The sequence below is a fragment of the Terrabacter sp. MAHUQ-38 genome, from assembly GCF_014518425.1.
In the GTDB taxonomy this organism is placed as follows: Bacteria; Actinomycetota; Actinomycetes; order Actinomycetales; family Dermatophilaceae; genus Terrabacter.
In genome coordinates, this window is sequence record NZ_JACVCU010000003.1 from 517898 (window position 1) to 572884 (window position 54987).

Below are 54987 nucleotides of genomic sequence, written 5' to 3' on the forward strand. Positions count from 1 at the left end.
CCCACCTCCCTCGATCGAGGCGGCACCCCGGCGGCGCCGCCGTCACCGACCAGCGTCCTACTGGTCGGCCCTGGCCACAATGCCCTGGCGTATGCCGGGTGGCGCCGTCCGCGCCCGCCCTCCGGTCAGTCGGGGGTGGCGGCGGCGCGGGCAGCAGCCGGCAGCGCGCCCATGACGTGGTTGACCGCCTCGTCGTCGTGCGCGGCCGAGACGAACCATGACTCGAACGCGCTCGGCGGCAGGTGCACACCCTGGCTCAGCATCGAGTGGAAGAACCTGCGGAAGGCGGCGGTGTCCTGGTCCTTGGCGTCGTCGTAGTTCGCGACCGCACCGTCACGGAAGAAGACGGAGAACATCGAGCCGGCCCACTGGATCGTGTGCGGCACGGACGCGGCCGCGAGCTCGGCGGAGGCGGCATCGGCGATGGCGCGCGAGACCGTGTCGAGCCGCTCGTAGACGGCGGGCGTGCACCCCTCGAGCGTCGCGAGACCCGCGGCAGAGGCGACGGGGTTCCCGGAGAGCGTGCCGGCCTGGTAGACCGGGCCCTGAGGCGCGAGCAGGGCCATGACGTCGGCTCGGCCACCGAAGGCCGCGGCGGGGAAGCCGCCGCCCATGACCTTGCCGAAGGTGAAGAGGTCGGGCGCGCCCGCCGCATACGGCCCCTCGAGCCCGTAGAAGCCGGAGGCGCTGCAGCGGAAGCCCGTCATGACCTCGTCGGACACGAGCAGGGCGCCGTGCTCCTTCGTCAGTCGCAGCAGCCCCTCCGTGAAGCCGGGCGCGGGCGGGACGACGCCCATGTTGCCGGCGGCCGCCTCGGTGATGACGGCGGCGATCTCGTGCCCGCGCTCGGCGAAGGCGGCCTCGAGGGCCGGAAGGTCGTTGTAGGGAAGGACGATCGTCTCGCCGGCGCTCGAGCGCGGCACGCCCGCCGAGTCGGGCAGCGCGAAGGTTGCGACGCCGGAGCCGGCCGAGGCGAGGAGCGCGTCGACGTGACCGTGGTAGCACCCGGCGAACTTCACGACGACATCACGGCCCGTGAAGCCGCGCGCCAGGCGGATCGCCGACATCGTGGCCTCGGTGCCCGAGCTGACGAGGCGCACCTGCTCGACGGGCTCGACGCGGGCGACGATCGCCTCGGCGAGGAGCACCTCGTTCTCCGAGGGTGTGCCGAAGGAGAAACCTTGTGCCGCAGCGTTGTTCACGGCCGCAAGGACGTCGGGGTGGGCGTGCCCGAGGATCATCGGGCCCCACGAGCAGATGAGGTCGACGTAGCGCTTGCCGTCAGCGTCGGTGAGCCACGCGCCGCTGCCGCTTGCCATGAACCGGGGCGTGCCACCCACCGCCCGGAAGGCACGGACCGGCGAGTTGACGCCACCAGGGATGACCGCTCCCGCCCGTGCGAGGAGCGCGGCGGACGCCGGGGCGTCGGTGGTGGTCTGGACGGTGACGGGCTGCGAGCTCATGGGCCCCATTCTCGCAACCCGGCCCCGGTGTCCGGGCAGGGGTGCGGCAATACCGCACGGGTGCGCGGCCGTCAGTGGCCGCTGACCCCGTTGGGGTCGAGGTGGTCGCGCACGATCGCCATGGCGTCGCCGATGGCGGTGAACTGCCCGGGCGTCATGATGTCGACGAGGTTGTCGCGGACGCTCTGAACGTGGATCCTCGAGATGTCGCGGACGGCGGTCAGGCCTCCCGTCGTGAGGACGAGCTCGACGCCGCGCTTGTCATCGGAGCACTGCTCGCGGGCCACCCAGCCGCGGTCCTCGAGGCGCTTCGCGGTGTGGGTGAGCCGGCTGCGGGACTGGACGACCATGGCGGCGAGCTCGGACATGCGCAACCGGTGGTTCGGGCTCTCGGAGAGCATCGAGATGATCTCGTACTCGCTCAGCTGCAGACCGGCGTCGCCGAGCGCGTCGTCGAGGGCCTGCTCGAGCAGACGGGTCCCACGCAGGATGGCGCGCCACGACGCCTGCTCCGAGTCACTCAGCCAGCGCACGCCGTCATCCCCTGTACCTGCCATGTCAACCTCCTGTGACCTTCACAGATGGTAGTGGTGTCAGGCGGTCCATTCGGTCACGTCGAGCGCGAAGTACGTCAGCACCACCTGGGCGCCGGCCCGGCGGATCGAGGTCAGGGACTCGAGCGCCGCGGCGCGCAGGTCGATCCAGCCGTTCGAGGCGGCCGCGTGGATCATGGAGTACTCGCCCGAGACCTGGTACGCCGCGACGGGCACCGACGAGCGCTCGGCGGCGGCCGCGACGACATCGAGGTACGACATCGCGGGCTTGACCATGACGAGGTCGGCACCCTCCGCGATGTCGAGGTCGACCTCGCGGAGCGACTCGACGACATTGGCGGGGTCCTGCTGGTAGGTGCGGCGGTCGCCCTGCAGGCTCGACTGCACGGCCTCGCGGAACGGGCCGAAGAACGCCGACGCATACTTGACGGCATACGCCAGGATGAGCGTGTCGGTGAGCCCCTCCGCGTCGAGTGCCTCACGGATGACGGCGACCTGGCCGTCCATCATCCCGGAGGGTGCGACGACGTGGGCTCCGGCGCGGGCCTGGGCGACGGCCATCTCGGCATAGATCGCGTTGGTCGCGTCGTTGTCGACTCGACCGCGGTCGTCGAGGACGCCGCAGTGCCCGTGGTCGGTGAACTCGTCGAGGCAGGTGTCGGCCATGACGACGAGGTCGTCGCCGACGGCCTCGCGCACCGCCCGGAGGGCGACGTTGAGGATGCCGTCGGGATCGACCGCGCCCGAGCCGGTCGCGTCCTTCTCCAGCGGGACGCCGAACAGCATGATCCCGCCGAGTCCTGCCGCGACGCAGCGGCGAGCGACGTCGACGACGCTCTCGAGCGTGTGGTGCTGGACGCCGGGCATGCTCGCGATCGGACGCGGCTCGGTGAGTCCCTCGGCGACGAAGACCGGCAGCACGAGGTCACGCGGGTGCAGCCGGGTCTCGGCGACGAGCGACCGGACGACCGGGTTCTGCCGCAGGCGGCGGGGACGCTCGATCATCGGTGGCCCCGGCTCAGCGGGCGCGGCGGCGCGAGGCCGGGCGCTTGTCGCTGGGTCGCTGGACCGGCTGGCCCGCCTCGGCTGCGGCGACCGCGAGGCCGACACCGTGGCCGGCCAGCGCGTCGACGAGGCTGAGGGCCGAAGCCTCCGGGGCGAGGACGTCCACGCGCAGCCCGTGCTCCTGCGCCGTCTTGGCCGTTGCCGGACCGATGCACGCGACGACCGTCGCGGCGTGCGGCTTCCCGGCGATGCCGACGAGGTTGCGCACCGTCGAGCTCGACGTGAAGAGGACGGCGTCGTAGTCGCCCCCCTTGATCGCGTCGCGGATCGATGCGGCCGGCGGGGCCGCGCGCACCGTGCGGTACGCCGTGACGTCGTCGACCTCCCACCCCATGTCGCGCAGACCGGCGACAAGCGTCTCGGTGGCGATGTCGGCGCGGGGCAGCAGGATCCGGTTGATCGGGTCGAGCACCTCGTCGAACTCGGGCCAGGCCTCGAGCAGACCGGCCGCCGACTGCTCGCCCGTCGGCACGAGGTCGGGGTTGATGCCCCACTCGCGCAGGGCCTCGGCCGTCACGCCACCGACGGCGGCGACCTTGAGGCCCGCGAAGGCACGGGCGTCGAGACCGAACTGCTCGAACCGCTCGCGTACGGCGCGGACGGCGTTGACCGAGGTGAAGCCGATCCACTCGTAGCGACCCGTGACGAGGCCCTTGACGGCCTTCTCCATCTGCTGCGGCGTGCGCGGCGGCTCCACGGAGATCGTCGGGACGACGTCGGCGGTGGCGCCGTAGCCGGCGAGCCGGTCGACCATCGAGCCGGCCTGCGCCTGCGTGCGCGGCACGAGGACCTTCCAGCCGAAGAGCGGCTTGTTCTCGAACCACGAGAACTCTTCGCGCAGAGCGACATTCGGCGACACGACCGCGAGCGACACCTCGAGGGCACCCTTGCCTGCGAAGACGGCGTCCGCCGCGCCGAGGCTCGTCGTCACGGACGACTGGTGCACCGTCGTGCCGTGCGCCGTGAGCACCACGAGCGACTCGGCCGGCCGGCCCGCGCCGAGCAGGGCGCCGAGGGCGGCGCGGATGGAGTGACTGTTCCCGAGCAGGACGAGCGTGTCGTCGTCGGCGCGGTACGCGGAGTAGTCGACGCCCGAGCGGTCGACGCCGACGACGTGGACGACGCCCGTGGACTTCGAGGTGAGCGGCACCCCGGCATACGTGGGGCCGGCGGTCAGCGCGGAGACCCCCGGAACGATGTCGAAGGTGATCCCGGCCTTGCGGCAGGCGCGCACCTCCTCGACGAGACCGTTGAAGGTCGCCGGGTCGCCGTCCATGAGGCGCACGACGAGGCCTCCGGGGGCGACCGACTTCGCGGCCTTGACGACGAGCTTGGCACGTCCGGCGTGGGTCAGCTCCTGGCCCTGCTCGCCGTGGCCGGCGTCGACGATCTCGACGTCGGGGCGCGCGTGCTGGAGCACGACGTCGTCGCGGGCGATCCGGTCGATCACCACGACGTCGGCGGCTGCGAGCAGGTCGCGTCCGCGGAGCGTCATGAGGCCGGGGTCACCGGGACCGGATCCGACGAAGGCGACACGCGCGGGAGTCGTCGGGTGCGTGGGAGGCGAGACCGTCTGCTCCGACGGCTGGCGGGAAGGAGTCACGAAACTTGCTCCGGTTGGTGTGAGGCGGGGTCTGGTGCGGGGTGCGCGGCATCGGCGGCCGGGGTCGGCGCGGCGTCCACGGGTGCGTCAGTGGTCTGGAGGTCGGCGGCGCCATCCTCCAGCAGGATCCGGGCCAGGCGCGCGCCGAGCGACTGCGGTTCGGAGTACGGGCCGACGAGCGAGCGGCGCAGCTCGACGGAGCCGTCCTCGGTGCCGGCGAAGGCGCGAAGGGACAGCTCGAGGCCGTCGTCTCCCTCGACGACCTCGGCAAGCGCGCCGACGGGCGCCGTGCAGCCGGCCTCGAGCGTCGCGAGCAGGGAGCGTTCGGCGGTGACGCAGGCCCGGGTGTCGGGGTCGTCGAGGACCGACACCGCGGCCACGACGTCAGCCCGGTCGGAGCGGCACTCGACGGCAAGGGCTCCCTGCCCCGGCGCGGGCAGCACCTGGATGGGGTCGATGACCTCGGTGGCCTCGTCGAGCCGGCCGAGCCGCGCGAGCCCGGCACGGGCGAGGACGACGCCGTCGAGCTTGCCGGACGTGACGAATGCGATTCTGGTGTCGACGTTTCCGCGGATCGGGCGGACGTCGAGGCCGAGCCCGAGAGCGGCCAGCTGCGCCGTGCGACGCGGCGAACCGGTGCCGACGACCGCGCCCGCGGGCAGCTCGCCGAGGGTCAGGCCGTCGCGGGCGACGAGCACGTCGCGGCTGTCCTCGCGGACCGGCACCGCGGCGACGACGAGGCCGGGCTCGGGGGTGGTCGGGAGGTCCTTGAGGGAGTGGACGGCGACGTCGATGCGGCCCTCGAGCAGCGCGTGGCGGATCGCCGCAGCGAAGACGCCGGTGCCGCCGATCGCCGTCAGCAGCTCACCCGACACGTCGCCCTCGGTCGTGATCTCGACGAGCTCGACCTCGTGCCCCGCCGCGCGCAGGCGGTCCGCCACCCAGCTGGACTGCGTGGTCGCGAGGGCGGATCGGCGCGTGCCGAGGCGCAGGGTGGTCATGACTGGACCCGCTTCGGCGGCGCGGAGACGTTGGCGACGTCCTTGGGCTCGAGGTCGAAGAGCTCGCGCAGGGCCGCGGCGTAGCCGTCGCCGCTGCCCTCCATCGCGAACTCCTTGACCCGCATGGTCGGCGTGTGGAGCAGCTTCTCCACGATGCGGTGGACCGCGAGGCCCACCTCGGCGCGGGTGGCCTCGTCGAGACCGGGCAGCCGCTGGTCGAGACGGTCCATCTCGGACGCGACGAGCTCGGCGGCCCGGGCTCGCAGCGCGGCGACGGTCGGCGCGACGGACTTCTCCATGCGCCGGGTGAGGTGGTCGGCCACCTCACCGGTGATGAGCTCGCGCACTCGCGCGACCTGCGTCGTGTCGGCCCGGCCCTCGAGGAGCAGGCCCAGAGCCTGGAGGTCGACGAGCGCCACGCTCGGCAGGGGCTCGGGCCAGGACCCGAGCGGCTCGACGTCGCGGGGCAGGCCGAGGTCGACGACGACCTGGGGCCGCCCACCACGGCGGGCGGCGCTCTCGGCGAGCATCGGCGCAGTGATGACGTGACCCACCGCGCCCGTGCACGTGACGACGAGGTCGCTCCCGGCGAGCACGTCGGCGAGGTCGTCCCACGGCCGCGCCGTGCCCGACGTCGCTGCGGCCAGCCGCTCGGCGCGCTCGGCGGTGCGGTTGACGACGGTGAGCGACTCGACGCCCGCGCGGGCCATGGTCGCGGCCGCGAGGCCGCTCATGCCGCCCGCACCGACGACGGCGGCCGAGGCGCCCTCGAGCGGCCCGAGGACGGTCTCGGCCTCCTCGAGCGCCATCTGGACGAGGGAGACGCTGTGCTGGTCGATGTCGGTCTCGGTGTGCGCCCGCTTGCCGACCCGCAGCGCGGCCTGGAAGAGCGCGTTGAGCGACTCGGCGACCTGGCCGCGTCGCTGGGCGCCGGTGAGGGCGTCGCGCATCTGCCCGAGGATCTGCGACTCGCCGACGGCCATCGAGTCGAGACCGCAGGCGACCGTGAACGCGTGCGCGACCGCGGCGTCGTCGTAGCGGACGTAGAGGTGTTCCGCGAGCGCCTCGGCACGCGACGCGAGGGCGTCGGCAGGGTCGGTCGGGGGCACGTCGGCGGCGGGCCGGGCGTCGGCCGGAGGCTCGATGCCCGCGGCGAGCGCGAGCGCCTCACCGATGGCGGCCACGGCGGGGTGGAAGGCGGGGACGGCGGCATACACCTCGAGGCGGTTGCACGTGGAGAGCACGACGGCCTCGGTCGCGGTCGCGGACCGCAGGACGGAGCCGGCGATGGCCTCGGCGCGGTCGGGGCTCTCGGAGAGGGCCTCGAGCACCGACAGCGGCGCGGTGTGGTGGGACAGTCCGATGACGAGCAGGCTCATGGGGCGACCACCGCCGAACGGAGCTCGCCGGCGGCGAGGGACTTGCGCTGGGCGTGGAAGGCGAGGATCTGCAGCTCCGTGGAGAGGTCGACGCGGCGCACGTCCACGCCGCTGGGCACGGCGAGGACCGCGGGGGCGAAGTTGAGGATCGAGCTGATCCCGGCGGCGACGAGGGCATCGCACACGGCCTGTGCCGCGGGGGCGGGCGTCGCGATGACCCCGATGGCGATCGGGTCGAGCTGGTGGTGGTCGGCGAGCTCGGACAGCGGCCGGATCGGCACCCCGACGATGCGCTCGTCGGCCAGGGCCGGGTCGTCGTCGTAGAGCCCGACGATGCGGAACCCCTTCGTGACGAAACCGGAGTAGGAGGCGAGAGCGTGCCCCAGGTTGCCCATCCCGACGATGGCGACCGGCCAGTCCTCGGTGAGCCCGAGCGCCCGCGAGATCTCGAGCGCGAGCGTCTCCACCTCGTAGCCGACCCCGCGGACCCCGTAGGAGCCGAGGTGGCTCAGGTCCTTGCGCAGCTGCGCGGAGCGCACGCCGACCTCGGCCGCGAGCTCTTCGGACGAGACCGACACGACGCCGTCCTCAGCGAGACGCGACAGCGTCCGAAGGTACTCGGGAAGCCGCGCGACGGTCGCGTCGGGGATCTCTCGACGCAGTACAGGGTCGGCGGACACGCTTGCTCACCGGCTCCTCTCAACGAGGCGTTCTCCCGAACGCGGAGCACGTGGGGACCAGATCAGGCTAGACGTTTGTGAACCCATGCACAAAGTTGACTTCGGCGGCCTATCACGGCATGGGACGGCCCGGTGAGGCAGGTCACCCCCTCGGCGACCCGGCGGCCGGCGCACGGACCCTGGAGAGGTCAGCGGAGGGCGGCGCGCAGGCGGGCCTCGTCGACCCTCCAGAAGTCGTGGCGACGGCCGTCGACGAAGGTCACCGGGATCTGCTCGGCGTAGCGACGCAGCAGGTCGGGGTCGTCGTCGACCGATTCCTCGCGCCACGTCACGCCGAGCTCGGCGGCGACGCGTTCGACCACGGCCCGTGCCTCGTCGCAGAGGTGGCACCCGGGACGGCCGAGCAGCACGACGCGGGGCTGGTCGGCCCCCGGAGTCCGATCTGTCGTCACCGGCCCACTCTATGCCGGCCTGCGCCAACGTCGGCTGCGCCACAAAAGCCCAACGAGGCCCCAACCGCCTGCCGATTCGGTCAGACTGTCCACAATGCGCGCTAACAGGACGCCGGCACGCCGGCTCGGCCCTGTCCCCGCGCCGGGAAGGGTCCCGGCGCTGGTGTCGATGACGCCTGTCCCCGCGACCTCCACACCCGCCGGTTACCCGGCGGGTAGTCGGCTCACCACCACCCTCCCGACGTGGCGCAGCGCCCTCGACCTGCTCTGGGCCGCCCTCGCCGGCGAGGGCACCGAGGGCGTCGAGCTGACCCGTGGCGGAGCAGGTCACCCCGGCCCCGGACGCGCGCACCCCGTGCGCGACGTCGAGCAGCAGGCCCGCATCGCCGCCCTCGTCGAGCTCGCCCAGCGCGGCGACAAGGAGGCCTTCGCCCAGCTCTACGACGTCTACGTCGACACGGTCTTCCGCTACGTCCTCGTGCGGGTGGCCAACCGCGCGCTCGCCGAGGACCTCACGTCCGAGACGTTCCTGCGCGCCATGCGCCGCATCGACTCCTTCACGTGGCAGGGCAAGGACATCGCCGCGTGGTTCGTCACCATCGCCCGCAACCTCATCGCCGACCACGTCAAGTCGGCGAAGTTCCGTTTCGAGGTCGCGACGGCCGACATGCGCGATGCCGACGAGCGCGTCGACGCCCCCGAGGCCGAGGTGCTGAACCGGCTGCGCGACGAACGGCTCGTCTCGGCGATCCGCGAGCTCGGCCCCGACCAGGCCGAGTGCATCACCCTGCGGTTCCTCCAGGGCCTGTCGCTCGCTGACACGGCGAAGGTGCTCGGCAAGTCCGAGGGCGCCGTCAAGCAGCTCCAGCTGCGCGCCACCAGGGCACTGCGCAAGTCGCTCGACGGAGTCGAGCTGTGACGGGCGTAACCCCACCGGCACCCTCGTCGTTCTCACGCCGGAGGGACGGTGCGTGTGGGCCCGGACCGCCGCTCGGCGCGCCGACCGGCGCGACCGTGGATCGCGTGAACGCAGGCGGCTCGATGGCAGTGACGACAGTGCTCGAGCCACTGACGAGTGACCTGCACGACCCACCCCTCGCCGTATGCCGTGTCGCGGCGCGCCCGCCCGGGCCGCCGGGGTCGGTCCCGGGAGGCCGTACGCCCTGACGGGCTCCCGGGACCGCGTGACCCAGCGAGCTCGACCAGCCCGACCAGAACGACCAGACCGACCACCGCACCCGACCGACCGAAGGAGGGGACATGGACCTCGGCGCCAACGCCGACGGCGAGCTGCTGCAGCGCGCCCTCGACGGCGAACGCGTGACCGAGCCCGGAATCCTCGAGCTCGTCGCCGTGCTCCACGCCGTGCAGGCCGTCGACCAGGCCGGGCTCGCTCCCCGCGCCGAGTTCGTCTCCGACCTGCGCGCCCGCCTGCTCGCCGATGGCGGCACCGCCGTGCTCCCGGTCACGCCGGTCCCACCGCCGGCCGGCACCGATGGTGCCCAGGCCTCCCCCGGCACCGAACCAACGTCGACATCGACTGGCCCGTCCACGGGCCTGTCGACTGGCCCGTCGACGCCCGACGAGCGCCGGCTCGAGGACGGGAAGGACGGCGAGGGTGGCACGGGCGGCACCGTGTCGGTGCTGCGCGTCGCGGCCCGGCCCCTGAGGTTCCTCGCCGCCGCGGCCGCCGGCATCCTCGTCGTCGGCGGGTCTCTCGGTGCGGCGTCGCGCACGGCGCTGCCCGGCGACGCCCTCTACGGCGTCAAGCAGCTTCTCGACCGGGCTGCCGTGCAGCTCGCGGGCTCGCGCCTCGACGAGGGGCTCACCTATCTCGCGCAGGCGCAGGAGCACATCGAGGACGCCCGCGACCTGCTCGACCGGGGCGACCCGTCGACACACGACCTCGACACGGCATACGACGCGGCCAGCGACGCGACCCGGCGGGCCCAGACGATCCTCCTGGACGTCTACACGAACGAGAAGCGCACCGAGGCCCTGACCGAGCTCGCCGACTTCTACACGCGGGCCATCCCGCAGGTCGAGGCCATGCGGCCGCGCGTGCCCGCCGAGTCCCTGCCGGCCTGGCAGCGCCTGAGGGACCTCCTCGGCGCCGGCCAGCTGGCGACGCTGCGCGTTCTTGCGACCTGCACCGGCTGCGGTGACCGCGCCCTGCAGGCCCGGCAGGTGCTCAGCACCGTGACCGGGGCAGCGCGGCCCACGACGCCCGGAGGCAGCAGCCCCGCCCCGGGCACCCGGTCCCCGACGGGTACGCCGACGCCCTCGGGGTCGGTGCCGGGGCTCCCGCTGCCCTCGGCCACCGTCCCCCACGCCCAGCTGCCGGGCGTCACGGTCCCGGGTGTCACGGTCCCGGGTGTCACCGCGACCGGTGGTGTGACGCTGCCCGGCGGCACCGTCAACCTGCCGAGCGTCGGCATCACGTCCTCCTCCGTCGGTGGCGGCGGTGGAGGCGTGACGCTGCCCGGCGCGACGGTGAACCTGCCGAGCGTCGGCATCACCTCCTCGACGATCGGTGCGGGCGGTGGCGGCGTGACTCTGCCCGGGGTGACCGTGACCGTTCCGACCATCAAGCTCGGCGCCCCGACCGTGCCGTCCGCCTCGCTCCCGGCGCCGACGAAGCTGCTCCCCTGACACCAGTCCGACCGCGACCGGCACCGGGGAAAGCTCAGAGGAAGACGGACTTGCGCTGCATGAGCAGGCTGTACAGCGTCTGCTGGATCGTCTCGCGCACCTGGTCGGTGAGGTCGAAGACGAGCATGGGGTCATCAGCCGCGTCGGGTCCGAAGCTCGTCGTCTGGATGGGCGGCCCGAACTCGATGAGCCACTTGCTCGGCAGCGGCACCATGCCGAGCGGCCCGAGCAGCGGGAACGTGGGGGTGATCGGCGCGTACGGCAGACCGAGCAGTCGCGCGACGGCCGGCATGTTGCCGATGATCGGGTAGATCTCCTCCGCGCCGACGATCGACACCGGCACGATCGGGACACCGGCCCGCAGCGCCGCCGACACGAAACCACCCCGGCCGAAACGCTGGAGCTTGTAGCGCTCGCTGAACGGCTTGCCGACGCCCTTGAAGCCCTCGGGCCAGACGCCGACGAGCGAGCCGGTGCGAAGCAGCCGCTCGGCGTCGGTGTTGGCCGCAAGGGTGGTGCCGGACCGGCGAGCCATGGTGCCGATGAACGGCATCTGGAAGACGAGGTCGGCACCGAGCATGCGCAGGTGGCGGTTCCTCGGGTGCTCGTCGTAGACGGCCACCTGGGTCATGAGGGAGTCCATGGCGACGGTGCCGGAGTGGTTGCCCACGACGAGGGCGCCGCCCTCGTCGGGGATGTTCTCGATGCCGCGCACCTCGACCCGGAACCACTTCTTGTAGAGGGGCCGCAGCAGGGGCAGGTGCACGTTGATCGTGTAGTCCTCGTCGAAGCCGAACTCGTCGACGACGTAGTCGCCGGTGAGCCGGCGGCGCAGGTAGGCGAGGGTCTCGGCCACCTGGCGCTCGACGTCCTCGGCGGGCACACCGGCGGACGTCGCCGCAGCGCGCAGGACGTTGACGGCGAGCTCGACGAGCTCGGCCGGCCCGGGTCGCGACTCGGACGAGAACTCGGCTCCCTCGAGCACGCTGCCGATGAGCTTCTCCGCGCGTGACTGCAGGCCCGTGGTCAACGCTCGCTCCCAGCCCTCGCCCTCGCCCGGGGCCGTATGCCGGGTGGTCGGCTTCGCGCTGGCGCTCTCGTCTCGCGGGGCGACGTCCTCGACGGGCGGCACGGCGCGCAGCCGCTTCGGCTCGCCGGTGCCAGGGCGCCGGGTCGACCGCATCGAGGCGCGGCTCGGCCGGGTGCGAGCCGCCGACGGCCGCTCGGGCGCCTCTGATCCCTTGGGTCGCTCGGGTCCCTCGGGTTCGCCGGTCGCCGTTGTGTCCTCGACGGCGACGGGCTCGTCGGCCGGCTGAGGGGTCACGGCCTGGTCGGCCGTTGCCTCCGGTGCCTCGGAGTCACGCGATGCGTCGAGCTCGCCGTCGCCGGTGGGCAGCGTCATCGGGGACTCAGTCATGGGCCCCTCGGTCACCGTGGCGGCCTCGTCGGCCGGCGACGAGGTCGTCGACGTCCCGGCGGCGAGCCGGCGGGCGGTGCTCACCTCGACCGGCTGGGTCGGGATCAGCGGAGTGCCTGCGCGCCGGCGGCGTTCGCCCGAGGCCCGCGCGGCGCCCGCAGCGAACGCGCCTCGGACGGGACGTGCCGCGGACGTCGGGACGACTGCCGCTGCCGCTGCTGCCGGCGTGGTCGTCGCGGTCGTCCTCTTCGCGGCCTTCTTCGCGGCGGGCTTCTTCGTGGCCCTCTTGGCAGGCTTCTGGGCAGGCCTCTCGGCGGGCTGCGTCGTGGCCTGCTTCGAGGCCTTCGTCGTGGTCTTCTTCGTGGCCTTCTTCGTGGCCTTCTTGGCGGGCCGCTCCGCAGCTTTCTTCGCGGACGTCTTTGCGGACCTCTTGGCGGTGGGCGCCGGCGCACGGGTGCCGGCCCTCTTCGCAGCAGCCTGCTCCGGCGGCGCGGACTCGGCGCCGTCCCTGCCCTGAGCCGGCGCGGACTGGTTCGGGTCGACGGTCACGGCTGGATCCTGTCGAAGACGCGGGCGAGGGCTGCGGCCGTGCCGCCGGCGGCGTCGCTGACGACGTCACCGACTCCGTCGACGCCGGGGACGGCCGGGCGCAGATGGCTCGCATAGTCCTCGAACGCCGCCCGCGTCGTGAAACGCGGCTCGAACTCGAGCACGGTGCGCATCCGGGTCGTGTCGAGGCCGCGGCCGAACGCGAGGAAGGTCAGCTGGTCCGAGGAGAAGTCGGCCAGACCGCTGCGCTTGACGACGCTGCCGATGACACCGGCCGCTCCGAGCGGCACGGGCAGCACCGGTCGACGGGCGATCGCGGTGCACTGGGTGACCGTGAGGAAGCCGTCGCCCGCGACGTTGACGATGCCGGCCGCAGGGCCGGTGGTCGCGAGGATCATCGCCGCTGTCGCGTCGTCCTCGTGGATGAACTGGAACCGCGCGTCGTAGCCGAGCGGGATCGGCACGACCGGCAGCGAGAAGTAGTCGGTGATCGCGGTGTGGATGCTCGGGCCGACGACGTTGGCCAGGCGCAGCATCGTGATCTCGACGTCGGGGCGGCGGCGCGAGAAGCCCCGGACGTAGCCCTCGACCTCGACCGAGTCCTTGCCGAAGCCGGCACGCGGCAGGGTCTTGGGGTTCATGTCCTCGCTGAACATCGCGGGGTCGCGCGGCGAGGAGCCGTAGACCGCGGCGGACGACTTCACGACGAGGCGCTTGACCGACTCGGACTTCTGGCACGCGGCGAGCAGCTGCATCGTGCCGATGACGTTGATCTCCTTCTGCGTCACCCGCCCGCCGGTGTCCTTGGGGGTCGCGATGACGTTCATGTGCACGACCGTGTCGACGTCGGCCTGCGCCATGATCCGCCCGATCATCGGGTTGCGGATGTCGGCGCGGACGAACTCGGCCCGGCCGATCGAGTGCTTGGGCGGCACGACGTCGACGCCGAGGATCCGCTCGACGGACGGATCGGTCGAGAGCCTGCGGGCGTAGAGACCACCGAGGTAGCGGGACACCCCCGTGACCAGGACGACCTTGGCCATCGGCTCCTCCTGTGCTCGCTTGTCGTCGGTCGCTCGGGCGCGCGTCGCGCCCGGGCCCTGCACGTGCGACGGAGGAGGCTCGCTCCCCCGCACGTGAAGCCTACCGAGGCCCCACGGCATACGCTCCGGCGCACCGCTGCCGATGTGGCGAGCCTCTCTCCGAGGAGGCCTCGACGAGGGGACCTGCCCTCAAACGCGAACGACCCTCACGGTTGCGTGAGGGTCGAGAGCGAGCGGGGCGATGCCGCCGGTTCCTGAGCTGGTCAGGTCACTTCTTGTTGCGACGCTGGTGACGCGTCTTGCGCAGCAGCTTGCGGTGCTTCTTCTTCGCCATCCGCTTGCGACGCTTCTTGATGACAGAACCCATAGTTGTCCTTGCCGTGCGACTGATCCTTGACTGAGCTGATGCCGACCTGCGTCGACACGCCGCATACAAGGGCAGGTCGAAGTACGAGCCGAACAGGCTCCACAGCGTAGCGCGTGCGAGGCCTGAGCCCAAAAGCCCTCGTCGTGACCCGTCTGCCCACCTGCACGGATGCCGAGGGGGCGGCCGGACCTCGTGGTCCTGGCCGCCCCCTCGGTGTGCGTGGAAACGCTGTGTTCACGCGGTGTCGATGTAGGACGTCTGGAGGTACTTGTGCACCGCGTCCTCCGGAACCCGGAAGGAGCGGCCGACGCGTACGGCCGGAAGATCTCCGCCGTGGACGAGCCGGTAGACGGTCATCTTCGACACGCGCATGATCGAGGCGACCTCGGCGACGGTCAGGAACCGCACCTCGGCGAGCTGGCGCTCATTCGACATGTGAAACCCCGATCTTCAGTGGTTGCACCCGCGTGTCGACGGCTTCCCCTCCGGCGAAAGAGCACGCAGGTGCAAGAAGCAACACTAGGGGCAGATGTGACTGGAGGGGAAGTGAAGTGCCAAAACTCGCCTCGGGCGCAAGTCGACACGCCGGTGGGGCCCCTGTGGATCTCCCGGCTCGTCACGGCTCCAGACGGTGCAGGTCGCGAGGGAAGAGGGTCACCTCTCGAATGTTCTCTGCTCCCGTCAGGCGCCCCACCCACCTTTCCAGACCGATCGCGAATCCGCCATGCGGAGGCATGCCGTGGGCGAACGCGTCGAGGTAGCCGGCGATGAGCGACGGGTCGGTTCCCGTGCGCGCCATGGCCGCCACGTAGTCCGACGGTCGGTGCAGCCGCTGCCCACCGGTCGTCAGCTCCAGCCCCCGGAACAGCAGGTCGAAGCTGTTGCTCCACCTCTCGTCCCCCCGCTGGGGATGCGTGTAGAAGGGGCGCTTCCTCATCGGGTAGCCCTCAACCGCAAGGAAGTCCGAGCCGTATGCCGTCCGCGCCCACTCGCTGAGCGCGCGCTCGTGTGCGGGGCTGAGGTCCGGCTCGTCCGGGTCGGCGCCGACCTTCGCGAGGGCGTCGCTGAAGTGGATGACGGGGAACTCCTCGGGCACCCGCGGCAGCTCGACGCCGAGGAGCGAAGCGGCGTCACCGGCATACGTGCCGATGGCGTCGACCATGCCGGCGATGGCGGCGCGCAGCACGGCGAGGACGTCGCGATGGTCGCGGATGAAGCCGAGCTCGGCGTCGAGCGAGGTGTACTGCGCGAGGTGGCGCACGGTGTCGTGCGGCTCGGCGCGGAACACCGGGCCCACCTCGAAGACCCGCTCGAACACCCCCACGAGCATCTGCTTGTAGAGCTGCGGGCTCTGTGCGAGGTAGGCGGTGCGGCCGAAGTAGTCGACCGTGAAGACGTTGGCGCCGGACTCGGTGGCCGTGCCCACGAGCTTCGGGGTCGCGATCTCGGTGAACTCGAGCGCCGCCAGCGCTTCGCGGAAGCCGCGCATCGACGCGCTCGCCAGCTGCCATGCGGCACGGTGCCGCGGGTGTCGGAGCGTCACCGCGGCGTGGTCGAGATGCGTGGGCAGGCCCGCACCGAACCTCGGCCGCCAGAGCTCGGCGGGTGGCGCGACCGCGGGCTCGGTCAGCGCTGTGACGGTCGGCTCGACGAGCTCGGAGCCGCCCGGGGCCGACGCGTTGGCGGACACCGTGCCGGTCACCTCGACCACGGTCTCCTCGGGCAGCCCGGCGAGCTGCTCGAGCGTCCCGGGCTCCTTGACGACGACCTGGGCCAGCCCGGTCCGGTCGCGCAGGACGAGGAACGTGACGCTCGCAAGGACGCGGCGCCGGTGGATCCAGCCCGCGAGCGTGGCGCGCTCGCCGGGCGGCGTGGTCACGAGGTCGCGCGCGAGGATGCGGGTCGGGCTGCTCGAACCGGTCGTGCTGGTCGTCGCAGCGGTCACATGGGTGGGTTGCATTTCGTTCACCTCCAGAGGGTTGCTGCCCCGGAGGTGCGGGCGATGGGGAATGTCGCTGTGCCACCACACCTTCGCCATCGCGGAAGTGCGATGGCCTCTTGCCGTGCTCGGCTCAGGATCGTCAGGCCCGTCGTCGCCGTGCGGCCAAGGCTAGGCGCTCAGCCCACCCCCGACCAACTGGGTATCGCCGCGCCACCAGGGCGCCGCGGCACGCACCGCAGCGAAGCGAGGCGCCAACCAGCTCAGTCGAAGTGGACGTCGAGGCCGTGGAGGGGGAAGACGGCCGAGCGGGTCGCCATGATCGCGCGGTCGACCTCGCTTGCGGGGTCGTAGCCCATGTCCCACGAACGCCACCAGAGCGGGCCGTCCTCCGCGGTCAGGTCGCCCATCCGGCGTGGGCCGGGTCGGCCGAAGACCTGCTCGACATGGGCACGCCACCCCTCGGGGACCTCGGTGGAGGTCTTGATCGGGGTGTGAGCGGCGATGGCGGTCAGGTGGGTCCACGTGCGCGGGACGACACCGATGACCTCGTAGCCACCACCGCCGAGGGCGATCCACCGCCCGTCACACACCTCGTGGGCGAGGCGGTGGAGCGCGTCGGCGGCGGCGCGCTGGGCGTCGACCGTCACGGCGAAGTGCGCGAGCGGGTCCTCGGTGTGGGTGTCGCAGCCGTGCTGGGTCACGAGCACGTCGGGACCGAAGCTGCGGATCAGCGGGTCGGCGACGGCGTGCAGGGTCCGCAACCAACCGGCGTCGTTGAGTCCCGGTGGCAGCGCGACGTTGACGGCGGTGCCCTCTGCATCGGGGCCGCCGATGTCGCCCGGCCAGCCGGTGCCCGGGAAGAGCGCCCGCCCCGTCTCGTGCAAGGAGATCGTGAGCACGCGCGGGTCGTCCCAGAAGATCTGCTCGACGCCGTCGCCGTGGTGGACGTCGACGTCGACGTACGCGACGCGCTCGGCGCCGTGGTCGAGCAACCACTGGATGCCGACGGCGATGTCGTTGTAGACGCAGAAGCCGCTGGCCGCCCCGCGCATCGCGTGGTGCAGGCCGCCCGTGAAGTTGACCGCGTGGGCAGCCGAGCCCTCCCAGACGGCGCGACAGCTGTCGACGGTGCCGGCGACGACCCGCGAGCTCGCCTCGTGCATGCCGGGGAAGGCGGGGTCGTCGTCGGTGCCGAGGCCGTACGCGGGATCAGCGGCGCCGGGGTCAACGGAGGCGGCCTTGACCGCTGCGACGTAGTCGTCGTCGTGGATCGTCGCGAGCACCTCGTCGGACGCGACCTCCGCACCGACCACCTCGACCCCCTCGGCTGCGAAGACCCCGAGCGCGTCGCACAGGCGCGCCGTCAGGTCCAGGCGCACCGGCGCCATCGGGTGCGTGGGACCGAAGTTGTACCTCGTGAAGGAGGTGTCCCAGACGACCCGGGCCTGAGTTGGCATGATTGAGACGCTATCGCGGAAACGCGCCATGAACGACGGAGGTACAACCCATGGGCCGCAACCGTCTCTTCGACGACGACGTGATCGTCATCGGGCTGGGACGCTTCGGCTCGGCCGTCGCGCTCGAGCTGACCAAGCTCGGACACCGCGTGATCGCGGTCGAGCGCGACAACGCCATCGCGGAGAGCTACGTGAACAAGGTGGCCAAGGTCGTGCACGCCGACATGGCGCAGGCCACCGCCATCGACATGATCCGCGACGCCCAGCCGAAGATCGCCATCGTCGGCATCGGCTCGTCCGTCGAGTCGTCGGTCCTCGCGGCCGCGAACCTCGTCGACGCCGAAGTGCCGTCGATCTGGGCGAAGGCCCTGACTCCCGAGCACAAGCGGATCCTCGTCCGCATCGGGGTGCACCACGTCATCTCGCCCGAGGCCGACTCGGGCCGCCGCGTCGCCCACCTCGTCAACGGCAAGCTGCTCGACTACATCGAGTTCGACGACGGCTTCGCCATCGTGAAGATCAAGCCGCCGAGCGAGGCCATCGGTTTCACCTTGGAGCAGAGCCAGATCCGCCGCAAGTACGGCGTGACCGTCGTCGGCGTGAAGGCGCCCGGCGAGGACTTCACGTATGCCGTGCCGCAGACGAAGATCTCGGCGCACCACCAGCTCATCGTCAGTGGGCCCACCGAGCTGCTCGAGCGTTTCGCCGCACGCCCCTAGCCGGCGCCGCGGCTCAGGGCGTCAGGGGTGGGGTCGAGGCTCCGGGGTCGGCACCGAGCGGGAGCACCATGGCGATCTCCTCCTCGCCGTCCTCCTCGCTGACGACCCCCATCGGACGGCGGTAGTCCGTCGGCCGGAAGCCGATACCGCTCGCGAAGGCGACGGCGCGACCGTTCTCGGTCCCGACCCAGTAGACGAGGTGCGTCTGGCCGCGCTCGGTGGCAATGGTCGCGCTGTCGTTGACGAGGCGGGTCGCCACTCCGGAGCCGCGCGCCTCGGGGCGCACCCACAGGCCGAACAGCTCGGCGGCCGTGCCCTCGCTCGCCTTCGCCGTGCCGACGCTGACGACACCGACGGCCTCGCCGGCCCGCTCGGCGACGAGCCGCGCGGAGCGCCTCATCCGCTCGCGCCACAAGGCCTCGTCGTAGGCCTCCTCCTCGTCGACCGTGGCCGCGAACGCCTCGGGCGACTCACGCAGTGCGGCGAGCCGGACGGAACGGTAGTCCTCCCAGTCGTCCTCGCCGAGGGAACGCACGCTGATGTCGGTCATGGGGTCCACCTTCGCACGAGAGGCTGTCGAACCGACACCCGAGGCCGGGTGAACGTTCGGGGGGTGCACCCCTGGCCGGGCGCCGGCGGGGCTGGGCGACGTCAGAGCCGGTGGACCATCTCGATCTCGTAGAGGTCGGGTCGGCGGGGGTGCTCGTGGACGGCACCGGTGCGCTCGAAGCCACAGCGCGCGTACAACTGCTCGGCGGCCGGGTTCGAGCTCGTCACCTCGAGGACGACCTGGGACTTGCCCATGCGCCTCGCCTCGTCGAGGACCGCCCGGACGAGAGCCTCTCCCACCCCGCGGCCGCGGGCCCGGGGTGCGACGTACATGCCGAACAACGTTGCGGTTGTGGCTCTTTCGGGCTCCCAGTGCGAGCCGAGGCCCGCCGTGCCCAGAATGCCCTCGTCGTCGCGGGCCTGCACCAGCCAGGCGCCCTCGATGCGCTCACGCCAGTCGGCCTCGTCGTAGACGGCTTCGTCGGCGTAGGTGAACCAGAAGGCGTCGGGCGCGTCCCGGAGCATCTCGAGGCGTACGTCCCGGTGCGACTGCCACTCGTCGGGCCGGACGGTGTGCAGGTGCATCGCGGGGTGTGGTTCTCCCATCACCCCACAGTGCCCTCAGACCTGCCCGGACGCCAGCTGTTTCGACCGTGCCGCGGCGGCCTCGATGGCGGTGACGAAGGCCGCGCGGACCTTGTGGTCGTCGAGCTGGCGCAGCGCGGCGACGGTCGTGCCGCCCGGGGAGCTGACCTGCTCGCGCAGGACGGTCGGGTGCTCGCGGGTCTCCTTGAGCATGGTGGCCGCCCCGTAGAGCGTCTGGACGACGAGCTCCGTCGCGATGGCGCGCGGCAGGCCGAGCACGACGCCCGCCTCGATCATCGCCTCGACGACGTAGAAGATGTACGCGGGCCCGCTGCCGGAGATCGCGGTGACGGCGTCGAGGTGCTTCTCGGGGAGCCGCACGACCTCGCCGCACGAGCTGAGCAGCGCCTCCGCCTCCTCGAGGTGGTCGTCGGTGCAGTGGCTGCCGGGCGCGATCCCGGCCATCCCCTGGTCGACGAGGGCCGGCGTGTTCGGCATGACGCGGATGACCGACGTGCCCTCGGGAAGCCGCGACTCCAGGTACTCGGTCGTGATGCCCGCCGCCAGCGAGATGACGGTGTTGCCCGGCGCGACGTGGTCGTGGATCTCGTCGAGCAGGGACGCCATGTCCTGCGGCTTGACGCACAGCACGAGCGTGTCGGCGGCGTCGGCCGCCTCGGGGTTCGGCAGCACGCGTACGCCATGGCGCGCGGCGAGCGCGTTGACCTTGTCCGGTGTGCGCCCGGTGACGATGAGGTCGTCGGGCGTGCGGCCCGAGCGGATGAGGCCGGACACGAGCGTCTCGCCCATGACCCCCGCACCGAAGATCGCCGTTGTCGTCATCTCCGCCTCTCAGCCCTTGGTCGCGACGCCGCGCAGGAAGAACATGACGTTGGCGGGCTTCTCCGCCATACGTCGCATGAGGTAGCCGTACCACTCCTCGCCGTACGGGATGTAGACCCGCATCTGGTCCCCGCGATCGGCGATCCGCTTCTGCTCCTCGGGCCGGATGCCGTAGAGCATCTGGTACTCGAACGACTTCGGGTCTCGCCCCGCCTGGCCGCCGAGCGCCCCGGCGATCTCGATGAGGCGCGGGTCGTGGGACGCCACCATCGGGTAGCCCTCGCCCTGCATGAGGATCTTGAGGCAGCGCACGTAGGACTTGTCGACCTCGGCGCCGGCCTGGAAGGCCACCGACTCGGGCTCCTTGTACGCGCCCTTGCAGAGGCGGACGCGCGACCCGGCGTGCGCGAGGTCACGGCAGTCCGCCTCGGTGCGGTAGAGGTACGCCTGGAGCACGGCGCCGACGGTGGGGAAGTCCGCCCGCAGCTCACGGAGCGCGTCGAGCGTGAGGTCGGTCGTCGTGTGGTCCTCCATGTCGAGGGTCACCGTCGTGCCGGCCTGCCGAGCGACGTCGCAGATCGCGCGTGCGTGCTCGAGGGCGATCGCGTTGCCGTCGCCCGGGAGGGCCTGGCCGAGGGCACTGAGCTTGAGCGACACCTCGACCTTGCCGCCCTCGGTGAGCCCCTGGTCGTGCAGCGCGGTGAGGAGCGCGACGTACGCGTCGCGCGTGTGCCGCGCCTGCTCGAGGTCGGTGGTGTCCTCGCCGAGGTAGTCGATCGTCGAGAGGCGGCCCGACGCCGCGATCTCGGAGGCGGCACCGACGACGTCGGCGTTCCGGGCGCCGGGCACGAAGCGCTTGACCACCGAGCGCGACACGGGTGCCTTCTCGATGACGTCTCGGATCTTCTCCTGCTTGGACAGCTGCAGGAGCGCGTTGCGCAGCAGGTCGCTGGCGTCCACAAGGGCCTCCGGAGGTGCTGGGATGTCGCTCGGATGACGGGCGGTGGGCGGCGGTGACCGCCCCGCGGGGCAAATCTACCGTCGCCGCGACGGCACCCCGCCCATGCACCCGACCACGTGAGGCTCGCGCCGGACAGCGCCGCCGGTGCGGCACACTCGCTCTCATGCGCTCGATCGACGACGACAGGCTCGTGGCGCCGGGACCGCTGGGAGTCGGCCTCGAGGAGCTCGGGGAGGCGCTCGGTGCGGCCTCGACCGTGCTGCGCGCCAACGCGATGGCCGCCGGGCTCGACGCTCCCGTGCCGACGTGCCCGGGCTGGACCGTGCTCGACCTCGTGGCGCACCAGGGGATGGTGCACCGCTGGGCTGCCAGCCACCTGTCCGGCGCGCCGATCGAGGACACCGCCTCCCTGGAGCAGCAGGGCCGGGGCGCGCCCGACGTCCTCGGCTGGTTCGACGAGGGGGCGACGGCCCTGCTCCAGGCGGTGGTGGACGCCCCTGACGACCTGGAGGCGTTCGTCTTCCTCAAGGACGCGCCGGCTGCCCGGCTCTTCTGGACCCGGCGGCAGTGCCACGAGACGACGATCCACGCCGTCGACGGCCTGTCGGCGCGGCTCGGTCGTGCGGCGGGCGCGGACGAGACGTGGATCCGCCCCGAGATCGCCGTCGACGGCATCGACGAGCTGCTCGTCGGTTTCATCACCCGCAGCCGCCGCGGCGCGTCGCCCGGTGAGGACACCACCGTGCTCGTGCGACCCGACGACGTCGACGTCGCCTGGCTGGTCGAGCTCGCGACGGGGCGCCCCATCGTCACCCGGCGCGTGCGGCCCGAGTCACCCGAGGCGGCCGGCGCCCATCACACCCTGACCGGCGGGCCGGTCGACCTGTACCTCCGGCTCTGGAGCCGTAGCGCGTCCGACCCCGCGGAGGACCTCGAGCGCTGGTGGCGCGACGCCATCTCCGTCACCTGGTGACCGGGCCGCCGTCCGACGGCGGCCCGGTCACGTCGACCCGCGCGTCGGGCTGCGGCAGACTGCCCGCACGAGACCACCTCGCGTGCCGGCGCGACACGACCGGCTCCGGGAGAGGAGCGCGTATGCCGTTTGAGTCGCTCGGCCGGACGGTGCAGTCCGCCATCTACCGCGCGGGTGCCTTCGGGCACAGGCCCGAGGTGCCGACCGACGGCACCCACCTCGAGGAGGCCGCGCGCAAGGTCATGTCACGGCGCGGATTCGCTTACGTCGCAGGGTCGGCGGGCTCCGAGGCCAGCGCGGTCGCCAACATCGCCGCCTTCGCCCGGTGGCGGATCGTGCCGCGAATGCTCGTGGACACGACCGAGCGCGACACCGGTGTCGAGCTCTTCCGGCGGCGGCACGAGAGCCCCTTTCTCGTCGCTCCCGTCGGGGTGCTCTCGATGGCCCACGAGGACGCCGACCTCGCCGTCGCCCGGGCGGCCCGCGAACAGGGCGTCACCCAGATCATCAGCACCCAGGCGTCCGTGCCGATGGAGGACATCGCGCGCACGCTCGCCGGGTCGGGCCACTGGTACCAGCTCTACTGGAGCAGCGACGACGACCTCGTCGAGAGCCTCGTCTCCCGCGCCGAGGCCTGCGGCAGCGACGCCCTCGTCGTGACGCTCGACACGGCATACCTGGGCTGGCGACCGCGCGACCTCGACCTCGGGCACCTGCCGTTCGCACGCGGCGAGGGCATCGCGCAGTACACGTCCGACCCGGTCTTCCGGCGTCTGGTCGCCGAGCGGGTGGCGGCTGCGTCGCCGCAGCCGCGGCCGCGTCCCACGCCCGCCGCCGTCGCGACGCTGCTGTCGATGAGCCGCAACCACCCCGGCGACACGCGGCACAACCTGACGGCTCCCGAGCCGCGGGCGGCGGTCGAGACCTTCCTCGACCTCTTCAGCCGGCCCTCCCTGACCTGGGACGACCTGCCGCGGCTGCGGGCGCTGACCCGGCTGCCCATCGTGCTCAAGGGGATCCTGCACCCGGACGACGCGCGTCGCGCCGTCGAGGCCGGGGTCGACGGGGTCTACGTCTCCAACCACGGCGGGCGGCAGGTCGACCGGTCGGTCGCGGCGCTCGACGCCCTGCCGGGGGTGGTCGAGGCGGTGCGGGCGAGCGGTTCGTCGATACCGGTCATCTACGACAGCGGGATCCGATGCGGCGCAGACGCTTTCGTGGCTTTGGCGCTAGGCGCCACGGCGGTCGGGGTCGGCCGTCCCCACGTCTACGGGCTCGCGATCGCGGGCGCGCGCGGGGTCTCCGACGTGCTGCGTAACCTGCGCGCCGAGCTCGACCTGCAGCTCGCGCTGACCGGCTGCACGTCCCTCGCCGACGTGACGCCCGAGCGCCTCGTCCGCGTCGGCTAGAGCCTCACCCCCCGCCGCCGGGGCTGTAGTACGCGGCCGGGACGTAGTAGCTGATGGTGATCCGGTGCGCGGTGCGCTCCGTGACGGTGATGTTGGAGACGGGCGGCGGCGCGGTGGCCGCGGACGAGCCGGTCGCCGGGACCAGCATCGCGGCGATCGATGCGAGGGCCGTGAGGACCACGAGCACAGCGCGCGTGCGGGCGGTCGGTCTCGACGTCGTCATGCGCGCGCTCCCCTGTGTGCGGGTGCCGAAGGTCACATCATGGTCCATTCGGGGCACAGCTGACGCTTCGGAGGGGGAACTGGCTCGACGGCGTCCCGCATCGTCCCCGAGGATCGGGGCATGCCAGCCCTCGACCACCTGACCCGGGACGCCTACCCGAGGTCCTCGCAGTACGACGCGAAGTGGCTCGTCGACCTCGACATGGGCCCGCACCCGCTCTGGCTCCTCGAGGACCTCGCCGCCGACCTCGACCTGCGCGCCGGCATGCGCGTGCTCGACCTCGGGTCCGGCCTCGGCGCGACATCCGTGTTCCTCGCCCGGGAGTACGGCGTGCGCGTCATCGCCGCCGACCTGTGGGTCGACCCGAGCGAGGCCGGCGAGGTCTTCCGCAAGGCGGAGGTCGACGACCGCGTCCTGCCGATGCGGGTCGACGCCCACTCCCTGCCCTTCGGCCAGGGCACGTTCGACGCCATCGTCAGCATCGACGCGTGGGAGTACTTCGGCACCGGCGACCACTACCCGCCCTACCTCGCGAAGTTCCTCAAGCCCGGCGGCCAGCTCGGCGTGGCCACGCCCGCCCTCACGACCGAGGTCCGCGAGCTCGGCGAGATCCCGGACCACATCGACAACGTCGTCGGCGCCGAGACCGCGGCGTGGCACACGACCGAGTGGTTGCGCAGCCAGTGGGAGTTCAGCCGGGCCTTCGCCGCCGTGACGGCACGCAACCAGCCCGACGCGTGCGCCAACTGGCTGCTCTGGGAGCGGGCCGTCATGGAGCTCAAGGGCCAGCCGACGTCGCCCGTCCAGTCGATGCTCGAGGCCGACGGGGGCGCCTTCGTGACGTTCGCACTAGTGACCGGGAGGGTGGCATGAGCGTCTCGCCGACCGACCTCGTCCACCTGCGGCGCGCCGTCGACCTGGCGCGGCTGGCCCTGGACCGCGGCGACGAGCCGTTCGGCTCGGTGCTCGTCTCGGGTGACGGCCAGGTCCTCTTCGAGGACTACAACCACGTCGTCGCCCTCGAGGCCACGCAGCACCCGGAGTTCGCCATCGCCCGCTGGGCCGGCGGCAACCTGACCGCCGACGAGCGCGCCGCCGCGACCGTCTACACGTCGGGCGAGCACTGCGCCATGTGCTCGGCCGCGCACGCATGGGTCGGCCTCGGCCGCATCGTGTATGCCGTGAGCTCGGCCCAGCTGGGCAATTGGCGGTCGGCGTGGGGCTCGGCACCCTCGCCCGTCGCGCCGCTGTCGATCCGCGACGTCGTGCCGGAGGCGGTCGTCGACGGACCGGTCCCCGAGCTCGAGGACGAGGTGCGGGAGCTCCACGAACGCTTCGCCCGCGGCTGACCCGCGCTGACCCTCTCAAGCCCGCCACCCGGCATACCCCTGCAGTCATCCAGCCGCGCGCCAACCCAGCCCCGGCGAGACTCACGCGCCGGAGTGGCGAGCGGGCCCGCCGGGTACGAACAAGACATACGAATATGCCGACACACCATGCGGCACCTGTCCGCTCACGGCGAACAGCGGCCGAACCTGAGCCGATCACGCTCAGGATGGGGAACAGGAGGGATCCAACCCGCGTTGGTCGGGGTGTGCTCGTCGACAGCGGGCACGGATAGCATCGAGATGTCTCTCGATCAGTCAGGAGAAGAACATGTTCGAACGGTTCACCGACAGGGCCCGAAGGGTGGTTGTCCTCGCCCAGGAAGAGGCGCGGCTGCTCAACCACAACTACATCGGGACCGAGCACATCCTCCTGGGTCTGATCCACGAAGGCGAAGGCGTCGCCGCGAAGGCCCTCGAATCGCTCGACATCTCGCTCGAAGCGGTCCGGGCCCAGGTCCAGGAGATCATCGGCCAGGGGCAGCAGGCGCCCACCGGCCACATCCCCTTCACGCCCCGCGCGAAGAAGGTCCTCGAGTACTCGCTCCGCGAGGCGCTCCAGCTCGGCCACAGCTACATCGGCACCGAGCACATCCTGCTCGGGCTGATCCGCGAGGGTGAGGGCGTTGCAGCCCAGGTCCTCGTCAAGCTCGGCGCGGAGCTCAACAAGGTCCGCCAGCAGGTCATCCAGCTGCTGTCCGGCTACCAGGGTGGCCAGAGCGGCGAGAAGGCCGGCGCCGGTGTCGGCCAGGGCCAGACCGAGGGCACGCCCGCGGGCTCCCTCGTGCTCGACCAGTTCGGTCGCAACCTCACGCAGGCTGCCCGCGAGGGCAAGCTCGACCCGGTCATCGGGCGTGAGAAGGAGATCGAGCGGGTCATGCAGGTGCTGAGCCGCCGCACCAAGAACAACCCCGTCCTCATCGGCGAGCCCGGTGTCGGCAAGACTGCCGTCGTCGAGGGCCTGGCCCAGGACATCGTCAAGGGCGAGGTGCCCGAGACGCTCAAGGACAAGCAGCTCTACACCCTCGACCTCGGCTCGCTCGTCGCGGGCAGCCGCTACCGCGGTGACTTCGAGGAGCGGCTCAAGAAGGTCCTCAAGGAGATCCGCACCCGCGGCGACATCATCATCTTCATCGACGAGATCCACACGCTCGTCGGTGCGGGTGCTGCCGAGGGCGCCATCGACGCCGCGTCCATCCTCAAGCCGATGCTCGCCCGCGGTGAGCTGCAGACGATCGGTGCGACGACCCTCGACGAGTACCGCAAGCACATCGAGAAGGACTCGGCGCTCGAGCGGCGCTTCCAGCCGATCCAGGTGCAGGAGCCGACGCTGCCGCACGCGATCGAGATCCTCAAGGGTCTGCGCGACCGCTACGAGGCGCACCACCGCGTCACGATCACCGACGGCGCGCTCGTCGCAGCGGCCAACATGGCCGACCGCTACGTCAACGACCGCTTCCTGCCCGACAAGGCGATCGACCTCATCGACGAGGCGGGCGCGCGCCTGCGCATCCGCCGCATGACGGCTCCGCCGGACCTGCGCGAGTTCGACGAGAAGATCGCCGCGCTCGTCCGCGAGAAGGAGTCGGCCATCGACGGCCAGGACTTCGAGCGCGCGGCCCGCGTCCGCGACGACGAGAAGCGCCTGCGCCAGGAGAAGGCGGCCCGTGAGGCCCAGTGGAAGTCGGGCGACATGGACGTCGTGGCCGAGGTCGACGAGGAGCTCATCGCCGAGGTCCTGGCGGCGAGCACCGGCATCCCGGTCTTCAAGCTGACCGAGGAGGAGTCGAGCCGACTGCTCCACATGGAGGACGAGCTGCACAAACGGATCGTCGGCATGGACGACGCCGTCAAGGCCCTGTCGCAGGCGATCCGTCGCACGCGTGCGGGCCTGAAGGACCCGCGTCGCCCGGGAGGCTCGTTCATCTTCGCCGGTCCGACCGGTGTCGGTAAGACCGAGCTGGCCAAGACGCTCGCGGAGTTCCTCTTCGGCAGCGAGGACGCGCTGATCCAGCTCGACATGTCGGAGTTCTCCGAGAAGCACACGGTGAGCCGCCTCTTCGGCAGCCCGCCCGGCTACGTCGGCTACGAGGAGGGCGGGCAGCTGACCGAGAAGGTCCGCCGCAAGCCGTTCTCCGTCGTGCTCTTCGACGAGGTCGAGAAGGCCCACCCGGAGATCTTCAACTCGCTGCTGCAGGTGCTCGAGGACGGCCGCCTCACCGACTCGCAGGGTCGGATGGTCGACTTCAAGAACACCGTCATCATCATGACGACCAACCTCGGCACGAGGGACATCTCCAAGGCCAGCATGGGCTTCTCCGCCGGACCCGACAGCCGCTCCGACTACGAGCGGATGAAGGCCAAGGTCACCGACGAGCTCAAGCAGCACTTCCGGCCCGAGTTCCTCAACCGTGTCGACGACACGATCGTCTTCCCGCACCTGAGCCGCGACGAGATCATCCAGATCGTCGACCTCGAGATCGCCAAGCTCGACAAGCGGCTCAAGGACAAGGACATGGGCATGGAGCTCACCCAGGCCGCGAAGGACCTGCTCGCGAAGAAGGGCTACGACCCCGTGCTCGGTGCGCGTCCGCTCCGCCGGACCATCCAGCGCGAGATCGAGGACGCCCTGTCCGAGCGGATCCTCTTCGGCGAGTTCTCGTCGGGCCAGTACGTCAAGGTCGACACCGAGGGCGAGGGCAAGGAGGAGAAGTTCACGTTCTCCGACATGGCCCACCCGGACAAGGGGCACCGGCCGGCCGACGACCTCCCGGAGCTTCCCGAGGGCGCGGCCCTCGACGAGGCGCTCGGGGTCAACGTCACGGCGCCGTCCAACGTCCCGGACGACCAGGTCTTCCCCGACTCGGGGTTGACCGGCACGGAGCGCTGACAGGCGCACCGCCCGCTGCCAGCACGACCGACCGAAGGGGTCGGGGACCGAGGTCCCCGACCCCTTCGCCGTTGCTGGGGACCGGACCCCACGGCATACGTCCCCGGTGCGGGAATGGGCAGGCGGTCTCATACCGGGGTCGTACGCCGCCTCCCGCGGGTGCCGACCTGCGACCGATGTGCCGGGGTGGGTCGCGCCGCGAGGGTTGGGCCATGAGCCACCACGACCCCGCCGGTATGCCGGCCGCCGCGCCCGAGCGCGCCCCCTCCCCCGCCCTCGCCGGGCCCCCGCCCGCCTCTGTGCCGGCGGACACCTCGCGCGACCTCGTCGCCCGCGACCTCGTCATGACGTACGGCAAGGGCACGTCCGCCGGCCCGCCCGCCCTCGGCGGCGTGGACCTGACGATCGGTGCCGGCGAGAGCCTGGCCGTCATGGGCCCGTCCGGGTCGGGCAAGACGACACTGCTGCACGTCCTCGCGGGGATCCTGCGACCGACTGGCGGCCAGGTGCTCTGGCGCGGCCGGGACATCGCGCGGATGTCGGACCGTGAGCGAACCGTGCTGCGCCGCAAGGACTTCGGCTTCGTCTTCCAGCAGGGGATGCTCCTGCCCGAGCTGCCGGCGATCGAGAACGTCGCCCTTCCGCTCATGCTCGACGGCGTCTCTCGGTCCGAGGCGACCGCCCGTGCCGCGACCCTCTTCCCGCCCCTCGGCCTCTCGGGCCTCGAGAAGCGCCGTCCCGGCGAGCTGTCCGGTGGCCAGGCGCAACGCGTCGCGATCGCGCGGGCGCTCGTCGCCCGGCCGGGTGTCGTGTTCGCCGACGAGCCGACGGGCGCGTTGGACCAGACGACGAGTGCCGAGGTCATGCACCACCTGACCCAGCTCGCCGCCCACACCGGCGCCTCGCTCGTCGTCGTGACCCACGACGCGAACGTCGCGGCGTGGTGCCACGGCGTCGCCCGCGTGCGCGACGGCCGCATCGTCGAGCGCGCCACGTCCCTGGGCGTGGCCCGGTGAACGCGGCCGTCTCGCTCTGGTGGCGGCTGCGCCGCGCCGAAGCTGCCGACAACCGCGTACCCGGCGTGCTCGCCGTCGCGTCCTTCGCCGTGGCGACCGCCGCGCTGCTCGTCTGCGTCGCCGGGCTGTTGGCGTTCGAGTCGCGCAACGCCGCGCCCGCCGGCGAGGGGGGCCTCTCGATCGAGCAGGCCACGATCGGCGACCTCTACGTGACGCTCGCCTGGATCGCGACCACGTGCATGGTCATCCCGATCCTCACGTTGGGCGGCGTCGCGGCGCGGCTCGCGATCGCGCGGCGCGACCAGCGCCTCGCGGCCCTCCGCCTGGCGGGCGCGACCTCCGCCCAGGTCACGCTCATGACGCTCGCCGAGGCCGCCGCCCAGGCGCTTCTCGGCGCGGTGACCGGTGTCGTCCTCTACCTCGCGGTCCTGCCGCTCGTGGCCCGGCTGACCTTCCAGGGCAGGCCGTTCGAGCTGAGCGAGCTCGTGCTGCCGTTGTGGCAGACGGGTGCCGTCGCGGCCGCGGTGGTCGTCGTGGCCGTCGTGTCGGGTGCGTCCAGCCTCGCCCGTGTCGCCATCAGCCCGCTCGGGGTCGCGACCCGCACGAGCCCCAAGCGGCTCAGCCTCCTCCGGGTCCTCGTGGCCGCGGCCGCGGGTGGCGCCTGGGTGCTCGTCATCACGCCGATGAAGGAGCCGGAACGCGTGACGATCGTGCTCGTCCTCGGCGCGATGATCCTCGCGGTCAACGCCGTCGGCCCGTTCGTCGTCATGGTCGCGGGCCGGATCGCCTCCCGCGTCGCACCGACTGCCGCGACGCTGCTCGCCGCGCGACGCATCGCCGACGACCCCAAGAGCACGTGGCGGGCGGTGGGGGCGCTCGGTCTCGCCGTCGTCGTCGTGGGCTTCACGAGCCTGGCCCAGGTCGACGACCCGGCCACGCCGCTGGAGCGCTACCTCGCCGAGGACCTCGGCACCGGTGCACTCGTCACGCTCGTCATCATCACCGTGGTCGGCGCGACGTCGACCGGCGTCGTCCAGGCCGCACGCGTGCTCGACCAGCGCGAGCAGTACCGCGCCCTCGCCCTCGCCGGCACGAGCGAGCGCTCCCTCCACCGGGCCCGCGCGCTCGAGGTGGCGCTGCCTCTCGCCATGACGATCGGGCTCGCGGCCGGGTTCGTCCTCGTGCTCATGGTGCCGTTCGCGAGCGCGCTCGACAGCGGGCTCGTCGTGCGGTTCGTCGTCACGTCGGCGATCGCCGGAGCGGTGGTGCTCGCGTCGGTGGTGGCGTCACGGTCTCTCGTGCGGACGGCTTCGCGCGTGGCGTGACCGCGTCGCAGCTGCGGGAACCAGCGGTCAAGGGTCTCCGTCACAGCGCCGCGAGAGTGACTCGCGCTGTCGGCACGCTCGGTACGAGCAGTGCCGACGACACAGATAGGGGAACCCATGAAGAAGATCCTGACCTCGCTCGCCGTCGCAGGCGCCGTGGCCGGTTCGCTCGCCGTCGCGGCTCCGTCCACGGCATCCGCCGCGGGCGACTGCATCGTCTCGCAGAACAGCTACACGATGACCGTCCACTGCTACCCGAGCGCGCCCGGCACGCAGTACCGCGTCGTCGCCTCCTGCCCCGACGGCCTGCGTTGGTCGCGCTGGGAGGACCAGGCGCCGTGGTACGTCGACAAGTCGATCACGATGCAGTGCGACAACATCCGCCTGCACGACATCCAGTACCGCTGACCGTGTGACCGCCGGCCCGACGGGCTGCACGGACAGGGAGCCCCGACGCCGAGCGTCGGGGCTCCCGCCGCGTCCGGGGGCGGTGGCGACCAGCCTGGACGCGGTCCGTGTGTGCGCCGGAGGTCGGCCATGCTCGTCATCTAGGGTTGCGGCGTGATCCCAGCCAGCCGTCGCCATCGCCCCGCCGCCGCAGCAGCGCTCGTGGCCCTCGCGCTCGGCGCGTGCACGCCCGACCCGGCGACACCCGCCGCTTCGTCGGCGAGGACGGGCACGGCCTCGAGCTCGGATGCCAGGACGCCCGCTTCGGGCGTCACGGTCGCCGGCGCCCCGGCGCCGTTGGCCGCGCTCGTGCGCACCGCGTACGCCGGTGGCGACCTGACGCGTACGGCATCCCCCACGGCGGCCGCGGCCCTCAAGGCGCGCAAGCCGGTGACCGGGGCGGTGAAGGCCACGGCGAAGGTCGGCTCGTGGATGGGCACCCCCGTCGCGGTCGTCACCGCGGGGGACGACGTGACCCTCGCGGTCGGTCCGACGTGGAAGGTCGTCGGCGGCTGGTGGCCGTCGCTCGGCGTGGCGAAGCCGAGCCTCGGGAAGGGCCCCCGCTGGGTCCTCGCCATCGGCTCCGACGCCCGCAAGGGCCAGTCCCTCGAGCGCACCCGCGCCGACGTTCTCCAGGTCATCGGCGTCGACGGCAGGGGTGGTGGCGGGGTCATGGGCATGGCCCGCGACCTCTGGGTGCCGCTGTCGACCGGAGGCAGGGGCAAGATCAACTCGGCCATGGTGCTCGGAGGGCCCCGTGCCCAGGTGAGCACCGTCAAGAGCGTCACGAAGCTGCCGATCGAGGGCTACGTCGTCCTCGGCTTCTCCGGCTTCAAGAAGATCGTCGACGAGCAGGGCGGCATCCCCATCGTCGTCCCGAAGACCGTCGTGGCGTCACACGCCCGCGATCTCGTCATCAAGAAGGGCGCCCAGACCCTGTCCGGTGCGGAGGCACTCGCGTACGCCCGCGAGCGAAAGACCTTGCCGGACGGCGACTTCGGCCGCTCACGCCACCAGGGCGAGGTCATCATGGCCGCCGCGATCAAGGCCAAGCTCGCCGGCCCCATCGCCATCCCGTCGGCCCTCACGAGCTTCAGCAAGGTCGGCAGGAGCAACCTGTCCGCCGAACAGATCCTCACCTTCACCGCGGGCCTCCACCAGCTGAGCCCGCTCAAGGTCGGGCGCGGCGTCGCCAAGGGCGGCTTCGGCTGGGCCGGGCAGCAGTCGATCGTCGTCCTCGGCAACGAGGCCCGCCGGCTCTTCGCCGAGTTCCGCGACGGGAACCTCTCGTGAGCGGCCCAGCCTCCGTCACCCCGGGAATGCCCGTCATCCGCCGCGCTCGCACCGCTGACGTGCGCGGCATCCGCGCTCTCATCGCTCCCCTCGCCGAGCGCCGAGTCCTCGTCAGCAAGGAGGCGGTCACGTACTTCGAGAGCCTCCAGGAGTTCCGCGTCGCCGAGCTCGACGGTCGCATCGTGGGGTGCGGTGCCCTGCACGTCATGTGGGAGGACCTCGCCGAGATCCGCACCCTCGCGGTGGCCCCTGAGCTGCTCGGCTCCGGTCTCGGCGGCCGGCTCCTCGAGGAGCTCGTCCAGGACGCGCGCGAGATCGGTGTGCAGCGGCTCTTCTGCCTGACGTTCGAGACGCAGTTCTTCACCCGGCACGGGTTCGAGGCCATCGAGGGCCAGGCCGTGCCTATGGACGTGTACGCCGAGCTGCTCCGCTCCTACGACGAGGGCGTCGCCGAGTTCCTCGACCTCGAGCGCGTCAAACCCAACACCCTCGGCAACACCAGGATGCTCCGCACCCTCTGACCCCGCCGAGTGGCCAGCCCTCAGGAGCGCCCGGAGGCGGCGTAGATGCGCCTGACGACGTCCTCGATGTCAGGCTCCTCGATCGCGAGGTCGCGGACCTCGTGACGGGCCGAGACGTGAGCGAGCACCGCGGCGGCGGTCGTCACCTCGGCGTCGAACGCGAGGCGCTGGCGCAGGCCGTCGGGCTCGCTGTCGACGAGGCTCGTGCCGGGCACGTCGACGAGGTCGGGCGTCGGGGCGGCGAGGTCGAGGACGACGATGCGCTGGGCGCCGACCGTCCCCGCGAGACCCGGCAACGTGCCGTCGAAGGCGAGCCGGCCGTGGTCGACGACGAGCACCCGTTCGCACAGGCGCTCGATGTCGCCCATGTCGTGCGTCGTGAGCAGGAGGGTCGTGCCCCGCTCGCGCCGCTCGGCGACGAGGAACTCACGCAGCCGCTGCTTCGAGAGCACGTCGAGACCGATCGTCGGCTCGTCGAGGATGAGCAGCTCCGGCGAGTGGATCAAAGCCGCCGCGATCTCGGCCCGCATGCGCTGCCCGAGCGACAGCGACCGCACCGGTGTGCGCAGCTGCGGCCCCATCTCGAGCTGCTCGACGAGGATGTCGGTGCGCGCGCGTGCCGCTGCCTCGTCGAGCCGGTGGATGGCGCCGAGGATGGTGAAGGACTCGCGGAGCGGGAGGTCCCACCACAGCTGCGACCGCTGCCCGAAGACGACACCGACCCGGCGTGCGACCTCGATGCGCTGCCGCATCGGGTCGAGACCGCACGTGCGCACGTGCCCGGCGGTCGGCTTGAGGATGCCGGTCAGCATCTTGATCGTCGTCGACTTGCCGGCGCCGTTCGCGCCGATGTAGCCGACCGACTCGCCGGGCTCGACCGAGAAGGTCATCCGGTCGACCGCGCGGGTCTTCTTGAAGTCGCGCACGAGGTCGCGGGTCACGATGATGCTCATCCGCCGGCTCCTTGGTAGTGACGGGTCCCAGCCCTCCAGCAGAGGGCGGCGATGCTCCACGCGAGCAGGGCGGCGAGGGGCGTGCACCAGCCCAGCCACGTCGGTGCGAGGTGGTCGCCCGGAAGGTCGAGAATGGCCACCGCCGGGACGTAGGCGACGAACGCGGTCGGCACGACGAACGTCCAGAAGATCCGCAGCGGGTCGGGGAAGACCTGCTGGCTCTGCTGGGCGGCATACGACCCGCCGTACGTGAACGTGTTGGTGAACTCCGCCCCGTCGACGAGGAAGAACTGCACGCCGCCGGCCGCCGTGAACAGCGCCGAGAAGATCGCGGTCCCGCTCACGACGGTCAGCACGATGAGGGCCACGGTGGCCGGGGACCACGCGATGTCGGCGGTCGTCAGCGCGACGACGAGCGCGACGACGGCGACCGACAGGCGGCCGATCCGACGCAGCGACAGGTCACTCGTCATGAGCTGCGTCAGCAGCGGCAGCGGGCGCACGTAGAACGCGTCGATCTGGCCCGCGCGGATGAACCGCGGCAGCTGGTCGAGGTGCCCGACGAACATGTCGGCGAGGGAGAACGCCAGGTTCGACAGGGCGAACACGAGCAGCGCCGCCGTGAAGTCGAGGCCGCCGAGCACGTCGACGTTGTGGAAGATGACCCAGACCTCGGCGAACTCTGCGAGGCCGACGCCGATGGTGCCGAGGACGTCGGTCACGAAGGACGTCTTGTACTGCATCTGCGCACGGGCCCGGGAGGCGAGCAGCACCCGGTAGGGGCGCAGCCGCTGCTCGAGCGTGGAGCCCGCCATCCGGTCAGCCACCCTGCACCTCCAGATGGCGGCGGCCGGCCCGGAGCACCAGCTGGCCGAGGACGAGGAGGGCGACGGCCCAGAAGAGCTGGACCGCGACGGCCGAGGCGATGTCGGTGCCGACGACGCGGCCGGCGAGGATGTCGATCGGGTTCTGCAGCATCGACGGGAACGGCGACCACTGCGCGATCGTGCGCAGCCAGTCCGGGAACCACGGCACCGGCAGGTAGAGCCCGCACAGCAGGCCTCCGGTGATCATCCACAGCAGCTGGATGCCGCGGATCTCGACGAGCCAGAACGCGAGCAGGTTGATGACGAAGTTGCCCGCGAACGCGACGACGACGGCGAGGAGCACGGAGGCGGCGCCGACGACCCAGCTGGTGGTCGACGGCGGCCACGCCAGGTCGAAGAGGAGGGTCCCGAGCAGGATCGCTGGGGCACCTCGGCCGATGAGATTGATGCCGGCACGGCCGAGATCGCCTGCCAGATAAGCGAACTGGGGGTTGATCGGCCTGAGGAAGTCGATCGCGATGTCGCCGGTGCGCACGCGGTCCTTGACCTCGGCGAAGCCCCACAGGTTGACGGTCCCGAGCAGCGCCTGGCCCCACCAGACGAACGCGACGGTCGTCGGGGCGTCGTAGCCGCCGATCGACGTGCCGGCCGAGGCGAGGGCCGCGAGCAGGATCGAGGCGCGGATGACGCCGAAGACCGAGTTCGTCGTCATCCCCGCGAGCAGCGCCAACCGGTAGGCCGAGTGCCTCCTGAAGCCTGCTCGCACGAGCAGCCAGAAGGTCTTCACGACAGGCGGACGGAGGCAGGCACGAGGGGCCACGTTACCGACGAGGCGCTCGCGCTTCAACGGGGTACGTTCAAGACATGCCGGACAACGCGGACGACACCTCGCCCAGCTCCCCGCCGGACCCCGACGTCGTGATCGTCATGGGCGTCAGTGGCAGCGGCAAGAGCACCGTCGCCAAAGGCATCTCGACCGTCATGGGCTGGGAGTTCGCCGAAGGCGACGCGTTCCACTCCGACGCCAACGTCGCCAAGATGCGCAGCGGCCAGCCCCTCACCGACGACGACCGCTGGCCGTGGCTCGAGTCCATCGGTGACTGGATCAGCGGCAAGGAGAAGGTGGGCGAGTCGGCCGTCGTCACGTGCTCCGCCCTGCGGCGCGTCTACCGAGACCTGCTGCGGAAGGGCCGTCCGCACGTGCGCTTCCTCCACGTCGAGGCACCGAGCGAGGTCATCCAGGACCGGATGGAGCACCGCCCGGGGCACTACATGCCACCCTCCCTGCTGCCCAGCCAGCTCGCCACCCTCGAACCGCTCGAGGCCGACGAGCCCGGCGTCTCCGTCACCAACGAGGGCACCGCCGCCGAGGTGCTCAACCGATCCCTACGCGCACTCGGACTCCGGAAGGACCCCACCGCATGACTCTCTCCACGCTGACCGCAGTCCCCTCCGGGCTGATGCCCGCCGTCGCCCGTCTCGCCGACGAGGCACCCAAGGAGCCGTATGCCGGTGACGGCCAGCTCGTCGCCGCCTGCCTGCTCGGCATCCTCTCTGTCGTGCTGCTCATCACGGTCGTCAAGCTCCACCCGTTCCTGTCGCTGATGCTCGGCTCTGCGGTGCTGGGCGCGGTCGCGACGATGCCGGCCGGCGACATCGTCGACAGCTTCACCACCGGCTTCGGGTCGACCACCGGCTCCGTCGGGGTCCTCATCGCGCTCGGCGCCATGATCGGCAAGATGCTCGAGGAGTCGGGCGGCGCCAACAAGATCGTGTCGACGCTCGTCGGTCGGGTGGGCCCCAACGGGCTGCCGTGGATGATGGCCGCCATCGCGGCGATCCTCGGCCTGCCGCTCTTCTTCGAGGTTGGCGTCGTGCTCCTCGTACCGGTCGTCATCCTCGTGGCGAGGCGAACCGGCCTGTCGGTCATGAAGATCGGCATCCCCGCGCTCGCCGGACTGTCGGTCCTGCACGGACTCGTGCCCCCGCACCCCGGCCCACTCACGGCCATCGGACTGCTCAACGCGGACCTCGGCCGCACCCTGCTCTACGGGATCATCGTCGCCATCCCGACCGTCATCGTGGCCGGACCCGTGCTGGCCCGCTTCGTCGACCGCTGGGTGCCCAAGCACGTCGAGGCTCTCGTCGGGGTACCGGCCGTGGTCGGTTCCGGTGCTGGCAGCGGCCGCACGACCACTGCCACTCGAGCGTCCGGCGGCACCGCCGTCGACCACGAGCGCAAGCGCGACGGCATGGAGGACCTCGATGACCTCGAGGCGCCCCTTGCGGCCGGCCGACGTCGCGTCGGCTTCGGCTCGGCCATCGTCGCCATCACGCTGCCCGTCGTCCTCATGCTCATCGACGCGATCACCAAGCTCCTCGTGCCCGACGAGGAGAGCGGCATACGCCAGGTCGTCGACGTCTTCGGTACGCCCGTCGTGGCCCTGCTCATCGCGGTCATCTTCTGCTACTTCCGCCTCGGTCTCGCATCGGGCATGTCGCGCAGCCAGGTGAGCGGCACGTTCGGCGCGAGCCTGCCCGGCATCGCCGGCATCATCCTCATCGTGGCGGCCGGCGGTGGCTTCAAGCAGACCCTCGTCGACGCCGGCGTCGGCAACGTCATCAAGGACTGGGCCACCGGCGTCAACATCTCGGTGCTGCTCCTGGGCTGGCTCGTCGCCGTGCTCATCCGCCTCGGCACCGGCTCGGCCACCGTCGCGACCATCACCGCGGCCGGCATCGTCGGACCACTCGCATCGACGTTGACGACGAGCCACCTCGCCCTCCTCGTCCTCGCCATCGGGTGCGGCTCGCTCTTCTTCAGCCACGTCAACGATGCCGGCTTCTGGCTCGTCAAGGAGTACTTCGGGCTCACGGTCGGCGAGACGATCAAGTCGTGGTCGGTCATGGAGACCGTCATCTCCGTCGTCGGCTTCGCGCTGGTCATGCTGCTCAGCCTCGTGGTCTAGGGCGATGGCGACACGACCACGCGACCTCTCACGGGAGGCGCTCGAGTTCCTCACGGTCCGACACCTGGCGACCCTGACCACGCTGCGCCCCGACGGCTCTCCCCACGTCGTCCCCGTGGGGTTCACCTGGGACAGCGAAGAGTCCGTCGCACGGGTCATCACGAGCAGGGGCAGCCGCAAGGCCCTCAATGCCCTCGCCGGCTGCCCGGCTGTTCTGTGCCAGGTCGACGGCAGGCACTGGCTCTCGCTCCAGGGCACGGCGCGCGTCCTGGTCGATGCCGCCGCAGTCACCGACGCCGAGCAGCGGTATGCCGCCCGCTACAAACAGCCGCGCCCCAACCCCGAGCGCGTGGTGATCCTCGTCGACGTCCAGACGGTGCTCGGCAACCTCTGACCGGGCCCACCACCCCCCTACTCGAGGTTGAGGTCACGCCGGGAGACGGAAACGGTTGCGTGACAGCGGCTCCACGAGGCCGTCGGCGACCAGTGAGTCCAGGCACCGCATCACCTGGCCCGGGTCGTCGGCGGAGCTCTCGAGGCCGGACAGCGGTACTGCGGCGTGCGCCTCGCGCAGTCGCCGCAGCAGCTCGCCGCGCACCTGGCGGTCCGTGCCGTGCCACGTCTGGCCGCGGCGTGGCGGTCCGTCGTACGCGGGCCGACCGTCGAGGTTCCAGGCGCACAGGTCGGCCACGGGGCACTCGTCGCAACGGGGCCCCCGGGCCACACACACGAGCGCACCGAGCTCCATCACGGCGACGTTCCACGTGGTGGCGGTGTCTCGGTCGGCCGGCATCGAGTCGGCGGCGAGCTTCGCCTCGGCGCGGTTCAGGGTGAGGTTCGGGTACGCCTTGCCCTCGACGGTGCGCGCGAGCACCCTCCTCACGTTGGTGTCGACGACGACCTCCGGGATGCCGAAGGCGAAGCACGCGACGGCGGCCGCGGTGTAGGCACCGACTCCGGGCAGGGCGAGCAGCTCCTGGGGGCTGCCGGGCACCTCGCCGGCGTGCCGCTCGACCATCGCCGTCGCGGCCTCGTGCAACCGCAGTGCCCGTCGCGGGTAGCCCAACCTCCCCCACGCGCGCACGGCGTCACCGGGGGCGGCGGCTGCGAGGGCTGCGGGCGTGGGCCAGCGACGCATCCACTCGCGCCAGGCCGGCTCGACCCGGGCGAGCGGCGTCTGCTGCGACATCACCTCGGACAGGAAGACGCCCCAGGCGCTGCAGTCAGGCTGGCGCCACGGCAGCTGCTTGCGACCCGCCTCCGCGTACCACGCGTTGACCCGCTCGTGGAGCGGTGCCAGGGGAGCTCGAGGGGACGGCATACGGACACGCTAGTGCCGACCCTGCGAGGGGCTGTTCGGGGGATCTCGGGGGCGCAGGCGCAGGCCCGCCGGGGCCGTGAGCTCCCGAGCGTTCAGACGTAGCGTTCGAGGATGCTCGACTCGGCGAGGCGCGAGAGTCCCTCGCGCACCGCGCGGGCGCGGCCCTCGCCGACACCCTCGACGAGCATGAGGTCCTCGATGCCGGCCGCGAGGAGGCGCTGGAGCGACTCGAAGTGCGTGACGAGACGGTCGACGATGGCGGTGGGCAGGCGCGGCACCTTGGTCAGCAGGCGGTAACCCTGCGGTGACACCGGGGCGTCGAGGCTGTCGCCCACGACGGAGAACCCGACCGCACGGGCGCCCGCAGCGAGGTCCAGCAGCTCGACGGAGTTGAGCGTCTGGAGGTTGCCGAGGGCGTCGTCGACGCTGAGGTCCGACTTGGTGGCCGGTAGGTAGTCGCGGATGACGAGCTCACGGTCGTTGCCCAGCCCGCCGACAAGCTCCTCGAGCTGGAGGCTGAGGAGGCGGCCGTCCGTGCCGAGCTCGACGACGTAGTCCTGGATCTCGGCGGAGATGCGGCGCACCATCTCGAGGCGCTGGAGCACGGCGGTGACGTCGCGGATCGTGACGAGGTCCTCGATCTCGAGGGCCGACAGCGTGCCGGTGACCTCGTCGAGCCGGGCCTTGTAGCGCTCGAGCGTCTGCAGGGCCTGGTCGGCACGCGACAGGGTGGTCGGCGAACCCTCGATGACGTGGCGCAGGTCGCCGACGTAGAGCGCGACGACGCCCATCGACTGGCTCACCGAGATGACGGGGAAACCGGTCTGCTTGGCCACTCGCTCGGCGGTGCGGTGACGCGTGCCGGACTCGGTGGTCTCGATGCGCGAGTCGGGCACGAGCTGGGTCGCGGCCCGCAGGATGCGGGTGCCCTCGCGGTCGAGGACCACGGCGCCGTCCATCTTGCAGAGCTCGCGCACCCGGGTTGCCGAGAACTCGACGTCGAGGACGAAGCCGCCGGTGCAGATCGAGTCGACGACCCGGTCGAAGCCGAGCACGATGAGGGCTCCAGTGCGCCCACGGAGGATGCGTTCGAGGCTGTCACGCAGCTCGGTGCCGGGTGCAACAGCGGCGAGGGCCGCACGCAGCAGCAGCTCGTCGTTCCGGTCCATCACTTCCCTGTTCGCAATGGGGGCGCCGAGCGCGTCCACCCCGGTCGGTCGCAGTCTAGACGCTGGCGACGGCGGGTGCGCCCGAAGACCTTCCACCGGCGAGGCAACCCATCGCCTCGATCGCCCGCGGCACGTCGGCGACCTCGACGGCGCGGATCCCGGCGGGCACCGCGGAGTCGGAGAGGCTGCCCGCGGGCACGAGCGCGTGGCGGAAGCCGAGCCGTGCGGCCTCGGCGAGGCGACGGTCGAGGCCCGTGACGCGGCGCACCTCGCCGGCGAGGCCGACCTCACCGAACGCGACGACGTCGGTGGCGAGCGGCTGGTCGACGACGGAGGACGCGAGGGCGCAGACGATGGCCAGGTCGGCGGCCGGCTCGGTGATGCGGACGCCGCCCACGGTGGCCGCGAAGATGTCGCGGGAGCCGACGGGCGCGCCGGCGCGCTTGTCGAGAACGGCGATGATCATGGCGAGGCGCGACGAGTCGAGACCGCTCGAGGTGCGCCTGGGCGAGGGCAGCGTCGACGGCGCGACGAGCGCCTGGACCTCTGCGACGAGCGGACGGCGCCCCTCGAGGGTCACGGTGACGCACGTGCCCGGGACGGCGTGGTCGCGGCTCGAGAGGAACAGACCGCTCGGGTCGGGCAGACCGGTGATGCCGACGTCGGACAGGTCGAAGCAGCCGACCTCGTCGGTGGGGCCGAACCGGTTCTTCACGGCGCGCACGAGGCGCAGCCGCGAGTGGCGGTCGCCCTCGAACTGGATGACGACGTCGACGAGGTGCTCGAGCACGCGAGGACCGGCGATCGAGCCGTCCTTGGTGACGTGACCGACGAGGAGCACCGCGACGCCACGGGCCTTGGCGGCCTGGATGAGGCTGGCGGCGACCTCGCGCACCTGCGATACGTTGCCGGCCTGGCCCTCGACCTCGGCGCTGGCGATGGTCTGGACGGAGTCGACGACGAGCAGGGCCGGCGAGCGTGCGTCGACGTGGCCGAGGACCGTCGCGAGGTCGGTCTCGGCCGCGAGGTAGAGCGAGTCGGCCATGGCCTCGATGCGCTCGGCGCGGGTGCGCACCTGCGCGGCAGACTCCTCGCCGCTGATGTAGAGGACCTCGGCGCCGGACCGCGCCGTGCGCGCGGCCACGTCGAGCAGGAGCGTGGACTTGCCGACCCCGGGCTCGCCGGCCACGAGCACGACCCCTCCGGGCACGAGGCCACCGCCGAGCACGCGGTCGAACTCCGCGACGCCGGTCGGCCGTGCCGCAGCGCGGGTCACGTCCACGTCCGCGATGCGCTGCGCCGGGGTGGCCACCGAGGCGGCGGCCGTGCGGGCGGGCGTTGCCGCTCCCGTCTCGGCCACCGTGCCCCACGCCTGGCACTCGCCGCAGCGGCCGACCCACTTGACGGTGGTCCAGCCGCACTCGCCGCACCGAAAGGCGGGGGTGCGGCGCGTCGTCGTCCTCGAAGCCATGGGCACGACCGTAGGGCCCGGGTGCGACAGCGCCGCGCAGGCCGTCCGTGAAGGCGTGAGAAAATGTGGCCCATGGAATCGGTCCTGCCCTACGTGCTCGCACTCGTCCCGACGATCGGGGTGGGCACGCTCTTCTACTTCGTCATCAAGAGCATCTTCGAGGGTGACCGCCGTGAGCGCCTGGCACAGGCCCGGTGGGAGGCGGAGCACGACGAGCGCGAGCGCCACGGGAGGACAGGCTCCCCCACGGCCGGGACGACCCCGCAAAGCCCGTCGGCCGACGCCTGAACAAATTGCGGAAACGGCCTCGCCGACCGCTCGCCCGGACAATTCCATGCCACTCTCACGAGTGTGACGAAGGTCAATTGTCGTCACGAATCCGCGTCATTCCATTGATGGAAATGCATTCCCGAGCGGCTGCATGTAAATTGATCTCGCCCGCGAGCTCCGTATTCGCGGATAACCCCTCCAAAACCGACAACTGCAGATGGAGAAACATGGCTCAGCGTGTCGAAGTGGTGCTGATCGACGACGTCGACGGTGGAAAGGCTGCCGAGACGGTGACCTTCGCCCTCGACGGCGTCTCGTACGAGATCGACCTGTCCGACAAGAACGCCCGCAAGCTGCGCGACGACCTCGCGACGTGGACCGGGCACGCACGTCGTGCAGGTTCGGCCAGGACCGGCTCGCGTCGCCGGGCCGCCTCCGCCCCCAAGCGTGCCGACCTCGGTGCCGTCCGTGAGTGGGCGCGCGCCAACGGCCACAACGTCTCCGACCGGGGCCGCATCTCGGCCGACGTCCAGGCTGCCTACGACAAGGCGCACTGACCACACGGTCACCGACCGAGGGCCCGGCACCGCGTGGTGCCGGGCCCTCGGTCGTCGCGAGGTGCCCGCCGTCGCGGAGGTCGGAGCCTCAGCCGGTGATCTGGGCCGCGAGGTCGCCGCCTCGGGCGACCCGGTCGAGCACCTCGTCGGCCGTCAACTGGACGAGCTCTCCGCCCTCGGCACCCGACTCGATCTCGTCCCACGACCGGGGTGCGGCGACCGTCGGGGCCTGCCGCCCCCGCAGCGAGTACGGGCAGACCGTCGTCTTCGCGGCGACGTTCTGGCTCCAGTCGAGGAAGATCTTGCCGGGCCGCAGCTCCTTGGCCATCTTCCAGACGATGAGGTCGGGGTGCTGCTTCGTGAGCTCCTGCGCGAGCTGCTGCACGGTGTCGCGGATCTCGTCGCTCGTGTGGGTCCCTGGCAGGACGGCATACAGCTGGAGGCCCTTGCTGCCGCTCGTCACGGGGACGGTGTCGAGTCCGATGCGCCCCAGGCGTTCCCGCACGATGAGCGCGACGCGGGCGCACTCGGTGAGCCCCGTGCCCGGTCCGGGGTCGAGGTCGATGACGAGCCGGTCGGGACCCAGCGCCTCCGCATCGCGCCCCTCACCCGTGTAGCGCCACTGGTGGACGTGCAGCTCGAGGGAGTTGAGGTTGGCGAAGTAGGTGAGCCCGGCGAGGTCGTCGATGAGCGGGAAGACCGGGTCGCGGCCGGCGCGTCGGATCCAGGACGGGGTGCCCGCAGGGATGTTCTTCTCGAAGAACTGCATGTCACCGACCCCGTGCGGGAAGCGGATTCGCGTGACGGCCCGGTCGCGCAGGTGCGGCAGGATCACGGGTGCGATGCGGGCGTAGTAGTCGATGACCTGCGCCTTCGTCGTGCCGGTGGCGGGGTACATGACCTTCTCGAGGCTCGACAGCTTCATCCGGCGGCCGTCGACCTCGACCGTGACCTTCGGCGCCTCGAAGGGCATCACTCACCGTCCCCGTGGTCGTCGACGTCACCGGGTGTGAGGTCGCTGCGCAGGCCCTTGTATGCCGGCTGCCGCAGTCTGCCCTGTCCGCTGAGCCCCAGCGACTGGACATCGGCGACGAGCACCGGGTGCACCCACGTGGCGCCATTGGCATCTTCGGCCGGAACGTCTGCGGCGAAAGGGGATTCGGCCGAGATCAAGGCCTCGAGGTCACGCATGAGCGCCTGTCCGGTCTTGCCGGCGAGCCCCGACCCGACGCGTCCGAGGTAGCGCAGGCCGCCTGGTCCGGGCACGCCGACGAGCACGGAGCCCAGTCGCCGTGAGACCGTGCCGGTTGCCTCCGGGCGCCACCCGCCGATGACGACCGAGATGGTGCCGCGGTGCGGCGACTTGAGCCAGTGGGGCGAACGCAGGCCCGGGACGTAGGGCGAGTCGACGCGCTTGGACACGATCCCCTCGAGGCCCTGCTCCCTCGTGGCGGCGTGCAGCGAGGCGCCGTCCGTGAACGTCGGAGGGGTCTGCCAGCGGCGCCCTCCCAGCTCCAGCCGCTCCAGCGTCGAGCGCCGGTCGGTCCACGAGCGCGAGCAGAGGTCGACGCCGTAGAGGCGGAGCAGGTCGAAGGTCATGAGCGTCACGGGTGCCTGCTCGGCGAGCAGGCCCGCCCGTCTGGGGTCGGTGACGTGGAACCGCTCCGCCATCGCGGCGAAGGACGGCACGCCGTCTCGGAGCGACACGATCTCGCCGTCCACGAGCATGTCGGCGTACTCGTCGGCCAGCCCGCGCAGCTCGGGAAAGGCGACGGTGACGTCGCGCTCGGTGCGCGAGAAGAGCCGCATCGCGCCGTCGCAGACGTCGGCCAGGACGCGCATCCCGTCCCATTTCACCTCGTGCTGCCAGCGGTCGCCGACAGGAATGGTCGACGTTGGCGTCGCGAGCATGGGGCGCATGGGTGCATTCTTGTTCTCATGCGAGCCATCTGGAAAGGCGCCGTGTCGTTCGGCCTCGTCAATGTGCCGGTCCGACTGTTTTCGGCCACGGAGAACCACGACGTTCAGTTCCGGCAGGTCCACGAGAAGGACGGTGGCCGTATCAAGTACCAGCGCGTCTGCTCGATCGACGGCGAGGAGGTGCCCTACTCCGACATCGCCAAGGGCTACGAGGCCGCCGACGGGCAGATGGTCGTGCTGACCGACGAGGACCTGAAGAGCCTGCCCTCGCGGTCGTCGAAGGAGATCTCGATCGAGAAGTTCGTGCCGTCCGAGCAGATCGACCCCCTGCTCTTCGACAAGAGCTACTACCTCGAGCCCGACAAGACCGGCCTGAAGCCCTACGTGCTCCTGCGCGACGCCCTCGAGAAGGCCGACCGGATGGCTCTCGTCACGGTGTCGGTGCGCACGCGCATGACCCTCGCGGTGTTGCGGGTGCGGGAGGGCGTCATCGTGCTCCAGACGCTGCTCTGGGCTGACGAGGTGCGCAGGCCCGAGTTCGAGTCGCTGTCCGAGGACACCCACGCCACGTCGAAGGAGCTGGCGATGGCGGCCTCGCTCGTCGACTCGCTGTCCGGTGACTACGAGCCCGAAGAGTTCGAGGACGACTACTCCGAGGCGGTCACGCAGCTCGTCGCGACGAAGATCGAGGGCGGCGACATCACGGAGACGCCCGAGGCCAAGGGCGAGGAGACCGAGGTCGTCGACCTGCTCGCGGCCCTGCAGCGCAGCGTCGACAAGGCCAAGGCCGCCAAGACGGGCGGCTCGTCCGACTCCGGCGAGTCCAGTGACTCGGGAGCCGCCGCGTCCTCGGCCGAGAAGTCGACATCGAAGACCGCGGCGAAGAAGACGACGACCAAGAAGGCCGCCGCGAAGAAGACGACCGCCAAGAAGTCGACGACGAAGAAGGCGTCCGCGAAGAAGGCAAGCTGACCGAGTCGGGCCCAAGCTTGGGGCAGGCGTCGCGCGCACACCGCGGGCGACCTGCGTCACCTCACACGGCATACGGCCTCGGGAGGGGCCCGCGTCGCGCGAGGATGAGCAGGTGCGGACGGCGACGATCGACGACCTCATCCAGCGACTCTCGATGCTGCCCGACAGCCCACGGGTCGTCGTCAGCGGCAACCATGCGGTCCCCTGGGAGGCGGTGCGGGCCCTCGACGCGGCCCAGCCCACCTACGTCCTGCACGCCCTCAACGCCCCCGCGGGCCTGCCCGAACGCTCCGGGGTGACCGTCGAGACGTGCTTCGTGGGGCCGGGCATGCGCCACCACTCCGGGCTGCGGTACGTGCCGTCGCGGCTCTCGCTCGTGCCGCTCCTCTACGCCGGGGCACTGCCGCCGGATGCCGTCGTGCTCCACTGCGCGCCGCCCCGTGACGGCCTGCTCAGCCTGGGCCTCGAGGTGAACGTCCTGCCGGCGGCGCTCGAGGCGTGCCGGTCCCGTGGCGGGCTCGTCGTGGCGGTCGTCAACCCGCGGATGCCCTACACGTTCGGCGACGCGCAGGTGCCGCTCGAGCGCGTCGACCTCGTCGTGGAGGTCGAGCAGGCCCTCGCGTCGCCGCGGGTGGCCTCGACCGACGCCGACAGCCGCGCCATCGGAGAGCGCGTGGCCGCGATGATCGGCGACGGCGCGACGCTCCAGCTCGGCATCGGGGCCGTGCCGGACGCGACCCTCGCGGCCCTCACGGCGCGCCGCGGGCTCCGGCTGTGGACCGAGATGTTCTCCGACGGCGTGCTGGCTCTGGACACGGCGGGCGCGCTCGACCCGGACCACCCACTCGTCACGTCCTTCTGCTTCGGCTCCCCCGCCCTGCACGCATGGCTCGACGGCAACCCGCGGGTGCGGATGATGCGGACCGAGCGGACCAACGACCCGGCCCTCATCGCACAGCAGCGGTTGATGACGTCGGTCAACACGGCCCTGGAGGTCGACCTCTTCGGGCAGGCAAACGCCTCACGCATCAATGCCCGCATCCATTCCGGCTTCGGCGGCCAGACCGACTTCATCGTCGGCGCGCTGCACTCGCCGGGCGGGCAGTCGTTCATCGCCCTGCGCTCGTGGCACCCCCGGGCCGACGTGTCGACGATCGTGCCACTCCTCGACGAGCCGGCGACGAGCTTCCAGCAGAGCGCGGTCGTCACCGAGCACGGCATCGCGCCGCTGTGGGGTCGCACCGAGAAGGAACAGTGCCGCGACCTCATCGAGGAGTGCGCGCACCCCAGCGCGCGTGACGACCTCTGGGAGGAGGCAGCGGCCCTCGGCCTCGCCTGACCGGGCACGTATGCCGTCCGGCTCCCGCCGCGGCCGGCCCGCCGTCAGTGCGACGCCCGTTCGCCCGCAACACACCGGGCAACCCCCGACGCACCGGCTTCCGATCGCGGTGCGTCGGGGGTTCTTCGGTGTGTCGCGGGTCTCCTGGGGCGGGTCAGATGCGGCTGGCGCCCCGGGTCGGCACGAGGGCCAGCCGGGCGAAGGCGAGCGCCTCGACGAGGTCGAGCTCGCGCTGGTCCCGACCGGACTTGCGGGTCGAGACCTCGACGACGACGTCGCCGCTCCATCCGCTGTCGGCCAGGTGCTCGAGGACCTCGGCGCACGGCTGGGTGCCGCGCCCCGGCACGAGGTGCTCGTCGAGGAACGAGCCGAGGCCGTCGGCGAGATGCAGGTGCGCGAGCCGTGGCCCCAGCGCCTGCGCCATGGCGAGCGCGTCGGAGCCTGCGGTCGCCGTGTGCGACAGGTCGAGCGTCACGTTGTCGTAGGGCTGGTCGACCGGGTCCCAGTGGGGCGAGTACGCCATGACGTCTCGGCGAGCCGTCCGCCACGGGTACATGTTCTCGACGGCGAGCCGGAGCCCCGACTCGTGCTCACGGTGCGCCACGCCGTCGGCGAACTCGGCGGCATACTCCCGCTGCCAGCGGAACGGCGGGTGCAGCACGACGGTGCCCGCACCCACTTCGAGGGCGAGGTCGAGGGAGCGGTCGATCTTGCCCCACGGGTCGGTGCCCAGGACTCGCTGGGTGAGCAGCAGCGTGGGGGCGTGGACCGAGGCGATCGGCAGCTCGTGCAGCTCGGACAGCGCCCGCAACGCACCGGGCTCCTGCGTGACCGGGTCGGTCCACACCATGACCTCGATCGCGTCGTAGCCGAGCCGCGCAGCGGTGGCGAAGGCGGTCGCTGCGTTGCCCGGGTAGAGCGAGGAGGTCGAGAGGCCGACCCGGATCGTCATGCGGCCATTCTGCGGCACGGCCCACCGACGGGCTCAGTGGCGCCCGGGGAGTGGCCCTGCCCCTGGGCTCGGTCAGGTCATCAGGTGGTCGAGACGCCGCAGGATGAGGCCCTCGCGCAGCGCCCACGGGCAGATCTCGATCTGCTCGACCTGGAGCAGGTCGAGGGCCGCCTCCGCGACGAGCGCGCCGGCATACAGCTGGTGGGCGCGGCCGACGGACACGCCGGGTAGCCCTGCTCGCGCGGCGGAGTCGAGGCGGGCGAGTCGCGCCACGATGCCGCGAAGGTCGCCACGCGTGAGCGAACGGCGCACGAACGGCCCGTCGTCGCGCGGAGCCGCCCCGGCGATCCGCGCGAGGGAGCGCATCGTCTTCGACGTGCCGACCGCACGGTCGGGCACGCCTGACCTCAGCAGCGGGCGCACCTGCTCGGCGAGCGTCGCGCGCACATAGGAGCGCACCTCGCGTGCCGCGGCCTCGGTGGGCGGGTCCTCGGGCAGGCGCTCGCGGGTCAGGCGCCCGGCACCGAGCGGCAGGCTGAGCGCGACGTCCGGCTCCTCGTCGAGGCCCGCGGCGAGCTCGAGCGACCCACCGCCGATGTCGACGACGAGCAGCCGGCCGCTCGACCACCCGAACCAGCGGCGCACCGCGAGGAAGGTCATGCGGGCCTCGTCACGACCACTCAGCGCCTCGAGCTCGATGCCCGTCTCGTCGCGGACCCGGCCGATGACCTCCTCGCCGTTGGGCGACTCGCGCAAGGCGGAGGTCGCGAAGGCGAAGAGGTCGCTGACGCCCTGGTCCTCGGCCACCACGAGGCATTCACGCAGGAACGCGATGAGCCGGTCAGCCGTCTCGTGGCCCACCCGGCCGTCGGTGCCGAGGCTCTCGGAGAGACGCAGCTCGGTCTTGTGCGAGAAGGCCGGCAGTGGCTGCGCGCCGGGGTGCGCGTCGACGACGAGGAGGTGGACCGTGTTCGACCCGATGTCGATGACGCCCAGACGCATGCGCCCAACCCTAGTGGCGGTCGTCGGGACGCCCGGGCGGTGTTTCGCCGCGCCCGCCGAACGCCGCGTTCGTGTGCCGGTCGTCAGGCGGAGCGGCGGCTCAGCGTCAGTGAGGCGAGTGCGAGGGCGACGGCGATGAAGCCCGCGACGATGCCGAGGTCGGTGAGCACCGCGGTGACGGGGTCGGCGTTGCGGGCGATCTCCTTCATGGCGTCGACGGCGTAGGACAGGGGCAGCACGTCCGAGAGCCACTCGAGGACGGTCGGCAGCTGGTCGCGCGGCGTGAGCAGTCCACAGAGCAGGAACTGCGGCAGCACGAATGCCGGCATGAACTGGACCGCCTGGAACTCGGTGCGCGCGAATCCGCTTGCGAGCAGGCCGAGCGCGGTGCCGAGTACGGCGTCGAACACCGCGACGACGATGAGGAGCCAGAGCGGACCGGCGACGTCGAGGTCGCAGATCCAGACCGCGAATCCCGTTGCCACGAGCGCCTGTGCGACGGCGAGCGCACCGAAGGCGACGGCATACCCGAGCATGAAGTCACCCTTGCCCATGGGCGTCGTCAGGAGCCGCTCGAGCGTGCCCGACTGGCGCTCACGAAGGGTCGCGACGGAGGTGACGATGAACATGACGATCATCGGGAACACGCCGAGCAGGGCGGGCCCGATCGCGTCGAAGACCGGTGTGCCGTCATAGATCCAGGCGAGCAGGCCGAGCAGCACGCACGGCACGATGATGATGAGGCCGATGGTGCGGTGGTCGGTGCGCACCTGGCGCAGGACGCGGCCCGACGTCGCGGCGGTGAGTCCGGCGTTCACGAGGCACTCCTCTCCCGGGTCTCGGCGTCGATGAGGGCGAGGAAGGCGGCATCGGCATCGGGCGCGCCTGTGCGGGTGAGCAGCTCGTCGGGGGTGACGTCGGCCAGCACCTCGCCCTCGCGGAGCAGGACGAGGCGGTCGCACCGGGTCGCCTCGTCCATGACGTGGCTCGAGACGAGGAGCGAGTGCCCGCGCTCGGCGAGGTGACGGAAGAGGTTCCAGAGGTCGCGACGCAGGACGGGGTCGAGGCCGACGGTCGGCTCGTCGAGGACGAGGAGCGTCGGGCGGCCGACGAGGGCGGCCGCTAGCGAGACACGCGACTCCTGGCCACCCGAGAGGTCCTGGACGAGCTGGTCGGCGTGCGAGGTGAGGTCGACCTCGGCGAGGGTACGGTCGACGGCGTCGCGCAGCTCGGTGCCGCGCAGCCCGACGGCGCGGCCGAAGTAGGCGACGTTGTCGCGGACGCTGAGGTCGGCGTAGACGCTGGGGCTCTGCGTGACGTAGCCGACCTCGTCGCGCAGGACGGGCGAGCCGGCCGGGTGGCCGAGCACCGTGACGGTGCCCGACTCGATGATCTGGACCCCGACGATGCACCGGATCAGGGTCGACTTGCCCGAGCCCGACGGCCCGAGCAGCCCGACGACCTGCCCGGAGGGGACCTCGAGGTCGAGACCGGGGATGACGCGGCGCTTCCCGCGCACGACCCGCAGGCCGCTGATGGCGACCGCCGGCCCACTGCTATTCATCATGTGATGAAATCTACTCCGGTGGAGGCTGCGTGTCCACGAGATGGCGCTGGAGCACCGGCCCGATGCGTTCGACGAGCTGCTCTCGCGTGGCCTCGGCCAGCGCCGGCACGCGGATGACGTAGCGCGCGACGACGAGGCCGATCATCTGCGAGGCCGCGAGCGCCCCGCGCAGCTGTGGGTCGGACGCCCCGGTGCTCGCAGCGATGCGACCGAAGACCTCGCGCCCGAGGAACTCGCGCAGCATCCGCGCCGCCTCCTCGCTCGTCATGCTCGACCGCACGAGGGCCACGAGCGCATCGCGACGCTCCGGCGGCTCCCACACACCGAGGAAGGTCTCGACGATGCGCCAGCCGAGCCGGTCGACATCGCCCGCGGTGATGCGCTCGACGAGCTCCGACGGGTTGACCGGGACGTCGAGGGTCTCGGCGAAGAGCGCCGCCTTGCCCTCGAAGTAGTGGTGCACCAACGCGGGGTCGACCCCTGCCTCGCGGGCGATCCCACGCAGGCTTGTCTTGTCGTAACCCTTGGCGGCAAAGGACTTTCGCGCCGCATGCACGATCGCGGCCCGAGTGTCCTCGCGGCCGGGCCGTCTCCCCCGTGCCCTCGTCGCGTCGCGCGCAGCCATGGGGACACCGTATGCCGCCGGACCTGTCCCCGGCCCCATCCGCAGATCGTTGACGGGCCGATCGCGCCGTCCGACAATCGAGATGTCCGGTCCGCCAAGGATCGACGGACCCGCAATTGAAAGAGGGTCGATCGCACCATGAAGCGATGGTCGAATCCCCAGGATGTCGTGCCTCTCATCGCCGGCGTCTACGCAGCGTTGTCGCCCATGTGGACGACAACCACCAACCGGGCCACCACGACGATGGTCGTCCTCGGCGTCATCACGGCGCTCGTGGCGATCGCCGAGCTCGTGCGGCCCGACATGATCCCGCTCGAGGGCCTGATGGTCCTCATCGGTGTGGCGTTCATCGTCGCGCCGTGGGTCATGGGGTTCGCCGACACCCGCCCGATGGCGTGGACGGCATGGATCATCGGCGCCGTGAGCCTCGTGGTCGGCGCCGCCGACCTCCAGGTCACCCGGATGCATCACCGCGACGACACGGCCACCACGCACTGAGATCGCGTGCGGGAGCCCGGACCGCTCGCGTTGAGCGGCCCGGGCTCACCAGCTCAACCAGCGGGGTCGGCAGGGTCGGCGGGGCCGTCTGTGACGCCCTCCAACACGCGGGCCGCGTCGTCGGCCCGCGCCCAGCGGGCCCACTCGAGGGGGCGCGTCCCGTGCACCTCGTCACGGGCCTCGGGGTCCGCGCCGTGGAGCAGGGCCCGAGGCTGGTGCCGGCATACCCGGGACCGCTCGCCGGGATCCTCTGGGCCCCCGGCACACCATCCACGAGTTGGGCGCCGTTGACGACACGGAAACCTCGGCGGCATAAGGTGAACCGGTGGCTGAAGCACCTCTCGACCTTCCTCGCGTCTGGGTCGAGTTCACCGACCCCGCCGACGCGAACCAGCGCTACCGCTGCGACCTGACCTGGCTGACGAGCAGCTGGACGTGCATATTCGGGAGCGGGTGCCAGGGCATCTACGAGGGCAGGCCCGACGACGGTTGCTGCACCCTCGGCGCGCACTTCACGGAGAAGGACGACTGGAAGCGCGTCTCGAGGGCCGTCACGGAGCTCGGCGAGGACGAGTGGCAGTACCACTCCGTCGGCACCGCCACCGGCTCCAAGGACGACTGGACCGAGAAGGAGGACGGCGCACGCAAGACGAAGGTCGTCGACGGTGCCTGCATCTTCCTCAACCGCCCGGGCTTCCCCGCGGGCGCCGGCTGCGCGCTGCACCAGCACGCCATCCTCACCGGGGTCGAACCCCACACCCTGAAGCCCGACGTCTGCTGGCAGCTTCCCATCCGCCGCACGTTCCGCACGGTCGAGCTGCCCGACGACACGAGCTACCTCGAGGTGACGATCACGGAGTACGACCGTCGCGGCTGGGGTCCGGGTGGCCACGACCTCGACTGGTACTGCTCGGGCAACTCCGAGGCGCACGTGGGCCGTGAGCCCGTCTACCGCTCCAACGCGCCCGAGCTGACCGAGCTGATGGGGCCCCTGGCGTACGCCGAGCTGGCCATCCGTGCCGAGGCGCACCTGGCACAGGTCAAGGCCGTCCGCGCCCGGGGGGTCCGCAAGCTGCTGCCGCTGCTCGTCCATCCCGCCACCCTCGAGGCGCAGGCCGCCGCCGCGCCCCCGGCCACCCGGAAGCGGGCCTGATGAGCCAGGTCATCCCGTCGCCGAACATCTGGGAGACGCCCGACGTCTACGAGGTCGAGAACCGCGGCGTCGACCGCGCGCACGTCATCGAGGACGCGATGCGCTCGGTGCTCGACTGGTCTGGGCTCGACGTCGTCGACATCGGCTGCGGCACCGGCTACCACCTGCCGTACTTGGCGCAGAACGCCCGGTCGGTGCTCGGCGTCGAGCCGCACCCGCCGCTGGCTTCCCTTGCCGCACAACGCGTCTCGGGTATGCCGTCCGTCTCCGTCCGAGAGGAGGGTGCGGCCGCGATCGGGGTGCCTGACGCCGCGTTCGACATGGCCCACGCCCGGTGGGCGTACTTCTTCGGGCCGGGCAGCGAGCCGGGTCTGGCCGAGCTCGACCGGGTCATGCGCCCGGGTGGGGTGGCGTTCGTCATCGACAACGACGCGACGCGCTCGACGTTCGGCACGTGGTTCCGGCGGGCCCTGCCGAGCTATGACCCCCGCGCCGTGGAGCGCTTCTGGGAACGGCAGGGCTGGCAGCGCGAGCGCCTCGACATCCGTTGGGACTTCGACTCGCGCGAGGACTTCGAGGCCGTCGTCGGCATCGAGTTCGCGCCCGACCACGCCGACCTCATCCTCGCCGAGCACCCCGACGCCACGGGCGTCGACTACGCCGTCAACCTCTGGTACCGCCGCTACTGAGGCCCGTCGAGAGGCCACCTCCGGCGGCCCCACACCACGGGGCCAGTCCTTGCCCCGATGGTCATTTCGACCCATGCCGCCGGCCGCGGGATGGGCATCACGGCCGACGCGGCGCCCCCGCCCGCCTTCCTAGCGTGGAGCCCACCAACGACCAGGAGGGACACCATGGACATCAGCGAGACCATCGAGACGGTCATCATCGGCGCGGGGCAGGCCGGTCTGGCCACGGCACGCGAGCTCGTGAGCCGTGGCCATGCGTGCGTCGTGCTCGAGCGCAACGAGGCCGTCGGCGACGGCTGGCGCCAGCAGTACGACTCGCTGCGCCTCTACTCGCCGGCCCGCCACGACAGCCTTCCGGGCCTGCCGTTCCCCGGCGACCCGAAGTCGTTCCCCGGCAAGGAGGAGGTGGCGGCCTATCTGGGGTCGTATGCCGCCCACTTCCGGCTGCCGGTGCGGCTCGGTGTCCGGGTGCAGCGACTCGCGGCGGCGCCGGCCGGCGACGGGTTCGTCATCGAGACCGACCGCGGACTCATCGCGTGCCGCAACGTCGTCGTCGCGACCGGCACGTTCGGTCGGGCGCCGAGGGTGCCGGACCTCGCTGCGGACCTCGACCCGTCGATCCTCCAGCTGCACTCGAGCGAGTACCGGCGGCCGAGCCAGCTGCGCGACGGCTCGGTGCTCGTCGTGGGAGCCTCGCACTCCGGCTGCGACATCGCGTACGAGCTGGCCCAGACGCGGCCGACGATCCTCGCGGGCCGCGACTGCGGGCAGATCCCTGTGCGATGGGACTCGCCGGCGATCCACGTCGTCTTCCCGTTCCTGCTCTTCGCCTGGCGCCACGTGATGACCCGGAGGACGCCGGTGGGTCGCGGGATGATGGAGGAGATCCGTCACCACGGCGGCCCGATGCTTCGGGTCAAGCGCGAGGACCTCGCGGCACGCGGGGTCGAGCGCCACACCCAGCGCGTCGTCGGAGTCACGGACGGGCTCCCGAGGCTCGACGACGGCACGGTCGTCGACGCCGCCAACGTCATCTGGGCGACCGGCTTCACCCAGCGCTTCGACTGGATCGACCTGCCGGTCGTCGGTGACGACGGCTGGCCGCGCGAGTACCGCGGGGTCTCTCAGGACGTGCCGGGGCTCTTCTTCTGCGGCCTCGCGTTCCAGTACGCGTTCGCCTCGATGGTGCTGCCCGGCGTCGGTCGCGACGCGGCGTACGTCGCCGAGCACGTGGTCCGGCGGTCGGCGAAGCAGCGCACCCGTTCCGACTCGACGGCGCCGGCTCCCGCCTGACCCGTCTGCGCAGCTCAGGCGAGGTCGTGCTCGAACGCGAATGCGGCTGCGGCAGTGCGGCTTCCGACGTCGAGCTTCGTGAAGATGTTGCTGAGGTGGCGGGCCACGGTGCGCTCACTGAGGACCAGTTCCTCGGCGATCCGGGCGTTGCTGCAACCGGCCGCGACGAGGCGCAGCACCTCCACCTCGCGCTCGCTCAGCCCACCCGGGCGTGACTTGGGGCGAGTCAGCGCATCGACGGCGTCGACGTCCGGGCCGGCCCCCACGGTGACGAAGGCCTGGCGGGCGGCGTCGAGAGCCAGCCGGGCCGACTCCGTGTCGCCGAGCGCAAGCAGCGCGCGGCCCGTCGTCGCCTGCACCAGCGCCGTCTCGTAGGGCATCTCGAGGCGCACCCACGCCTGCTGCGCCTTGCGCAGGTAGGGCAGGGCTCCGGCCGGGTCGCCCGACGCCAGCTCGATCCGGCCCCAGGCCGAGGCGGCCATGGCCGACAGCACATCGGAGCCGAACGAGCGGGCGATCTCGTCGAGCTCGGTCGCGCACTCCCGCGCGGCGTCCGTGTCGTGAACGGCGAGCAGGACATCCACTGCTGCGGGGAGGACACGGCTGCGGGCCACCGCAGTTCCGGTCTCGGCGAGAACTCGACGCACCGCCGCCAGGGCGGCTCCCGCGGAGCCGCG

58 protein-coding genes (1 of these 58 running past the window's edge) are annotated in these 54987 nt (G+C 71.7%); 25 read left to right on the plus strand and 33 right to left on the minus strand.

Translation table 11 applies throughout. The features are described from left to right. Window positions 1-125: 125 nt before the first annotated feature. From hemL to H9I49_RS13450, 8 genes are all read right to left on the minus strand, one after another. Window positions 126-1463 (minus strand): glutamate-1-semialdehyde 2,1-aminomutase, encoded by a 1338-nt coding sequence (hemL, locus tag H9I49_RS13415; RefSeq protein ID WP_188030867.1) that lies wholly within the window; start codon window positions 1461-1463, stop codon window positions 126-128. Between the two features lie 71 nt (window positions 1464-1534). Beyond that, entirely contained in the window at window positions 1535-2020 is a 486-nt protein-coding gene (locus tag H9I49_RS13420) for a MarR family winged helix-turn-helix transcriptional regulator (RefSeq protein ID WP_188030868.1), read from the minus strand. 36 nt (window positions 2021-2056) lie between these two features. Next, window positions 2057-3022: a porphobilinogen synthase gene (hemB, locus tag H9I49_RS13425; protein ID WP_188030869.1), complete on the minus strand. Its 966-nt coding sequence runs from the start codon at window positions 3020-3022 to the stop codon at window positions 2057-2059. Between the two features lie 13 nt (window positions 3023-3035). After that, complete coding sequence (locus H9I49_RS13430; RefSeq protein ID WP_188030870.1) at window positions 3036-4685, minus strand: uroporphyrinogen-III synthase; 1650 nt, start codon at window positions 4683-4685, stop codon at window positions 3036-3038. Next, window positions 4682-5686 (minus strand): hydroxymethylbilane synthase, encoded by a 1005-nt coding sequence (gene hemC / locus H9I49_RS13435; protein WP_188030871.1) that lies wholly within the window; start codon window positions 5684-5686, stop codon window positions 4682-4684. Before hemC ends, H9I49_RS13430 begins: the two co-directional genes overlap by 4 nt. Beyond that, window positions 5683-7065: a glutamyl-tRNA reductase gene (gene hemA / locus H9I49_RS13440; RefSeq protein ID WP_188030872.1), complete on the minus strand. Its 1383-nt coding sequence runs from the start codon at window positions 7063-7065 to the stop codon at window positions 5683-5685. The genes hemC and hemA overlap by 4 nt, the downstream gene beginning before the upstream one ends. Then, on the minus strand, window positions 7062-7745 hold the full coding sequence (locus H9I49_RS13445; protein ID WP_188030873.1) for a redox-sensing transcriptional repressor Rex: 684 nt from the start codon (window positions 7743-7745) through the stop codon (window positions 7062-7064). The genes hemA and H9I49_RS13445 overlap by 4 nt, the downstream gene beginning before the upstream one ends. Before the next feature lie 188 nt (window positions 7746-7933). Further along, entirely contained in the window at window positions 7934-8197 is a 264-nt protein-coding gene (locus H9I49_RS13450; protein ID WP_188030874.1) for a glutaredoxin family protein, read from the minus strand. 94 nt (window positions 8198-8291) lie between these two features. On the opposite strand from H9I49_RS13450, the gene H9I49_RS13455 reads away from it, so the two are divergent. Together H9I49_RS13455 and H9I49_RS13460 are read left to right on the plus strand one after the other, a co-directional pair. Continuing rightward, window positions 8292-9116, plus strand: coding sequence for an RNA polymerase sigma factor (locus H9I49_RS13455; protein ID WP_255523928.1), 825 nt, complete (start codon window positions 8292-8294; stop codon window positions 9114-9116). Between the two features lie 341 nt (window positions 9117-9457). After that, a complete protein-coding gene (locus H9I49_RS13460; protein ID WP_188030876.1) occupies window positions 9458-10849 on the plus strand; it encodes a DUF5667 domain-containing protein in 1392 nt (463 codons plus the stop codon). 34 nt (window positions 10850-10883) lie between these two features. Here the strand turns inward: H9I49_RS13460 and H9I49_RS13465 are convergent, their stop codons facing one another. Further along, window positions 10884-12266: a lysophospholipid acyltransferase family protein gene (locus H9I49_RS13465; RefSeq protein ID WP_255523984.1), complete on the minus strand. Its 1383-nt coding sequence runs from the start codon at window positions 12264-12266 to the stop codon at window positions 10884-10886. On the opposite strand from H9I49_RS13465, the gene H9I49_RS24205 reads away from it, so the two are divergent. Continuing rightward, window positions 12265-12783 (plus strand): hypothetical protein, encoded by a 519-nt coding sequence (locus H9I49_RS24205; RefSeq protein ID WP_188030877.1) that lies wholly within the window; start codon window positions 12265-12267, stop codon window positions 12781-12783. The two genes, H9I49_RS13465 and H9I49_RS24205, sit on opposite strands and share 2 nt — an antisense overlap. 28 nt (window positions 12784-12811) lie before the next feature. On the opposite strand, the gene H9I49_RS13475 is transcribed toward H9I49_RS24205, so the two are convergent. The 5 genes from H9I49_RS13475 to H9I49_RS13495 form a co-directional block, all read right to left on the minus strand. Further along, window positions 12812-13858 carry an NAD-dependent epimerase/dehydratase family protein gene (locus H9I49_RS13475; RefSeq protein ID WP_188030878.1) on the minus strand — a complete coding sequence of 349 codons (1047 nt, stop codon included), beginning with the start codon at window positions 13856-13858 and terminating at the stop codon, window positions 12812-12814. 268 nt (window positions 13859-14126) lie between these two features. Then, window positions 14127-14225 carry a 30S ribosomal protein bS22 gene (locus H9I49_RS13480; RefSeq protein ID WP_003792170.1) on the minus strand — a complete coding sequence of 33 codons (99 nt, stop codon included), beginning with the start codon at window positions 14223-14225 and terminating at the stop codon, window positions 14127-14129. A gap of 234 nt (window positions 14226-14459) precedes the next feature. Continuing rightward, window positions 14460-14660, minus strand: coding sequence for a helix-turn-helix domain-containing protein (locus H9I49_RS13485; protein WP_020145054.1), 201 nt, complete (start codon window positions 14658-14660; stop codon window positions 14460-14462). A 181-nt stretch (window positions 14661-14841) separates the two neighbouring features. Further along, window positions 14842-16185 (minus strand): aspartate--tRNA(Asn) ligase, encoded by a 1344-nt coding sequence (gene aspS / locus H9I49_RS13490; RefSeq protein WP_188030879.1) that lies wholly within the window; start codon window positions 16183-16185, stop codon window positions 14842-14844. Between the two features lie 242 nt (window positions 16186-16427). After that, on the minus strand, window positions 16428-17624 hold the full coding sequence (locus H9I49_RS13495) for an acetoin utilization protein AcuC (protein ID WP_188030880.1): 1197 nt from the start codon (window positions 17622-17624) through the stop codon (window positions 16428-16430). Between the two features lie 50 nt (window positions 17625-17674). Here H9I49_RS13495 and H9I49_RS13500 point away from each other — a divergent pair, with 50 nt between their 5' ends. Then, entirely contained in the window at window positions 17675-18343 is a 669-nt protein-coding gene (locus H9I49_RS13500) for a TrkA family potassium uptake protein (RefSeq protein WP_188030881.1), read from the plus strand. 13 nt (window positions 18344-18356) lie between these two features. On the opposite strand, the gene H9I49_RS13505 is transcribed toward H9I49_RS13500, so the two are convergent. From H9I49_RS13505 to H9I49_RS13520, 4 genes are all read right to left on the minus strand, one after another. Continuing rightward, window positions 18357-18893, minus strand: a complete 537-nt coding sequence (locus H9I49_RS13505; protein ID WP_188030882.1) for a GNAT family N-acetyltransferase — start codon at window positions 18891-18893, stop codon at window positions 18357-18359. A gap of 101 nt (window positions 18894-18994) precedes the next feature. After that, window positions 18995-19498 carry a GNAT family N-acetyltransferase gene (locus H9I49_RS13510; protein WP_255523929.1) on the minus strand — a complete coding sequence of 168 codons (504 nt, stop codon included), beginning with the start codon at window positions 19496-19498 and terminating at the stop codon, window positions 18995-18997. A gap of 15 nt (window positions 19499-19513) precedes the next feature. Then, a complete protein-coding gene (gene proC / locus H9I49_RS13515; RefSeq protein WP_188030883.1) occupies window positions 19514-20320 on the minus strand; it encodes a pyrroline-5-carboxylate reductase in 807 nt (268 codons plus the stop codon). A gap of 9 nt (window positions 20321-20329) precedes the next feature. After that, window positions 20330-21280: a proline dehydrogenase family protein gene (locus tag H9I49_RS13520; protein WP_370587567.1), complete on the minus strand. Its 951-nt coding sequence runs from the start codon at window positions 21278-21280 to the stop codon at window positions 20330-20332. Window positions 21281-21444: 164 nt separating this feature from the next. On the opposite strand from H9I49_RS13520, the gene H9I49_RS13525 reads away from it, so the two are divergent. Next, the gene (locus H9I49_RS13525; RefSeq protein WP_188030884.1) at window positions 21445-22254 is read left to right on the plus strand and encodes a maleylpyruvate isomerase N-terminal domain-containing protein; all 810 of its coding nucleotides are present in this window, start codon (window positions 21445-21447) and stop codon (window positions 22252-22254) included. Between the two features lie 122 nt (window positions 22255-22376). Further along, entirely contained in the window at window positions 22377-23663 is a 1287-nt protein-coding gene (locus H9I49_RS13530) for a lactate 2-monooxygenase (RefSeq protein ID WP_188030885.1), read from the plus strand. A gap of 4 nt (window positions 23664-23667) precedes the next feature. Here H9I49_RS13530 and H9I49_RS13535 read toward each other — a convergent pair whose 3' ends face one another. Then, window positions 23668-23886 (minus strand): hypothetical protein, encoded by a 219-nt coding sequence (locus tag H9I49_RS13535; protein WP_188030886.1) that lies wholly within the window; start codon window positions 23884-23886, stop codon window positions 23668-23670. 120 nt (window positions 23887-24006) lie between these two features. On the opposite strand from H9I49_RS13535, the gene H9I49_RS13540 reads away from it, so the two are divergent. The 8 genes from H9I49_RS13540 to H9I49_RS13575 all read left to right on the plus strand — a co-directional run bounded on the left by H9I49_RS13540 (window position 24007) and on the right by H9I49_RS13575 (window position 32763). Next, window positions 24007-24759: a cyclopropane-fatty-acyl-phospholipid synthase family protein gene (locus H9I49_RS13540; RefSeq protein ID WP_188030887.1), complete on the plus strand. Its 753-nt coding sequence runs from the start codon at window positions 24007-24009 to the stop codon at window positions 24757-24759. Then, window positions 24756-25235: a nucleoside deaminase gene (locus H9I49_RS13545; RefSeq protein ID WP_188030888.1), complete on the plus strand. Its 480-nt coding sequence runs from the start codon at window positions 24756-24758 to the stop codon at window positions 25233-25235. The genes H9I49_RS13540 and H9I49_RS13545 overlap by 4 nt, the downstream gene beginning before the upstream one ends. Window positions 25236-25542: 307 nt before the next feature. Next, the gene (locus H9I49_RS13550) at window positions 25543-28161 is read left to right on the plus strand and encodes an ATP-dependent Clp protease ATP-binding subunit (protein WP_188030889.1); all 2619 of its coding nucleotides are present in this window, start codon (window positions 25543-25545) and stop codon (window positions 28159-28161) included. A gap of 212 nt (window positions 28162-28373) precedes the next feature. Next, complete coding sequence (locus tag H9I49_RS13555; protein WP_255523930.1) at window positions 28374-29177, plus strand: ABC transporter ATP-binding protein; 804 nt, start codon at window positions 28374-28376, stop codon at window positions 29175-29177. Next, entirely contained in the window at window positions 29174-30502 is a 1329-nt protein-coding gene (locus H9I49_RS13560) for an FtsX-like permease family protein (RefSeq protein WP_188030890.1), read from the plus strand. The genes H9I49_RS13555 and H9I49_RS13560 overlap by 4 nt, the downstream gene beginning before the upstream one ends. A gap of 117 nt (window positions 30503-30619) precedes the next feature. Continuing rightward, window positions 30620-30910 carry a hypothetical protein gene (locus H9I49_RS13565; RefSeq protein ID WP_188030891.1) on the plus strand — a complete coding sequence of 97 codons (291 nt, stop codon included), beginning with the start codon at window positions 30620-30622 and terminating at the stop codon, window positions 30908-30910. A 153-nt stretch (window positions 30911-31063) separates the two neighbouring features. Continuing rightward, window positions 31064-32242 carry an LCP family protein gene (locus H9I49_RS13570; protein WP_188030892.1) on the plus strand — a complete coding sequence of 393 codons (1179 nt, stop codon included), beginning with the start codon at window positions 31064-31066 and terminating at the stop codon, window positions 32240-32242. Between the two features lie 26 nt (window positions 32243-32268). Then, window positions 32269-32763 (plus strand): amino-acid N-acetyltransferase, encoded by a 495-nt coding sequence (locus tag H9I49_RS13575; RefSeq protein WP_188031227.1) that lies wholly within the window; start codon window positions 32269-32271, stop codon window positions 32761-32763. A gap of 20 nt (window positions 32764-32783) precedes the next feature. Here H9I49_RS13575 and H9I49_RS13580 read toward each other — a convergent pair whose 3' ends face one another. Genes H9I49_RS13580 through H9I49_RS13590 form a run of 3 tightly spaced genes read right to left on the minus strand, consistent with a single transcriptional unit; the run spans window position 32784 to window position 35330 of the window. Next, window positions 32784-33716, minus strand: coding sequence for an ATP-binding cassette domain-containing protein (locus H9I49_RS13580; protein ID WP_188030893.1), 933 nt, complete (start codon window positions 33714-33716; stop codon window positions 32784-32786). Beyond that, window positions 33713-34543, minus strand: coding sequence for an ABC transporter permease (locus tag H9I49_RS13585; protein WP_370587568.1), 831 nt, complete (start codon window positions 34541-34543; stop codon window positions 33713-33715). The genes H9I49_RS13580 and H9I49_RS13585 overlap by 4 nt, the downstream gene beginning before the upstream one ends. After that, window positions 34536-35330, minus strand: coding sequence for an ABC-2 family transporter protein (locus tag H9I49_RS13590; protein ID WP_188030894.1), 795 nt, complete (start codon window positions 35328-35330; stop codon window positions 34536-34538). The genes H9I49_RS13585 and H9I49_RS13590 overlap by 8 nt, the downstream gene beginning before the upstream one ends. A 77-nt stretch (window positions 35331-35407) precedes the next feature. Between H9I49_RS13590 and H9I49_RS13595 the strand changes: the two genes are divergently transcribed. From H9I49_RS13595 to H9I49_RS13605, 3 genes are read left to right on the plus strand one after another with little or no spacing between them, the layout of a single operon-like run. Next, window positions 35408-35968: a gluconokinase gene (locus H9I49_RS13595; RefSeq protein ID WP_188030895.1), complete on the plus strand. Its 561-nt coding sequence runs from the start codon at window positions 35408-35410 to the stop codon at window positions 35966-35968. Beyond that, complete coding sequence (locus tag H9I49_RS13600; RefSeq protein WP_188030896.1) at window positions 35965-37512, plus strand: SLC13 family permease; 1548 nt, start codon at window positions 35965-35967, stop codon at window positions 37510-37512. The genes H9I49_RS13595 and H9I49_RS13600 overlap by 4 nt, the downstream gene beginning before the upstream one ends. A 4-nt stretch (window positions 37513-37516) precedes the next feature. Then, window positions 37517-37906 carry a PPOX class F420-dependent oxidoreductase gene (locus tag H9I49_RS13605; RefSeq protein ID WP_188030897.1) on the plus strand — a complete coding sequence of 130 codons (390 nt, stop codon included), beginning with the start codon at window positions 37517-37519 and terminating at the stop codon, window positions 37904-37906. 33 nt (window positions 37907-37939) lie between these two features. Here H9I49_RS13605 and H9I49_RS13610 read toward each other — a convergent pair whose 3' ends face one another. The 3 genes from H9I49_RS13610 to radA form a co-directional block, all read right to left on the minus strand. After that, entirely contained in the window at window positions 37940-38833 is an 894-nt protein-coding gene (locus H9I49_RS13610) for an A/G-specific adenine glycosylase (RefSeq protein ID WP_188030898.1), read from the minus strand. Window positions 38834-38925: 92 nt separating this feature from the next. Continuing rightward, window positions 38926-40002, minus strand: a complete 1077-nt coding sequence (gene disA, locus H9I49_RS13615) for a DNA integrity scanning diadenylate cyclase DisA (RefSeq protein ID WP_188030899.1) — start codon at window positions 40000-40002, stop codon at window positions 38926-38928. A 55-nt stretch (window positions 40003-40057) separates the two neighbouring features. After that, window positions 40058-41473 carry a DNA repair protein RadA gene (gene radA, locus H9I49_RS13620; RefSeq protein WP_188030900.1) on the minus strand — a complete coding sequence of 472 codons (1416 nt, stop codon included), beginning with the start codon at window positions 41471-41473 and terminating at the stop codon, window positions 40058-40060. Window positions 41474-41545: 72 nt separating this feature from the next. On the opposite strand from radA, the gene H9I49_RS13625 reads away from it, so the two are divergent. Beyond that, window positions 41546-41761, plus strand: a complete 216-nt coding sequence (locus tag H9I49_RS13625) for a hypothetical protein (protein WP_188030901.1) — start codon at window positions 41546-41548, stop codon at window positions 41759-41761. Between the two features lie 209 nt (window positions 41762-41970). After that, window positions 41971-42300, plus strand: coding sequence for an Lsr2 family protein (locus H9I49_RS13630; RefSeq protein ID WP_188030902.1), 330 nt, complete (start codon window positions 41971-41973; stop codon window positions 42298-42300). 88 nt (window positions 42301-42388) lie between these two features. On the opposite strand, the gene ligD (H9I49_RS13635) is transcribed toward H9I49_RS13630, so the two are convergent. Then, window positions 42389-43273, minus strand: coding sequence for a non-homologous end-joining DNA ligase (gene ligD, locus H9I49_RS13635; protein WP_188030903.1), 885 nt, complete (start codon window positions 43271-43273; stop codon window positions 42389-42391). Next, a complete protein-coding gene (gene ligD, locus H9I49_RS13640) occupies window positions 43273-44220 on the minus strand; it encodes a non-homologous end-joining DNA ligase (RefSeq protein ID WP_223128667.1) in 948 nt (315 codons plus the stop codon). Before ligD (H9I49_RS13640) ends, ligD (H9I49_RS13635) begins: the two co-directional genes overlap by 1 nt. Window positions 44221-44238: 18 nt before the next feature. On the opposite strand from ligD (H9I49_RS13640), the gene H9I49_RS13645 reads away from it, so the two are divergent. Further along, a complete protein-coding gene (locus tag H9I49_RS13645) occupies window positions 44239-45192 on the plus strand; it encodes a Ku protein (RefSeq protein WP_188030904.1) in 954 nt (317 codons plus the stop codon). 112 nt (window positions 45193-45304) lie between these two features. Next, window positions 45305-46531 (plus strand): acetyl-CoA hydrolase/transferase C-terminal domain-containing protein, encoded by a 1227-nt coding sequence (locus H9I49_RS13650; protein WP_188030905.1) that lies wholly within the window; start codon window positions 45305-45307, stop codon window positions 46529-46531. A gap of 154 nt (window positions 46532-46685) precedes the next feature. Here H9I49_RS13650 and H9I49_RS13655 read toward each other — a convergent pair whose 3' ends face one another. The 5 genes from H9I49_RS13655 to H9I49_RS13675 form a co-directional block, all read right to left on the minus strand. Further along, the gene (locus H9I49_RS13655; RefSeq protein ID WP_188030906.1) at window positions 46686-47483 is read right to left on the minus strand and encodes a sugar phosphate isomerase/epimerase; all 798 of its coding nucleotides are present in this window, start codon (window positions 47481-47483) and stop codon (window positions 46686-46688) included. A gap of 72 nt (window positions 47484-47555) precedes the next feature. Continuing rightward, entirely contained in the window at window positions 47556-48485 is a 930-nt protein-coding gene (locus H9I49_RS13660) for a Ppx/GppA phosphatase family protein (protein ID WP_188030907.1), read from the minus strand. Between the two features lie 83 nt (window positions 48486-48568). Continuing rightward, complete coding sequence (locus H9I49_RS13665; protein WP_188030908.1) at window positions 48569-49303, minus strand: ABC transporter permease; 735 nt, start codon at window positions 49301-49303, stop codon at window positions 48569-48571. Continuing rightward, the gene (locus H9I49_RS13670; protein WP_188031230.1) at window positions 49300-50049 is read right to left on the minus strand and encodes an ABC transporter ATP-binding protein; all 750 of its coding nucleotides are present in this window, start codon (window positions 50047-50049) and stop codon (window positions 49300-49302) included. The genes H9I49_RS13665 and H9I49_RS13670 overlap by 4 nt, the downstream gene beginning before the upstream one ends. A 13-nt stretch (window positions 50050-50062) precedes the next feature. Further along, window positions 50063-50677: a TetR family transcriptional regulator gene (locus tag H9I49_RS13675; protein WP_188030909.1), complete on the minus strand. Its 615-nt coding sequence runs from the start codon at window positions 50675-50677 to the stop codon at window positions 50063-50065. Window positions 50678-50815: 138 nt separating this feature from the next. Here H9I49_RS13675 and H9I49_RS13680 point away from each other — a divergent pair, with 138 nt between their 5' ends. The 4 genes from H9I49_RS13680 (at window position 50816) to H9I49_RS13695 (ending at window position 54310) form a co-directional block, all read left to right on the plus strand. After that, the gene (locus H9I49_RS13680) at window positions 50816-51175 is read left to right on the plus strand and encodes an SPW repeat protein (protein WP_188030910.1); all 360 of its coding nucleotides are present in this window, start codon (window positions 50816-50818) and stop codon (window positions 51173-51175) included. Window positions 51176-51500: 325 nt separating this feature from the next. Beyond that, window positions 51501-52328, plus strand: coding sequence for a hypothetical protein (locus H9I49_RS13685; RefSeq protein ID WP_188030911.1), 828 nt, complete (start codon window positions 51501-51503; stop codon window positions 52326-52328). Next, window positions 52328-53017: a class I SAM-dependent methyltransferase gene (locus H9I49_RS13690; RefSeq protein ID WP_188030912.1), complete on the plus strand. Its 690-nt coding sequence runs from the start codon at window positions 52328-52330 to the stop codon at window positions 53015-53017. The genes H9I49_RS13685 and H9I49_RS13690 overlap by 1 nt, the downstream gene beginning before the upstream one ends. 165 nt (window positions 53018-53182) lie before the next feature. Continuing rightward, on the plus strand, window positions 53183-54310 hold the full coding sequence (locus H9I49_RS13695; RefSeq protein WP_188030913.1) for an NAD(P)/FAD-dependent oxidoreductase: 1128 nt from the start codon (window positions 53183-53185) through the stop codon (window positions 54308-54310). Between the two features lie 14 nt (window positions 54311-54324). Here the strand turns inward: H9I49_RS13695 and H9I49_RS13700 are convergent, their stop codons facing one another. Next, window positions 54325-54987 carry the 3' end of a helix-turn-helix transcriptional regulator gene (locus H9I49_RS13700; RefSeq protein ID WP_188030914.1) on the minus strand. 966 nt of this gene lie beyond the right edge of the window, so only the last 663 of its 1629 coding nucleotides appear in the window; its start codon lies off the right edge, out of view — the gene reads right to left on this strand; it ends in the stop codon at window positions 54325-54327.

Coding starts and splice junctions, on each gene's coding strand:
- H9I49_RS13605 (WP_188030897.1), top strand. CDS start 37,517: ATGGCGACACGACCACGCGACCTCTCACGGGAGGCGCTCGAGTTCCTC.
- hemC (WP_188030871.1), bottom strand. CDS start 5,686: ATGACCACCCTGCGCCTCGGCACGCGCCGATCCGCCCTCGCGACCACG.
- proC (WP_188030883.1), bottom strand. CDS start 20,320: ATGACGACAACGGCGATCTTCGGTGCGGGGGTCATGGGCGAGACGCTC.
- H9I49_RS13550 (WP_188030889.1), top strand. CDS start 25,543: ATGTTCGAACGGTTCACCGACAGGGCCCGAAGGGTGGTTGTCCTCGCC.
- H9I49_RS13695 (WP_188030913.1), top strand. CDS start 53,183: ATGGACATCAGCGAGACCATCGAGACGGTCATCATCGGCGCGGGGCAG.
- H9I49_RS13475 (WP_188030878.1), bottom strand. CDS start 13,858: ATGGCCAAGGTCGTCCTGGTCACGGGGGTGTCCCGCTACCTCGGTGGT.
- H9I49_RS13485 (WP_020145054.1), bottom strand. CDS start 14,660: ATGTCGAATGAGCGCCAGCTCGCCGAGGTGCGGTTCCTGACCGTCGCC.
- H9I49_RS13555 (WP_255523930.1), top strand. CDS start 28,374: ATGAGCCACCACGACCCCGCCGGTATGCCGGCCGCCGCGCCCGAGCGC.
- H9I49_RS13505 (WP_188030882.1), bottom strand. CDS start 18,893: ATGACCGACATCAGCGTGCGTTCCCTCGGCGAGGACGACTGGGAGGAC.
- H9I49_RS13455 (WP_255523928.1), top strand. CDS start 8,292: ATGCGCGCTAACAGGACGCCGGCACGCCGGCTCGGCCCTGTCCCCGCG.
- H9I49_RS13670 (WP_188031230.1), bottom strand. CDS start 50,049: ATGAATAGCAGTGGGCCGGCGGTCGCCATCAGCGGCCTGCGGGTCGTG.
- hemL (WP_188030867.1), bottom strand. CDS start 1,463: ATGAGCTCGCAGCCCGTCACCGTCCAGACCACCACCGACGCCCCGGCG.
- H9I49_RS13460 (WP_188030876.1), top strand. CDS start 9,458: ATGGACCTCGGCGCCAACGCCGACGGCGAGCTGCTGCAGCGCGCCCTC.
- ligD (WP_188030903.1), bottom strand. CDS start 43,273: ATGCCCTTCGAGGCGCCGAAGGTCACGGTCGAGGTCGACGGCCGCCGG.
- H9I49_RS13495 (WP_188030880.1), bottom strand. CDS start 17,624: ATGCCAACTCAGGCCCGGGTCGTCTGGGACACCTCCTTCACGAGGTAC.
- H9I49_RS13645 (WP_188030904.1), top strand. CDS start 44,239: ATGCGAGCCATCTGGAAAGGCGCCGTGTCGTTCGGCCTCGTCAATGTG.
- H9I49_RS13610 (WP_188030898.1), bottom strand. CDS start 38,833: ATGCCGTCCCCTCGAGCTCCCCTGGCACCGCTCCACGAGCGGGTCAAC.
- H9I49_RS13680 (WP_188030910.1), top strand. CDS start 50,816: ATGAAGCGATGGTCGAATCCCCAGGATGTCGTGCCTCTCATCGCCGGC.
- H9I49_RS13600 (WP_188030896.1), top strand. CDS start 35,965: ATGACTCTCTCCACGCTGACCGCAGTCCCCTCCGGGCTGATGCCCGCC.
- H9I49_RS13565 (WP_188030891.1), top strand. CDS start 30,620: ATGAAGAAGATCCTGACCTCGCTCGCCGTCGCAGGCGCCGTGGCCGGT.
- H9I49_RS13690 (WP_188030912.1), top strand. CDS start 52,328: ATGAGCCAGGTCATCCCGTCGCCGAACATCTGGGAGACGCCCGACGTC.
- hemA (WP_188030872.1), bottom strand. CDS start 7,065: ATGAGCCTGCTCGTCATCGGACTGTCCCACCACACCGCGCCGCTGTCG.
- H9I49_RS13545 (WP_188030888.1), top strand. CDS start 24,756: ATGAGCGTCTCGCCGACCGACCTCGTCCACCTGCGGCGCGCCGTCGAC.
- H9I49_RS13540 (WP_188030887.1), top strand. CDS start 24,007: ATGCCAGCCCTCGACCACCTGACCCGGGACGCCTACCCGAGGTCCTCG.
- H9I49_RS13465 (WP_255523984.1), bottom strand. CDS start 12,266: ATGACTGAGTCCCCGATGACGCTGCCCACCGGCGACGGCGAGCTCGAC.
- H9I49_RS13420 (WP_188030868.1), bottom strand. CDS start 2,020: ATGGCAGGTACAGGGGATGACGGCGTGCGCTGGCTGAGTGACTCGGAG.
- H9I49_RS13595 (WP_188030895.1), top strand. CDS start 35,408: ATGCCGGACAACGCGGACGACACCTCGCCCAGCTCCCCGCCGGACCCC.
- H9I49_RS24205 (WP_188030877.1), top strand. CDS start 12,265: ATGGGCCCCTCGGTCACCGTGGCGGCCTCGTCGGCCGGCGACGAGGTC.
- H9I49_RS13500 (WP_188030881.1), top strand. CDS start 17,675: ATGGGCCGCAACCGTCTCTTCGACGACGACGTGATCGTCATCGGGCTG.
- H9I49_RS13510 (WP_255523929.1), bottom strand. CDS start 19,498: ATGGGAGAACCACACCCCGCGATGCACCTGCACACCGTCCGGCCCGAC.
- H9I49_RS13675 (WP_188030909.1), bottom strand. CDS start 50,677: ATGGCTGCGCGCGACGCGACGAGGGCACGGGGGAGACGGCCCGGCCGC.
- H9I49_RS13625 (WP_188030901.1), top strand. CDS start 41,546: ATGGAATCGGTCCTGCCCTACGTGCTCGCACTCGTCCCGACGATCGGG.
- H9I49_RS13575 (WP_188031227.1), top strand. CDS start 32,269: ATGCCCGTCATCCGCCGCGCTCGCACCGCTGACGTGCGCGGCATCCGC.
- H9I49_RS13535 (WP_188030886.1), bottom strand. CDS start 23,886: ATGACGACGTCGAGACCGACCGCCCGCACGCGCGCTGTGCTCGTGGTC.
- ligD (WP_223128667.1), bottom strand. CDS start 44,220: ATGCGCCCCATGCTCGCGACGCCAACGTCGACCATTCCTGTCGGCGAC.
- H9I49_RS13630 (WP_188030902.1), top strand. CDS start 41,971: ATGGCTCAGCGTGTCGAAGTGGTGCTGATCGACGACGTCGACGGTGGA.
- H9I49_RS13580 (WP_188030893.1), bottom strand. CDS start 33,716: ATGAGCATCATCGTGACCCGCGACCTCGTGCGCGACTTCAAGAAGACC.
- aspS (WP_188030879.1), bottom strand. CDS start 16,185: ATGCAACCCACCCATGTGACCGCTGCGACGACCAGCACGACCGGTTCG.
- radA (WP_188030900.1), bottom strand. CDS start 41,473: ATGGCTTCGAGGACGACGACGCGCCGCACCCCCGCCTTTCGGTGCGGC.
- H9I49_RS13525 (WP_188030884.1), top strand. CDS start 21,445: ATGCGCTCGATCGACGACGACAGGCTCGTGGCGCCGGGACCGCTGGGA.
- disA (WP_188030899.1), bottom strand. CDS start 40,002: ATGGACCGGAACGACGAGCTGCTGCTGCGTGCGGCCCTCGCCGCTGTT.
- hemB (WP_188030869.1), bottom strand. CDS start 3,022: ATGATCGAGCGTCCCCGCCGCCTGCGGCAGAACCCGGTCGTCCGGTCG.
- H9I49_RS13655 (WP_188030906.1), bottom strand. CDS start 47,483: ATGACGATCCGGGTCGGCCTCTCGACCTCCTCGCTCTACCCGGGCAAC.
- H9I49_RS13530 (WP_188030885.1), top strand. CDS start 22,377: ATGCCGTTTGAGTCGCTCGGCCGGACGGTGCAGTCCGCCATCTACCGC.
- H9I49_RS13660 (WP_188030907.1), bottom strand. CDS start 48,485: ATGCGTCTGGGCGTCATCGACATCGGGTCGAACACGGTCCACCTCCTC.
- H9I49_RS13480 (WP_003792170.1), bottom strand. CDS start 14,225: ATGGGTTCTGTCATCAAGAAGCGTCGCAAGCGGATGGCGAAGAAGAAG.